Annotated in this window: 33 protein-coding genes (1 of these 33 only partly in view); 7 read left to right on the top strand and 26 right to left on the bottom strand. The window is 65.8% G+C overall.

The annotated features are described in order from the left end of the window. The 10 genes from CI41S_RS10045 to CI41S_RS10000 form a co-directional block, all read right to left on the bottom strand. On the bottom strand, nt 1–532 hold a 532-nt coding region (locus CI41S_RS10045), incomplete at its 3' end, for an IS110 family RNA-guided transposase (RefSeq protein WP_139858793.1). A 194-nt stretch (nt 533–726) separates the two neighbouring features. Continuing rightward, the gene (locus CI41S_RS10040; protein WP_139858792.1) at nt 727–1,725 is read right to left on the bottom strand and encodes an ABC transporter ATP-binding protein; all 999 of its coding nucleotides are present in this window, start codon (nt 1,723–1,725) and stop codon (nt 727–729) included. Further along, nucleotides 1,722–2,735 carry an ABC transporter ATP-binding protein gene (locus tag CI41S_RS10035; RefSeq protein ID WP_139858791.1) on the bottom strand — a complete coding sequence of 338 codons (1,014 nt, stop codon included), beginning with the start codon at nt 2,733–2,735 and terminating at the stop codon, nt 1,722–1,724. The genes CI41S_RS10040 and CI41S_RS10035 overlap by 4 nt, the downstream gene beginning before the upstream one ends. Continuing rightward, a complete protein-coding gene (locus CI41S_RS10030; protein ID WP_139858790.1) occupies nt 2,735–3,628 on the bottom strand; it encodes an ABC transporter permease in 894 nt (297 codons plus the stop codon). Before CI41S_RS10030 ends, CI41S_RS10035 begins: the two co-directional genes overlap by 1 nt. A gap of 271 nt (nt 3,629–3,899) precedes the next feature. Beyond that, nucleotides 3,900–4,847, bottom strand: a complete 948-nt coding sequence (locus CI41S_RS10025; RefSeq protein WP_139479775.1) for an ABC transporter permease — start codon at nt 4,845–4,847, stop codon at nt 3,900–3,902. A 93-nt stretch (nt 4,848–4,940) separates the two neighbouring features. Next, nucleotides 4,941–6,539: an ABC transporter substrate-binding protein gene (locus CI41S_RS10020; RefSeq protein ID WP_139858789.1), complete on the bottom strand. Its 1,599-nt coding sequence runs from the start codon at nt 6,537–6,539 to the stop codon at nt 4,941–4,943. 392 nt (nt 6,540–6,931) lie between these two features. Beyond that, nucleotides 6,932–7,819 (bottom strand): TauD/TfdA dioxygenase family protein, encoded by an 888-nt coding sequence (locus CI41S_RS10015; RefSeq protein ID WP_139479773.1) that lies wholly within the window; start codon nt 7,817–7,819, stop codon nt 6,932–6,934. Nucleotides 7,820–7,954: 135 nt separating this feature from the next. Continuing rightward, the gene (locus CI41S_RS10010) at nt 7,955–8,653 is read right to left on the bottom strand and encodes a DUF2270 domain-containing protein (RefSeq protein WP_244626460.1); all 699 of its coding nucleotides are present in this window, start codon (nt 8,651–8,653) and stop codon (nt 7,955–7,957) included. Between the two features lie 111 nt (nt 8,654–8,764). Continuing rightward, on the bottom strand, nt 8,765–10,315 hold the full coding sequence (locus CI41S_RS10005) for an AMP-binding protein (RefSeq protein WP_139858787.1): 1,551 nt from the start codon (nt 10,313–10,315) through the stop codon (nt 8,765–8,767). A gap of 106 nt (nt 10,316–10,421) precedes the next feature. Continuing rightward, a complete protein-coding gene (locus CI41S_RS10000) occupies nt 10,422–11,576 on the bottom strand; it encodes an iron-containing alcohol dehydrogenase (protein WP_172627977.1) in 1,155 nt (384 codons plus the stop codon). Between the two features lie 407 nt (nt 11,577–11,983). Here CI41S_RS10000 and CI41S_RS09995 point away from each other — a divergent pair, with 407 nt between their 5' ends. Next, nucleotides 11,984–12,286, top strand: a complete 303-nt coding sequence (locus CI41S_RS09995) for a DUF6916 family protein (protein ID WP_139479770.1) — start codon at nt 11,984–11,986, stop codon at nt 12,284–12,286. Here CI41S_RS09995 and CI41S_RS09990 read toward each other — a convergent pair. The 5 genes from CI41S_RS09990 to CI41S_RS09970 form a co-directional block, all read right to left on the bottom strand. Continuing rightward, a complete protein-coding gene (locus CI41S_RS09990) occupies nt 12,279–12,806 on the bottom strand; it encodes a GNAT family N-acetyltransferase (protein ID WP_139858786.1) in 528 nt (175 codons plus the stop codon). The two genes, CI41S_RS09995 and CI41S_RS09990, sit on opposite strands and share 8 nt — an antisense overlap. Before the next feature lie 13 nt (nt 12,807–12,819). Then, complete coding sequence (locus CI41S_RS09985) at nt 12,820–13,341, bottom strand: phage tail protein (protein ID WP_139479768.1); 522 nt, start codon at nt 13,339–13,341, stop codon at nt 12,820–12,822. A gap of 9 nt (nt 13,342–13,350) precedes the next feature. Further along, entirely contained in the window at nt 13,351–13,854 is a 504-nt protein-coding gene (locus tag CI41S_RS09980) for a phage tail protein (RefSeq protein WP_139858785.1), read from the bottom strand. 12 nt (nt 13,855–13,866) lie between these two features. Next, on the bottom strand, nt 13,867–14,391 hold the full coding sequence (locus CI41S_RS09975; protein ID WP_139479766.1) for a phage tail protein: 525 nt from the start codon (nt 14,389–14,391) through the stop codon (nt 13,867–13,869). Nucleotides 14,392–14,623: 232 nt separating this feature from the next. Continuing rightward, nucleotides 14,624–24,355, bottom strand: coding sequence for a cadherin repeat domain-containing protein (locus tag CI41S_RS09970; RefSeq protein WP_139858784.1), 9,732 nt, complete (start codon nt 24,353–24,355; stop codon nt 14,624–14,626). A gap of 728 nt (nt 24,356–25,083) precedes the next feature. Here CI41S_RS09970 and CI41S_RS09965 point away from each other — a divergent pair. Then, entirely contained in the window at nt 25,084–26,352 is a 1,269-nt protein-coding gene (locus CI41S_RS09965) for an efflux RND transporter periplasmic adaptor subunit (RefSeq protein WP_139858783.1), read from the top strand. Then, entirely contained in the window at nt 26,349–29,522 is a 3,174-nt protein-coding gene (locus tag CI41S_RS09960; RefSeq protein ID WP_139479763.1) for an efflux RND transporter permease subunit, read from the top strand. The genes CI41S_RS09965 and CI41S_RS09960 overlap by 4 nt, the downstream gene beginning before the upstream one ends. 69 nt (nt 29,523–29,591) lie before the next feature. Here CI41S_RS09960 and CI41S_RS09955 read toward each other — a convergent pair whose 3' ends face one another. After that, nucleotides 29,592–31,943 carry a phosphocholine-specific phospholipase C gene (locus tag CI41S_RS09955; RefSeq protein ID WP_139858782.1) on the bottom strand — a complete coding sequence of 784 codons (2,352 nt, stop codon included), beginning with the start codon at nt 31,941–31,943 and terminating at the stop codon, nt 29,592–29,594. Nucleotides 31,944–32,265: 322 nt separating this feature from the next. Between CI41S_RS09955 and CI41S_RS09950 the strand changes: the two genes are divergently transcribed. Continuing rightward, nucleotides 32,266–33,141 carry a MurR/RpiR family transcriptional regulator gene (locus CI41S_RS09950; RefSeq protein WP_244626459.1) on the top strand — a complete coding sequence of 292 codons (876 nt, stop codon included), beginning with the start codon at nt 32,266–32,268 and terminating at the stop codon, nt 33,139–33,141. A gap of 155 nt (nt 33,142–33,296) precedes the next feature. Further along, entirely contained in the window at nt 33,297–34,499 is a 1,203-nt protein-coding gene (locus CI41S_RS09945; protein WP_139479761.1) for an ABC transporter substrate-binding protein, read from the top strand. Nucleotides 34,500–34,695: 196 nt separating this feature from the next. Here the strand turns inward: CI41S_RS09945 and CI41S_RS09940 are convergent, their stop codons facing one another. The 5 genes from CI41S_RS09940 to CI41S_RS09920 all read right to left on the bottom strand — a co-directional run bounded on the left by CI41S_RS09940 (nt 34,696) and on the right by CI41S_RS09920 (nt 40,393). Then, nucleotides 34,696–35,085, bottom strand: a complete 390-nt coding sequence (locus tag CI41S_RS09940) for an MAPEG family protein (protein ID WP_139858781.1) — start codon at nt 35,083–35,085, stop codon at nt 34,696–34,698. 121 nt (nt 35,086–35,206) lie between these two features. Further along, complete coding sequence (locus CI41S_RS09935) at nt 35,207–36,316, bottom strand: lipocalin-like domain-containing protein (RefSeq protein ID WP_139858780.1); 1,110 nt, start codon at nt 36,314–36,316, stop codon at nt 35,207–35,209. Between the two features lie 172 nt (nt 36,317–36,488). After that, nucleotides 36,489–38,948 (bottom strand): FtsX-like permease family protein, encoded by a 2,460-nt coding sequence (locus CI41S_RS09930; protein ID WP_139858779.1) that lies wholly within the window; start codon nt 38,946–38,948, stop codon nt 36,489–36,491. After that, nucleotides 38,945–39,598, bottom strand: a complete 654-nt coding sequence (locus tag CI41S_RS09925) for an ABC transporter ATP-binding protein (protein WP_139858778.1) — start codon at nt 39,596–39,598, stop codon at nt 38,945–38,947. Before CI41S_RS09925 ends, CI41S_RS09930 begins: the two co-directional genes overlap by 4 nt. Before the next feature lie 33 nt (nt 39,599–39,631). Further along, a complete protein-coding gene (locus CI41S_RS09920; protein WP_139858777.1) occupies nt 39,632–40,393 on the bottom strand; it encodes a class I SAM-dependent methyltransferase in 762 nt (253 codons plus the stop codon). A 232-nt stretch (nt 40,394–40,625) separates the two neighbouring features. Between CI41S_RS09920 and CI41S_RS09915 the strand changes: the two genes are divergently transcribed. Next, nucleotides 40,626–41,933 (top strand): MFS transporter, encoded by a 1,308-nt coding sequence (locus tag CI41S_RS09915; RefSeq protein ID WP_139858776.1) that lies wholly within the window; start codon nt 40,626–40,628, stop codon nt 41,931–41,933. Nucleotides 41,934–42,045: 112 nt separating this feature from the next. On the opposite strand, the gene CI41S_RS09910 is transcribed toward CI41S_RS09915, so the two are convergent. Then, entirely contained in the window at nt 42,046–43,788 is a 1,743-nt protein-coding gene (locus CI41S_RS09910) for an N-acyl-D-amino-acid deacylase family protein (protein ID WP_139858775.1), read from the bottom strand. Nucleotides 43,789–43,916: 128 nt separating this feature from the next. Next, on the bottom strand, nt 43,917–45,131 hold the full coding sequence (locus CI41S_RS09905; RefSeq protein WP_139858774.1) for an MFS transporter: 1,215 nt from the start codon (nt 45,129–45,131) through the stop codon (nt 43,917–43,919). Nucleotides 45,132–45,292: 161 nt separating this feature from the next. Between CI41S_RS09905 and CI41S_RS09900 the strand changes: the two genes are divergently transcribed. After that, nucleotides 45,293–46,540 (top strand): ATP-grasp domain-containing protein, encoded by a 1,248-nt coding sequence (locus tag CI41S_RS09900; RefSeq protein WP_139858773.1) that lies wholly within the window; start codon nt 45,293–45,295, stop codon nt 46,538–46,540. A gap of 655 nt (nt 46,541–47,195) precedes the next feature. Here CI41S_RS09900 and CI41S_RS43340 read toward each other — a convergent pair. The 3 genes from CI41S_RS43340 to CI41S_RS09895 all read right to left on the bottom strand — a co-directional run. Further along, nucleotides 47,196–47,354, bottom strand: a complete 159-nt coding sequence (locus CI41S_RS43340) for a hypothetical protein (protein ID WP_172626601.1) — start codon at nt 47,352–47,354, stop codon at nt 47,196–47,198. 91 nt (nt 47,355–47,445) lie between these two features. Next, nucleotides 47,446–47,601 (bottom strand): hypothetical protein, encoded by a 156-nt coding sequence (locus CI41S_RS43335; RefSeq protein WP_172626600.1) that lies wholly within the window; start codon nt 47,599–47,601, stop codon nt 47,446–47,448. Between the two features lie 107 nt (nt 47,602–47,708). Beyond that, nucleotides 47,709–49,612, bottom strand: partial view of a TonB-dependent receptor gene (locus CI41S_RS09895; protein WP_244626458.1) — the 3' portion only. Its footprint extends 310 nt past the window's final position; only the last 1,904 of its 2,214 coding nucleotides appear in the window; its start codon lies beyond the right edge, outside the window — the gene reads right to left on this strand; the stop codon is at nt 47,709–47,711.

Genomic DNA, 49,612 nt, shown 5'->3' with positions numbered 1-49,612 from the left:
CGCGCATGATCTCCGGGATCTCCTCACTCGGCTTCTCGAGCCGGGCCATCAGCTCGCGCAGCCCCTCATAGCCCTGCGCCGCCACGATCCCGAGCTCGCTCAGCGCCGCCCGCAGCGCGTTCGCGGCCATCGTCCGCTGCCGAACCAGCAGCGCGCGGGTGCCGTGAACCGCCAGCGCCGCCTGCTGCGCGACGCTCTTCACCGCCACAAAGCGCATCGTCGGCCGGCTCACCGCCTCGCAGATCGCCTCCGCGTCCCGGCCATCGTTCTTGTTGCGCTTCACATAAGGCTTCACATAGGCCGGCGGCATCAGCTTGACTTCGTGGCCGTACTTCCCGATCACCCGTGCCCAATGATGCGCGCTGCCACAGGCCTCCATGCCCACCAGGCACGGCGGCAACTGCGCAAAAAACTTCTCCACGGCGGCCCGCCGAAGTTGCCGCCTCAGCACCACAGCTCCCGCCGCATCAACCCCGTGAACTTGAAACACGTTCTTCGCCAAGTCCAAACCAATCGTGCTAATCTTCGTCATGGACGGTCCCCTTGTCTGGTCGAATCAACATCACCAGTCTGGCACACTGATGCCGTTGGGGGCCGTCCACCCCATCTTTGCGAGGAGCCAACGGGTCCGGCCTCTGGCCGGCCCGATGATAAACTCCGCGACGAAGCAATCCACGCCGCTGCGAACGGATAGATGGATTGCTTCGCTTCGCTCGCAATGACGGTTTACGCGCCTTCACTCCGCCCCGTACCGTCATTCAGCCAGCACGCCACCTGATGCCCCACGCCCGCTTCCTTCAGCATCGGCCGTTCAGTCTTGCAGCGATCCATCGCGTAGCGGCAGCGGGTGTGGAAGGCGCAGCCGGAGGGTGGGTTGATCGGGCTCGGCACGTCGCCGTCGATCAGCGGCGTCAGCCGCTTGGCCTTGGGGTCGGCGATCGGCACCGAGGCGAGCAGCGCCTGGGTGTAGGGATGGCGCGGGTTGGCGAACAGTTCGCGCTTGTCGGCGATCTCGACGATGCGACCGAGATACATCACGGCGACGCGATGGCTGATATGGGCGACCACCGCGAGGTCGTGCGCGATGAACAGATAGGAAAAGTTCTGCTTGCGCTGCAGGTCGATCAACAGATTGATCACCTGCGCCTGGATCGAGACGTCGAGCGCGGAGACCGGCTCGTCGCAGACGATCAGCCGCGGCCCGAGCGACAGCGCGCGTGCGATGCAGATGCGCTGGCGCTGGCCGCCGGAGAACTGATGCGGAAAGTTCTTCATCTGGTCGGGCCGCAGCCCGACCTGCTGGAACAGCTCCGCGACGCGCTCCTGCTTCTTCGCACCGGTCGCGAGGCCATGCACGGTCAAGGGCTCGCCGACGATATCGCCCGCCGTCATGCGCGGATTGAGCGAGGCGAACGGATCCTGGAACACGATCTGCATCGAGCGGCGGTACGGCCGCAGCGCGGTCTTGCTGAGCGGCGCGATGTCCTCGCCGTCGAGCTTGATCGCGCCGCTGGTCGGCTCGACCAGGCGCAACACGGTGCGCGCCACCGTCGACTTGCCGCAGCCGGATTCGCCGACCAGGCCGAGCGTCTCGCCCGTACCGAGCGCGAAGCTGACGCCGTCGACCGCATGCACGGTGCCGATCTGCCGGCGCAGCACGCCGCCGCGCACCGCGTAATGCTTGACGAGATCGGTGACCTCGAGGAGCGGGCGCTGTTCGGTCATGACGCCTCCGCCAATTCGCCGGCGCGCCAGCACGCCGCCCAGTGATTGCTCTTGACCTCGCCGAGTGGCGGGTACTCCTGGCGACAGCGGTCGACCGCGAGCTTGCAGCGCGGCGCAAACGCGCAGCCGGGCGGCAGCTTGGTCAGCGACGGCACCATGCCGGGAATTTCGGTCAGCCGCTCGTCGGTCTTGGCGCCGAGCGCGATCACCGCCGGCATCGAGGCCATCAGCCCGCGCGTATAGGGATGCAGCGGGGTCTCGAACAGCGCCTCGACGGTGGCTTCCTCGACCTTCTTGCCGGCATACATCACGATCACCCGCTGCGCGGTCTGCGCGACCACGCCGAGGTCGTGGGTGATCAGGATCAGGCCGGTGCCGAGCCGCTTTTGCAGGTCGACGATCAGCGCCAGGATCTGCGCCTGGATGGTGACGTCGAGCGCGGTGGTCGGCTCGTCGGCGATCAAGAGCGCCGGCCGGCAGGCCAGCGCCATTGCGATCATCGCGCGCTGGCGCATGCCGCCGGAGAGCTGGTGCGGATATTCGTGGGCGCGCCGCTCCGGTTCGGGGATGCGCACCAGCCGCAACATGTCGACGGCCTGCTTCCAGGCCTCCTTGCTGCTGACGTTCTGATGCAGCCGCACCGCCTCGATGATCTGGTCGCCGATCCGCATCACCGGGTTGAGCGAGGTCATCGGCTCCTGGAAAATCATCGAGATGCGGTTGCCCCTGATGTCGCGCATCGCGGCATCGTCGAGCTTCAGGAGGTCGGTGCCTTCGAGCATCACCGAGCCGCCGACGATGCGGCCGGGCGGATCCGGCACCAGGCGCATGATCGACAGCGCGCTGACGCTCTTGCCGCAGCCGGATTCGCCGACGATCGCCAGCGTCTCGCCGCGGCGGACCGAGAACGAGACGTCGTCGACCGCGCGGAACAGGCCGGAATTGGTGAAGAACACCGTTTGCAGGTTCTTCACATCGAGAACCATATCTGCCGTGGTAGCCTCGCTCATCAGCCGCGCTGCCTCGGATCGAGAATGTCGCGCAGTGCGTCACCGAACAGATTGGTGCCGAACACCGCGAGGCTGATGGCGATGCCCGGGAAGATCACCAGCCACGGCGCGGTGCGGACATATTCGGCGGCGGATTCCGACAGCATGCGGCCCCAGGACGGATAGGGCTCGGGAATGCCGAGGCCGAGGAACGAGAGCGACGCTTCGGTCAAAATGGTCGAGCCGAGCTGCGCGGTGGCCAGCACGATCAGCGGCGCGATGGTGTTCGGCAGCACGTGGCGCAGCGCGATCCGCATCTCGCTCATGCCGATCGATTTGGCGGCCTCGACGAAGGGCTGCTCGCGCAGCGCCAGCGTGTTGGCACGGATCACGCGGGCAACGGTCGGGATCAGGGGGATTGCGATCGCCAGGATCACGTTCGGCAGCGACGGGCCGAGCGCCGCGGTCATCACAAGCGCGAGCACCAAAAGCGGCAGCGATTGCAGGATGTCGGTGACCCGCTGGAACAGGAGATCGACCCAGCCGGAGAGATAGCCGGAGGTGAGCCCGACGATCACGCCGAGCGTCGCACCCAATGTCGTCGAGCCGATGCCGACCGCGAGCGAGATCCGCGCGCCATGGATGATCCGGCTCCAGACGTCGCGGCCGAAGGAATCGGTGCCGAACCAGTGCAGCGCCGAGGGCGGCGCCAGCCGGTGCGCGGAATCGACGCTGAGCGGGTCGTAGCGGCTGATCAGGTCGGCGAACAGCGCGGTGCAGACGAACAGCACCATGATGATCAGGCCGATCGTGCCGAGCACATGGCGCTGCGCCAGGAACGCAAACCGCCCCCAGCCGCTGGTGGCGTTGGCCCCGGCCCGTCGCAGTTCGCTCTCGAAATTGATCGTGGCCACGTGAAGCTAGCTTTCTTGCTCGACGATCGCGGAACTTTCCTCTCCCTCGCCCCGCTTGCGGGGAGAGGGTCGGGGTGAGGGGGGCTCTCCGCGAGGACGGTGTTCAGTGAGCGCGCGGAGACTCCCCCTCACCCGGATCGCATCTGCGATGCGACATAGCCGAAGCTTTGTTTCGGCGTTCTTCTCAACGGCCGCCGACGGCGGCCTATGCCTCTCCCCGCAAGCGGGGCGAGGTGAGACCGGAGCTCGGACTTCGACCAACGTTGTCATGTCAGTCTCCAAACCGGATCCGCGGATCGATCGCGGCATAGAGCATGTCGACGATGAAATTCACCACCACCACGACGACGGCGATGAACATCACGAGGTTCTGCACGATCGGATAGTCGCGCCAGCGCAACGCTTCGACCAGGAAGCGGGCGATGCCGGGAATGTTGAACACGGTCTCGGTGACGATCAGGCCGCCGATCAGGAACGCGGCCTCGATGCCGATCACGGTGATGACAGGCAGCACCGCGTTCTTCAGCGCGTGGTGGTAGTTCACCGAGGCCTCGGAGGCGCCCTTGGCGCGCGCGGTGCGGATATAGTCCTGGCGCAGGATCTCCAGCATCGAGGAGCGCGTGATGCGCATGGTCAGCGCCGCGCTGCGGAAGCCGACCGCGGCCGCCGGCACGGCATAGATACTGAACGCCTCGAACCAGGTTCGCGGGTTCGGATTGAAGATCGGCATGGTGCCGAACAGCGAGACCGAGGCCATCAGGATCAACAGGCCGAGCCAGAACGACGGCAGCGACAATCCGCTGAGGCTGACGACGCGCAGCGCGTAATCGAGCTTGGAGCCCTGGTGCACGGCGCTGATGACGCCGAGCGGTATCCCGATCGAGGCGGAGAACAGCAGCGCCAGCCCGGCGAGCCGCGCGGTGATCGGAATCCGCGGCAAGATCTCCTGCAGCGCCGGCTTCTCCGAGACATAGGAATAGCCGAGATCGCCGTGCAGCAGGCCGCCGATCCAGTTGAGATACTGGATCACGATCGGCTGGCTGAGGCCGAGCTCGCGCTCGAGATTGGCCTTGTCGGCGGGATCGACGAAGCCGGCAGCGTCGAACAGGATGTCGACGATGTTGCCGGGCACGACCCGCAGCAGCACGAAGATGATGACCGAGATCCCGAACAGGGTCACGAGCATCAGAAACAGCCGCCGGACGATATAGGCAAACACCCTGGCTCTTCTCCCTGACCCGTAGCTTGCTTGACGCGCTCTCTTGACGCGAACCGGTCTTCCACTTCGCTCGAAAGCGCGCTCGGGCCTCGACTACTTGTCGAGCCAGACGTCCTCGTATCGATAGCCGTTATAGGAGCTGTTTGACATTACCGTGATGTTCTTGACGTAAGGCTGCCAGCAGGTTCCGGTCCGGGCATGGAAGATGATCGGACGGGCGACGTCCTCCTGCAGCTTCTTGTCGATGTCCCAGACCAGCTTCTTGCGCTTCTCGACGTCGGTCTCCTCCGACTGCTGGTCGAACAGCTTTTCGATGTCCTTGTTGCAGTAGTTGGTGTAGTTCCGCTCCGAGCCGCAGGCGTAGTTCTCGTAGAACGACTGGTCGGGCTCGTCGACGGCATTGCCGGTCAAATTAAGGCCGAGCGAATAGTCCTTGCGCGCAACCTTCGGGAACCACTGCGCGGTGTCGACCACGTCGAGCTCGGCGTCGATATAGATGCTCTTGATCTGGTCGATCAAGATGATCGCGGGATCGCGGTAGACCGCGATGTTGCGGGTCGACACTTTGAGCTGCAGGTGCTTGTCGGGGCCATAGCCCGCCTTCTGCATCAGCTTGCGGGCTTCCTCGCGGTTCTTCTCGATGTTGGGGCCGTAACCGGGGATCGATTCCAGCATCTCCTTCGGCATCGCCCACAAGCCCTGCGGCGCCGGCTCCATGGTTCCGCCGATGTCGCCCTGGCCTTCGAACATGATCTGGATGAACGCCTTGCGGTCGAGCGCCAGCGCCAGCGCGCGGCGGATGTCGATATTGTCGAACGGCGGCGCGCTCGAATTGATGATGATGTTGGTGGAGACGTTGTTCGGTTCCACCACGCAGACGGCATTGGGCGCCTGCGACTTGACGTCCTTGAGCAGCGGGATCGAGACCTCGGTCGGGAACGTCATGTCGAACTTGCCGGAGACGAAGCCGAGGATCGCGGTGGAGCGATTCGGGATGATGGTGAACTCGATGCCGTCGAGATAGGGCAGGCCCTTCTTGAAGTAATCCGGGTTCTTGGTCAGCTTGATCGACTCGTTGGCCTTGAACTCGACGAACTTGAACGGACCGGTGCCGACCGGCTTGGTGCGCATCTCCGCCGGCGACACGTGGCAGGGATAGACCGGCGTATAGCCCGAGGCGAGCAGCGACGGCAGCGCCGGCTGCGGCCGCTTCAGCTTGAACGAGGCCTCATAGTCGCCGTTGGTGGTGACCTCGTCGACCTGGTCGTACCAGGATTTGCGCGGGTTCTGCCGGAACTTTTGCTGCGACTTGCCCATCAGCATGTCGAAGGTGCATTTGACGTCGGCCGCGGTGAACGGCTTGCCGTCATGCCATTTCACGTCGTTGCGCAGCTTGAAGGTCAGGGTCTTGTTGTCGCCGCTCCAGGCCCAACTCTCCGCCAGCTCGGGCCGGATCGTCTTGGCGCTGTTCTGCGCGATATGCTGGTCGAAGATGACGAGGTTGTTGAAGATCGGCATGAACGGAACGTTCAGCGAATAGGTCGCACCCTCGTGGATCGAGGCGCTGCCGGGACTGTCGCGGTGATAGATCCTGAAGATGCCGCCGGATTTCGGCTCGCCGTTCGCATATGAAACGTCGCTGATCGCCAGAACAGACACCACCGCGACGGCCAGCGCTTGCACGCTCCGCATAGTCCCCTCCACACAACTCGGTCTCAATGGCCGATTGGCATTGACGATACCATGGTGAGCCCGCCGGGCAACCGGCGAGGGTCGCGCAGGGATTGGCAATTCGGATGACGCGCCAGAGCAAAAATTTCCATGGTCCGGGAATAGTGTGGTGAGGCACGGAACTCGCGGTTTGTTTTGCTATGCAGCGATGAGTTTCCTTGCCGTGATGAGCGACAGTTTGTCGCTTGATCTGATCTCTCCAGCGCACTCCCGTCATCCCGAGGTGCGAGCCCTTGCGAGCCTCGAAGGATGCACGGCCCGGCTGGTGGCCGATTCATCCTTCGAGGCTCGCCCAGCGGCGCAATTGCGCCGCAAGGCTCGCACCTCAGGATGACGGAACGACATGCTCGCCCTCACTCCGCCGCCTGCGATGACGGCGGCGTCACGCTCGCGACGCCGTCGGCGTCGGTGGCGGAGATGGTGGTGCGGATCATCAGGCGGCCCTCATGCGCCGGCCAGGGGCGGCCGCGATGCATGGTGGCGCGGTTGTCCCACATCACGACATCGCCCTGCTTCCACTGATGCAGATAGGTGGTGCCGGGCGCGGTGGCGGCCTCGGTCAGTTCCTCGATCAGCGCCTGGCCTTGCTCGGCACCCATGCCCTCGACGCCGTAGGCGTGGGAGGCGAGATAGAGCGCGCCGCGGCCGTTGACCGGATTGCGCCATACCATGCGCCAGCACACCGGCGGCAGCGCATCGACCTCCTCGGGTGTCGCAAGCCCGGTCGCGACCTTGCTGCGCGAATGCGCGTAGGAGTGCCAGGCGAAGCAATTCTCCAGCCGCTTTGCCTGCGCGGCGTCGAGCCGCTCGAACGCCAGCCGCATCGAGGCGAATTCGGTCTCGCCGCCATGCTCGGGGATGATGCGCGCCGAGAGGATCGAAGTCAGCGCCGGCGTCCGCTTGAACGAGGAATCGGTGTGCCAGAGCTGGTTGGCCCTGGCGCGCAGCTGCTGGCGGTGATCCGACGGCACCACCTTGCCGTCGGGCCCGAAGGTCGAGAGGATCACGAAATGCGAGCCGGTGCCCATCGAGCCGACCTTGGTCACCTCGGGCGGACCGAAGCGGCGCGAGAAGGCGAGCTGGATGTCGTCGCTGACGTCCTGGCCGCGGAACACCAGCACCGAATGTTCCTCGAACGCCGCGCGTACCGCAGCATAGGCGGCATCACTGGCGGCGACATCGGCGAGCGTGACGCCGCGCAGTTCGGCGCCGAAACCCGGACCAAGCGGGATCACATCCATCGGCGGGTCCTCCCATTCTTGTCGTTCTGTGGCGAGCTTATGGGAAAGGCCGGACGGCGACAATGCGCGCGCCCGTCGGGTCCGGCATGCAGCAGGCCGCGAGGCTGTGCCCCCGGCCCGGGACGCGGACCAGCGTCACCCCATCGCGATCAGGTTGCGCCGCTCGCGGCGTTTGGCGGCCTCGAGGCGATGGGTGACGAGCGCAAAGATCGCCCAGCTGGTGTGAAAGGCAACGCCCGCCAGAATGACGATGTCGCCCGGTATCGGCCCGATGGCCGCGCGTTGCGCAACCTCGGAGAGCGCGGTCAGAGGCCCGGGATGGATCGCGAGCTTGCCGTAATAGGCGATGGCCTGGATCGCGAAGATCCAGCCATAGGTCCGCCGCAGCCGCCGCCCGATCGCGCGGGCATAGCTGATGTGATAGCTCGGATGGCGATAGTCGTTGGCGAGCAGCTCGGTCCAGCGCCCGTTCGGCGACAGGCTTTCGCCGCGGATCATCGGTGCGTAGAAATCGGTTTCGAGAAGCCGCGCGCGGGCGCGCCAGACGTTGAAGTAGCGGTAGCGCCGCGCCTCGAACAGCAGGAACACGGTGACCAGGAGGCCGACCAGCACCATCGGCAGCGGCGATGCCTCCGCGTTGCTGTAGGTCGCCGACAGCGCGATCCCGGTGGTCACCACCGCCCAGTTGGTCGAGCTGTCGAGGCGGGTGCGCCAGACCGTGGAGCGGTAGATCTCGCCGCGATAGAGATGGGCGAGCGCCCCGATCTCGGCGGCGGTGAATTCGAGCCTTCGGGCCGCTAAGGGCTCCGGCTCGCGCGGCTGGGGCGACGGCATGGCGGCCTCCGGCGATGCAGGCTTGCGATTGCGGAGCATAACGCGAAATCCGCGCCATGGGCCAGTCCGTTGCGGCCTGCCGCATCGGTCCGGCGTGCCGCACCGCCGCGCTCACACGATCCGCGAGGTCTTGTTGCCCCAGTAGCGGTCGCGCAGCAGACGCTTGTAGAGCTTGCCGGTCGGCAGCCGCGGCAGCTCGGCCTCGAAATCGACCGAGCGCGGCACCTTCTGCCGCGACAGCGACTGTGCGCAGAACGCGATCAGCTCCTCGGCGAGATCGGGCCCGGGCGCGACACCGTCGACCGGCTGCACCACCGCCTTCACTTCTTCGCCAAGATCGACGTTGGGCACGCCGAACACCGCGGCGTCGGCGACCTTGGGATGGGTGATCAGCAAGTTCTCGCACTCCTGCGGATAGATGTTCACGCCGCCGGAGATGATCATGAAGGTGGCGCGGTCGGTGAGGTAGAGAAAATTGTCGTCGTCGATGTAGCCGACATCGCCGACCGTGCTCATGCTGCCGTCCGGCGAGCGCGCTTCCGATGTCTTGGCGGGGTCGTTGAAATATTCGAACGGCGAACCGGTCTTGAACCACACCGTGCCCGGCGTGCCGTTCGGGCACGGCTTGAGATTCTCGTCTAGGATATGCAGGTCGCCGAGCAGGACCTTGCCGACGGTGCCGCGATGCGCCAGCCATTCCTCGCTGTTGCAGGCGGTGAAGCCGAGGCCTTCGGTGGCGCCGTAATATTCGTGGATGATCGGGCCCCACCATTTGATCATGTCGTCCTTGACCAGCGCCGGGCAGGGGGCGGCGGCATGGATCGCGATCTCCAGCGACGATAAATCGTAGCGGCGGCGCACCTCCTCGGGCAGCTTCAGCATGCGCGAGAACATGGTCGGCACCAGCTGGGTGTGGGTGATGCCCCATTGCTGCACGAGCTGCAGGTAACGCTCGGGATCAAAGCTCTCCATGATGATGACGGTGCCGCCCATCCGGATCGTGAGGTTGACCGCGGCCTGCGGCGCCGAATGGTAGAGCGGCGCCGGCGAGAGATAGACCATGCCTTCGCGGTAGTGCCAGAGCTTGATCAGGAAATCGAACAGCGGCAGGTTCTGTACCGGCGGCTGCTCTGGCAGCGGCCGCACGATGCCCTTGGGCCGGCCGGTGGTGCCGGAGGAATACAGCATCGCGGTGCCCAGCGCCTCGTCGGCGATCGGCGTCGACGGCAGGCCGGCGGTCGCCTGCGTCAGGCCGACGATACGTTCGCTCTCGCCGTCGCCGTCGACCACGATGCAGAGCTCGACCTGCGGACACTCCTTCAGCGCCTCGCGCGCGACGTCGAGCTTCAGCTGCGAGGTGATCAGGATCCGCGACTGGCTGTTGGTCAGGATGTAGGCGAGCTCGCCCGGCGTGAGGAACGAATTGACGCAGGTGAAGTAGAGGCCGGCGCGCTCGCCGGCGCCGCAGGCTTCGAGATAGCGGTCGTTGTTCTCCATGAAGATCGAATAGTGATCGAGCCGCTTCATGCCGCGCCGGCGGAACAGATGCGCGAGGCGGTTGTTGCGCGCCTCGAGCTCGCGATAGGTGACGATCTCGCCGCTGCCGGCCATGATGAAGGCGGGTTGCAGCGGGCGCAAATGAGCATGCTTGCCGGTGTACATCGAACCTCAGATCCCCGTTGATCATGATGTGACGACGCGATCACATCATGATCGCATCTCCTGTTTGATCGCTCCGGATAGCCGTTCCCGCGGTCCGAATCATGCGTCAGGCCGCTATCACCAGAATTTCCCGGACCTGGGCCGGGCCGTCGATCCGGCGCGGATTGCGCGGCACCCAGGGGGTGCGCATCGCTTGCGCCGCGATGCGGTCGAAATGCTCGGGGCCGACGTGCACGTCCCGCAAGGTGCGCGGCATGCCGAGCTCGCGGATGAAGCGGTCGAGCACGTCGCCGGCGTCCTCGCCCGGATGACCCATCGCGGCCGAGACCAGCGCCTGGCGGTCGGCATTGTCGCGCTTGTTCCAGCGAAGCACCGCCGGCAGCATCACGCAGGAGGTGTAGCCGTGCGGCACGTCGAACTCGGCGCCGAGCACATAGCCGATGCCGTGGCTCGCGCCCATCGGCACGCCCGAGGCCAGCGGGCCGGTCGAGAGCCAGGTGCCGATCTGGCAATCCATCCGCGCGGAAATGTCCTTCGGGTCGGCCTTTACCCGCGGCAGACCCTGCGCCAGCATCTCCAGCCCCTTCAGCGCCTGGGCGTCGCCGTAAGGATGCGCCTCGCGCGAGCAGATGCCCTCGACGCAATGGTCGACGGCGCGGATACCGGTCGACAGGAACAGCCAGTCCGGTGTGTGCACCGAGATTTCAGGATCGAGGATGGTGGCGCGCGGCATCACCAGCGGATGGCGCAGCATCTCCTTCTGCCGCTTGGCCTCGTTGGTGACGCCGGCGATCGAGGAGAACTCGCCGCCGGCGATCGTGGTCGGCACGCTGATCTGGCGCACGGTGGGCGGCTTCATCTCCGGCGCAACGCCGCCACGGGTGCGGATCAAGTCGATGCCGTCGCTCGTGGTGACGTCGTTGGCGAGGCAGAGCTGCACCGCCTTGGCGCCGTCGGTGATCGAGCCGCCGCCGATGGTGACGATCAAATCGGCCTGCGCGTCGCGGGCCTGCGCGGTGGCCGCGATGACCGCGGCGCGCGGCGTGTGCGCCGGCATCTGGTCGAAGGTGCCGACGCAGCGGCTGCCGAGCGCCTGGCGGATTTTCTCGATCTCGTCGGTCTCGCGGTTCAGCGTCCCCGACACCATCAGGAAGGCGCGCTGCGCGCCGAGCCGGTCCAACTGCTCGACCACGGCCTCGCGAGCCGGGTGCCCGAACACGACCTCGTCCATGGCGCCGAAGATGACACGGCCTCGATGCACGCGCCCGTCCTCCCTTGACTGCGCCGCCTTGCCGGCGGCCTTGGCGGGCAGGTTAGCGGAGGAAAGCGGGGCCGTCATCAGGGGTGTGCGGGGGTGGGGGTATTGGTGTTGGCCTGATTCAAGTGTCAAGCGGCTAGCTCGGTGTCATCACCCGCGCATGCGGGTGATCCAGTATTCCAGAGGCAGCAGTGCTTGAATCGATGAGCTGCGGCGTACTGGATCGCCCGGTCCATGTGCGCAATCGCGCACAGGCCGGGCGATGACAGTTGTGGAGGGAGGACGCAGCCCTGCATACCCGCGACGTGATTTGTCCGAGTTTAGTTTTGTCGCGCTACTCGTCCGCGCATTTCGTCGCGCGTTGCGGCGCGCGGCGTGCTACAGCTTGGCGACATCTGGGGAAGCACGGCATGACATCATCGGTTGATCTCGCGAAGCTGCACATCGACGACTTCGCTGCGCACACGGACAGCATCTTCGAGCTGCAGGCGGCGGACGGCGTCGTGCCCTTGAAACTGGCCAAGGTCGATCCCGCCGGCAACAGCGGACGGCCAGGCGGCGCGTTCTCGCTGTTGTTCGCAGCACCCAGGGGACAATGGCTGCCGCAGGCGATCTACCCGGTGCAGCATCCGGCGCTGGGCGTGATGGAGATTTTCCTGGTGCCGATCGGGCCGCTCGCGGACGGCAACGGCTATCAGGCGGTCTTCACCTGAGGTTGGGCCGCTTCCAGCGCATCAAATCGTAGACGCCCTTGTCCTCCTCGACTGCAAAGCCGAGGCGGCGGTAGAGCCGCATCGCCGGATTGAGTTTCTCGACATGGATCGAGACGTCCTTGCCGGCGGCCGCCGCCTCGTCCATCACATCGCGCAACACCGCTTCGCCATGACCTCTGCCGCGATGCTCCGGAAGGAAGGCGATGTCGATGATGCGGTGCTGGCTCGGCCAGCGCTCGATATAGAAGCGGCCGATATCCTGGCCGGCGTGGGCCGTCACCAGCCAGTCGGCCTCGGGATAATACTTCTGATAGTGCGCGTGTTGCCCGCGAAACTGGTCGTGGAGGAATGCCATCTTCTGCGCATCGCTCCAATCCGTGACGGCCAGTTCCTCGATTCGGGTCGAGACGTACACCCGTGCCAGAAACGGCAGGTCGGTATCGACGATCGGGCGGAATGTCAGGCCAGCGTCCGCCGCACGCGCCCAGCCAAACGGAACCGCAGCGACGGACGCTTCCATGATCGAAGGCCAATCAGCCGCGCGGCGGGAAAACGCCTTGCAGCGCAATGTTGAAATAGAAGGTCAGATACGGCTGCATGTTGTTGTGCGGCTGATTGCCGCCGGCGGGGCTGATGGCTTGCGGTGCCAAGGATACAAGGCTGCTCGCCGCGCCCCATGCGTTGCCGCCATTGGATCGAGCCAGGGACGCGCCGGACGGGTTGAAATGATCGGAGGGATCGCTGCCGTACGCCTTGAATTGATGCGAGTGCGAGGGAATTTCGGACTCAAGCAAGGTTACAGTATCCGACCCGCCGGTTTCCCCGAGGTCATGCAGCGACAGGCCCGGGCCCTGGCCGGGGTGCATCGGCGCGCGGCCCTGCAGGTCGGGCAGCGCGAAGTTGCTCTTGCCGTTGCCGCCGTAGGTGGTGCCAAGCAGGGAGAATAGCGCGGTGTTCTGCGAGATCGGCAAGAGCTGGCCGTCGCACCATGCCCAGCCCGTGGGTGCGAAATTGAACGGAAAGATGCGGATCTCCGCGACGAACGGGTCGGCCATTGTCGGCTCCTAGGTCTGGCTCGGAAAAATGCCAAACAGTGAAATGATGAAATCGACGCACAGATAGGGTTGGAAATTGCTATGCGGCTGGCTGCCTCCGGTCGCCGTGACGGCCTGCGGACTGCAGTTGGTATCCGGATCGCTGGCAAAATACAGTTGGCTGACCAGGCCCGTTGACGGCAGGTCACTCTGGACGTTGGGCGAGTTTGCCGCGTTGGTCGAGGCAACGAGCGGGTGAGTATGCGCAGGTATTTGCTGCACCGTCAGCGTGATCTCCTCGGCGCCGCCGGTCTCGGCCATGACGAAGCCGTTGCCCTGATGGAGCGGCAGGCGTCCGCGCAGGTCCGGAAGCGCGAAGGTCGACTGGCCGTCGCCGCCATAGGTCGTGCCAATCAACTGAAACAGCGTCTCGTTTTCGCTGATCGGCAGCAATTGCCCTTCGCAGAACATCCAGCCGGCCGGCGCGAAGTTGCCGGCAAACATGCGAATCTCGCCAACATAAGGCTGTGCCATGAGTGCGTTTCCTCAGTTCGGCGAGGGGAAGATGCCCTGAAGGGCGATGCAGAAGAGGACCGTCAGGAACGGTTGCAGGTTGAGATGCGCCTGACTGCCGCCGGTGTTCGCCAAATCACCCGCGTTGAGCGGGGTCAGGTTGGTGATCGTATTGGTATAATAGTTGATGGGATTGGTACCGACCGCAGTCGTGCCCCTTGCGAGCACGTTGCCGGCGGGCGCGACGGAGCTCGCGTTTGCAGTCGAGCCTTGAAACACGTGCATGTGCGCCGGCATTTCCGCGATCGATATTGTGTGGGCCTGCTCGCCGCCGCGCCCGCCGAGCGCGTTGCCGCCGCCGACATGGATCGGAACGCACCCGCGCAAATCGGGCAACGCAAAATTCACCCGCCCGTCGCCGCCGAATGTCGTACCGAGCAGCGAAAACAGCCCCTGATTCTGATTGATGGGAAGCAACTGCCCGTTGCACTGCGCCCATCCCTTGGGCGCGAAGTTGAACGACATTATGCGGATCTCGGAAAGAAACGGGTCAGCCATCGGTCCTCCGCCAAATACGATTTAAATTCTGCAAAAACACGAGACAGCGACGCCGTATCGATAACGTGCGCACGATAGCGTGTTTTACGGCTAGTGCAACCTCAACGATAGCATGGTCGCTGCAATTTTTTTCGCGCCTCGCGATTTTGCCCGGCCGTGACGCGCGCGAGTTAGAACGACGTGAAGAGTGGATTGGAGCCCGGCTCTGATTCACTCAGAGCCGGGCAACGTGCTAGAAGAAGAAGTCTCCGGCGTCGATCGAATGCACGGACACGTTTTTCAGGAAGATCGCATCACCGCCGGGAATGCCGATGGTGACGCCGCCCGCAACCTCGGTGACGGCGAGCTCGGCGAAAGTCAGGCCGCGTCCGTGCAGGTCGATATGATCGTGCTCCGCGGTATCGGCGTTGTCGGCGTTGAAGTCGGTGATGGTGTCGAGGCCGTTGCCGCTCACGCGATAGTTGAACACGTCGTTGCCGCCCGCACCGGTAAAGGTATCGTCGGCGGCAGTGCCGGTGAAGGTGTTGGCGAGTGCGTTGCCGGTGCCCTGATGCGAGAAGTTGCCGACAAAGGTCAGCTTTTCGACGTTGGCCGGCAGGGTGTAAGAGACCAGGAAAGTCTGCACCTCGTCGGTGCCTTCGTTGGCGAACTCGAACACGGTGTCCGTCTTGGACTGGACCGCGTAGATGTCGTCGCCCTTGCCGCCTTGCAGCGTGGTGAGGCCGCCGCCGTCGATCAGCGTATCGTTGCCGTCCAGCCCGACCAGATAATCGTTGCCGGCGCCGCCGGTCAGCACGTTGTTCAGGGCGTTGCCGACGCCGATGAAGTCGTTGTTTCCAACGTGGGTCAGATCGTTGTCGGTGGCTTCGAGCGTGTAGTTGGAGACGTTGGTCGCGATCACGAGCGTCGGTGCCGGCGCGGGAGCCGCGACCGTGACCGGCGTCGAGGGATTCGGAAGCGCCGCCAGCGCCGCGGTGACGTCGGCGTGGTCGGCCAGCCGCCGCTCGCCATCGGCCAGGTTGACGTACATCAGGTCGTTGGCGGTCGTCGGATCGGTGGTGTCGGGAAGGCCGAGCACGTGACCGAGTTCGTGGACCACGGCGGTCAGGAGGTCGAGATGGCCCGCCGCTGCGCTGGTCGGATCGGTCTGCAAATCGGTCGTGGACCCGTTCACGGCATGGGTGAATTCCGAGTTGTCGTTCGGCGTCGGGTCGACGAACCAGCCATGGCCGGCGCCGTCGTCATCGATGGTGATGTGCCCCGGGGTCTGCTCGCCGGCAATATTGCCGCCGAGGTCGGCCACGCTGAAGGTGGTGGCGAGCATTGCATCGAACTGGGCCTGCGTTGCGCCGGCGTGCATCCACTGGGCGATCGCTGCCGCGACGACGGTATCGAGTTGAGTCTGGGTGAGATGGGTCTCGCCCGGCGTCGGCGTGGAGGCGGTGACGCCACCGCCCGCCGCCAGTATCGGCGTCGGGATGGCGCCGGTGGTCCCGAACGGGCTGCCGACATTGACGGTGATGACGCCGGTGCCGGCGGCCGTATTGCCCTTGGTGGCCGTCACCCAGTTCTGAATGTCGGAGACCGTGGAGCCGTTGCCCGCGAAGTCCTGAAGCAGGAACGTGTTGCCCGACATATTTTGCAGGCGGTAGTCGGCCGTATAGGTCGCGCCTGCGCCATTGTGGACGTCATTGTTGAACATGTTGAGACGAAGCGTCGTGGCGCTGCCGCCGCCGCTGATGCCGGCAATGACTGCAATCTGCTGCAGGCCCTGACCGGTCGTGTCGGTGCCGGTCAAATGGTTGTTGTCGATGGTGGCATTGATGACCGCATTGCCCTGCCCCGACTGGACGTGAATTCCTCGCTGATAGTTGCCGGTAATGGTGTTGTTCTCGATCAGGACGGTGCCGGTGCCGCCGGTTGCGCCGACACCTTGCACGTCGACCGACACGGCGTCGGTACCCGGACCGGCGATGTGGGTAATCGTGTTGTCACGGATCTTGCCGGTCGAGGTGCCGCCGGCGGAGGCGTGCGTGACCTTGATCGCAACGCTGCCGGTTCCGAGCGAGGTATTGTTGTGAATGTCGTAGGTGATGATGCCGGTGCCGGTTTCACCGATGACGACCATCGCCGTGTTGAAGTTGTTGGATGCCAGCGATCCGCCGGAGGTGACGCCGGAGATATCGGCGTTCATCTTTCCGTTGGTTCCTCCCGCCGTTGCCTGCACGGCCGTGCCGCCGGTGACGAAGGTGTTCTGGCCGCTCGTGTTGTTGACGATCAGGCTGAAATTGCCGCCGGTGTCGGAGTTGACCGACAGGTGGTCGCCGGCAAACGGCCCGGTCTGGTTGTTCCAGGTGGTCCCTGAAACGGTGAGCTGGTCAGGCGTGCCCGCGAAGTTCGTGGCGGTGTCGTTGTTGACGTGGAACTGGATCGTGTTCGAGTTCGAGAACGTGGTGCCCGTGATCGACGAGGTGCCGAGCAGGTTGTGAAGTTCGAAACCGTTGAAATTCGCCTGATCGTTGTCGGCGCCGCCGCCCGAGAAGACGCCGCCCGTGATGGTCAGATTGGTGATGTTGTTGCCGTTCACGCCATGACCGACCGAGCCGGTCGCATGCATGTTGGTCAATGTCAGATTGGTGACGCTGCTGGCGTCGATCCAGTTCGAGTTGTCGTTGCCGGCGTTGTTTGCGCCGGCGTCGGTGATGTTCATGTTCGCGAGGGTGATGCCGCGCGTCGACGACAGGCTGATGGAGTCGCCGGTGGTGTTCTGGATGGTGCCGCCCGAACCGGTGGTCGAGCCGGTGCCGGTCACCGTCAGACCGCCGCTGGTGCCGGTGTTGTTCAGCACGATGCCGTTAGCCGCGCCGTTGGCGCTGATGTCCTGGAAGGTGAGGCCGCTGGCGCCGATCGTGGTACCGGTGACGTTGAGCGCGGTGCCGGTGGTGCTGGTGATGTGATTGGTCCCGGTGACGTTGACGGTGCCGCCGCCGGTGGCGGCGAAGCCGCTCGAGGCGCCGGTGCTCAGCGTCATGCCGCCGGTGAAGTTGATCGTGCTGCCGGTGTTGCCCGAGAGCGATACGCCGCCGCCGGCGTCGGCGCCGTCGGTGATGGCGCCGGAGAAGGCAACCGTGCCGCCGGTGTGGCTGGCGACCGAGACCGACGATCCGGTGCCGTCACCGATCGTGCCGGCATAGCTGATGTTGCCGGTGCCGCCGTTGACGTCGAACTCCGAGGTGGTGTGGCCCGACAGCGTGCCGCCGGTGGTGGTGAAGCTGCCGGTCAGGGCGCCGCCGAGCTGGACGCCGAAGGCGCCGCCCGACGAGCTCACCGTGCCGAGCGAGACGTTGAGCGCGCCGCCCTGGTCGATGTCGACGGCCTGGCCGGAGCCGGTGATCGACATCTGGTCGATGGTCAGATTGCCGACCGAGTTGTTGCCGTCATCGAGGCCGGTGGTGCCCGAAGCGGTCGTGATGTTGATGCCGTGGATGGTGTTGTTCTGGGCGAGATCGATGCCCTGGTCGGCGGCGGTGGTGACGTTGATGGTCGGCCGCGCGCCGCTCGAGGTTTCGATCTGGATCGCCGGGCCGCCGAACGGATCGGGCAACGACAGCGCCTGGTCGTCGCCGAGCAGGGTCTGGCCGTCCTTGAGGTTGATGCCCTCGCCGGTATAGGTGCCGGCCTTCAGGTAGATGATGTCGTTGACGCCCGGCCCGCTCGAGATGTTGAACTCGTGGATGTCGGTGAACGGGTTGGCCTGCGAGCCGCGCGGCGCGGTGGCATCGGTGATGGTCTGGGCCTGATCGATGAACCAGACCTGCTGGGTGACGCCGACCTGGATCACGTCGGTGTCGGTGATCGGGCCGCCGGTGCCGGTGTGGCCGTGGTCGTTGGTCGCCATCGTGATGGTCGTGGTCGACGACCCGGTGGCGCCGTCGGCCGCGGTGTAGGTCACGGTGCCGGCGAGCGAGGCGTTGATCTGCGCGATCGTGCCGGTCAGCGTGACGACGCCGGTGCCGTTGCCGGTGATGGCGGCGCCGCCGCCGACCGCGGCGATGTTGACGATGCCGCCGCCGGCCGAGGTCAGCGTCGTGGTGATGTCGTTGCCGCCTGCGGCGTCGACGTCGGAGATCGAGAGGCCGGTGATGTTGTGGCTGGAGCCCGACATCAAGGTGAAGCTCGCCGGCACGCCGTTGTTGACCGGCGCGTCGTCGACCGCGGTGACGTTGATGGTGTGGGCCGAGCCGGCGCTCTGATGGTTCGCCGCCTGGCCGTCGTCGACCGTGAAGGTCACGGTGCGCGCCAGGGTCGAGGGGTTGTCGCTGTTGTCGTTATACGTGACGGAGCGCAGCGCGGTCTCGTAGTTCGCCACCGTGTCGGTGCCGGTCAAGGTCAGCGTGCCGGTGGCCGCATTGAACGAGCCGGTGATGTTGGCGGTGTTGGTGAAGGCGAGCAGGTCCTCGCCGTTGACGTAGTTGGCGCTGATCTGCACCGTCGCGCTGGAGAGCGTCGCGGTGTCGACGTCGGTGACGGTCAGCGCGGATGCGACCGCGGTCGGGCCCTGGTTCTCGGTAAAGGCCAGGGTGCCGGTGGCGTTGACGGAAGGCGCGTCGTTGACCGGTATCACGTGGATGGTCGAGGTCGAGGTGTTGCTGTTCAGCGAGCCGTCGTTGACCGTGAAGCTGACGGTGCGATCGAGCCCGGACGGGTTGTCGCTGGAGTTGAAATAGGTGACGGAGTCGAGCGCGGCCTTGTAGTTGGCGACGCTCGAGGAGCCCGACAGCGTCAGCGTGCCGGTCGCGGCGTTGAACACGCCGGTGATGCCGTTCTGGTTGGTGAAGCCCAGCACGTCCTGGCCGTTGGCGTAGTTGCCGGTGATCTGCACGGTCGCGCTGGACAAGTTGGCGCTGTCGACGTCGGTGACGTTGACGCTGACATCGATCGCGGTGGCGACCTGGTTCTCGATGTAGTTCAGCGTGCCGCCGGCGGTGGTCGCCGGGGCATCGTTGACCGGCGTGACATTGATGGTGCCGGTGACGGGTGTCGACGTCGCCGCGCCGTCATTGGCGACGAACGTCACGGTTCGCGCCAGCCCTGACGGGTTCTCGCTGGTGTTCTGATAGGTCACCGCGGCCAGCGCCGCCTGATAGTTGGCGACGGTATCGGTGCCGGACAGCGTCAGCGTGCCGGTGGCGGCATTGAACGAGCCGGTGATGTTGGCGGTGTTGACGAAGGCGAGGACGTCCTGGCCGTTGGCGTAGTTGCCGGTGATCTGGATCGTCGCGCCGGTCAGCGTGGTGTTGTCGACGTCGGACACGGTGATCGCCGGGTCGATTGCGGTCGCGGCCTGGTTCTCGGTGTAGCTCAGGACATGGCCGGCGACGACCTGAGGCGGATCGTTGACCGGCGTGACGTTGATGGTGCCGGTGACCGGCGAGCTGTCGAGCGTGCCGTCATTGGCAATGATCGTGACCGTGCGCGCCGCTGCTGACGGATTGTCGCTGCTGTTGAAGTAGGTCACCGAGGCGAGCGCGGCCTGGTAGTTCGCGACCGTGTCGGTGCCGGTCAGCGTCAGGGTGCCGGTGGCGGCGTTGAACGAGCCGGTGATGGTGGCGGTGTTGGTGAAGGCGAGGACGTCCTGGCCGTTGACGTAGCCGCCGGTGATCTGCACCGTGGCATGCGTCAGGTTGGCGTTGTCGGAATCGGTGACCGTGATCGCCGGATCGAACGCGGTGGCGGCCTGGTTCTCGGTGTAATTCAGCGTATGGCCGGCGGTGACGACCGGGGCCGCATCGATCACGACGCCGATGGTAAAGGTCTGCTGGCTGTGCAGCGTGCCGTCGCTGGACTGCACCGTGATGTCGTAGGACCCGTCGGCGAGATGGATCTTGGAGGGATCGGCGACCGTGACCTTCCCGGTGGTCGGATCGATCGTGAAGCCGCCGCCCGAGGTGTCGCCGACCAGCGAATAGGTGACGTTGGGCCCGTTGATATCGGTCGAGAACGCGGTGATCCCGACCGAGGCGCCGACCGGCGCGCTGACCGCGACCTGGTTGGCGCCGCCATCGCTGTCGACCGGGGTCGACGGCGCAACGTCGGTGACGGCGATGACGAAGGCCTGCGAGCTCGTCAGCGTGCCGTCGCTGGCCTGCACGGTCACGGTGTAGCTGCCGCCCGAGGATTCGTAGTCGACCTTGGTGTCGTCGGCGATGGAGATGACGCCGGTGGTGGCATTGATGGTGAAGGCGCCGCCGGAGGTGTCGCCGGTCAGCGAATAGGTCACGGCCGGTCCGTTGACATCGGTGGCGGATGCCGTGATGCCGACGGTGGTGCCGTTGGCCGCACCCTCGACAACGGTGTTGGTGGCGACATCGGCGTCGACCGGGGTCGACGGCGCGACGTCGGCGACGTTGATGGTGAAGGTCTGCGAGCTCGTCAGCGTGCCGTCGCTGGCCTGCGCGGTGACGGAGTAGCTGTGGCCGCCGCCGGAGCTCTCGAAGTCGATCTTCGTGGGATCGGCGACGGTGATGACGCCGGTGGTGGCATTGATGGCGAAGCCGCCGCCCGAGGTGTCGCCGGTCAGCGACCAGGTGACGGCCGGCCCGTTGACGTCGGTCGCGGACGCCGTGACGCCGACGGTGGTGCCGGCTGCCGCGCCTTCGGCAACTGAATTGGCAGTGGCATCGCCGTCGACCGGGATCGATGGCGCGACGTCGGTGACGGCGATGGTAAAGGTCTGCGAGCTCGTCAGCGTGCCGTCGCTGGCCTGCGCGGTGACGGTGTAGCTGCCGCCCGAGGTTTCGTAGTCGATCTTGGTGCTGTCGGCGACGGTGATGACGCCGGTCGCGGCGTTGATGGTGAAGCCGCCGCCGGAGGTGTCGCCGATCAGCGAATAGGTCACGGCCGGGCCGTTGACGTCGACGGCGGATGCGACGATGCCGACGGTGGAGCCGTTGGCGGCGCCTTCGGCGATTGAATTGGCCGCGCCGTCGCTGTCGACCGGGGTCGTCGGTGCGACGTCGGCAACGCCGATGGTGAAGGTCTGCGAGCTCGCGAGCGTGCCGTCGCTGGCCTGCACGGTGACGGCGTAGGCGTGGCCCGCTGCGGTCTCGTAATCGAGCTTGGTGGAATCGGCGACGGTGACGACGCCGGTGGCGGCATTGATGGTGAAGCCGCCGCCGGAGGTGTCGCCGATCAGCGAATAGGTCACGCCCGGGCCGTTGACGTCGATCGAGGACGCGGTGACGCCGACGGTCGAGCCGTTGGCCGCGCCCTCCGCAATGCTGTTGGTGGCGACGTCGCTGTCGACCGGGACCGACGGGGCGGCATCGGTGACGGCGATGGTGAAGCTCTGCGAGCTCGTCAGCGTGCCGTCGCTGGCCTGCGCCGTCACGGCGTAGCTGTGGCCGGGCGCGGTGCTCTCGTAGTCGAGCTTGGTCGGATCGGCGACGGTGATGACGCCGGTGGCGGCATTGATGGTGAAGCCACCGCCCGAGGTGTCGCCGATCAGCGACCAGGTGACGGCCGGGCCGTTGATGTCGGTCGAGGACGCCGTGACGCCGACGCTGGTGCCGGCAGCCGCGCCTTCGCTGACCGAGTTGGCGGTGGCGTCGCTGTCGACCGGGACCGACGGCGCGATGTCGCCGACCGCGATGGTGAAGGTCTGCGAGCTCGCCAGCGTGCCGTCGCTGGCCTGTGCGGTCACGGTGTAGCTGTGGCCGGCGGTCTCATAATTGATCTTGGAGGGATCGGAGACGGTGATGACGCCGGTCGTGGCGTTGATGGTGAAGCCGCCGCCGGAGGTGTCGCCGGTCAGCGAATAGGTGACGGCCGGGCCGTTGACGTCGGTCGAGGACGCCGTGATGCCGACCGTGGTTCCGGCCGCGGCGCCCTCGATGACCGAATTGGCGGTGACGTCGCTGTCGACCGGGGTCGACGGCGCGGCGTCGGCGACCGCAATCGAGAAGCTCTGCGTCGTGACGTCGGCGCCGCTGGTGGCCTGCACGGTGATGCCGTAGGCGTGCCCTGCGGCGGTTTCATAGTCGATCTTGGTCGGATCGGCGACCGTGACGACGCCGGTGCTGGCATTGATGGTGAAGCCGCCGCCGGAGGTGTCTCCGATCAGGGCATAAACCGTCGCCGGTCCGTTCGGATCGACCGCGGACGCGGTGATGCCGACCGTGGTGCCGGCGGCGGCGCCTTCGGTGACGGTGTTGGCCGCGGCATCGGCGTCGACCGGCGTCGTGATCGATACGTTGCTGACGGCGATGGTGAAACTCTGCGAACTCGTCAGCGTGCCGTCGCTGGCCTGCGCGGTCACGGTGTAGGTGTGGCCGGGCGCGGTGCTCTCATAGTCGATCTTGGTCGGATCGGCGACGGTGATGACGCCGGTGGTGGCATTGATGGTGAAACCGCCGCCGGAGCTGTCCGATGTCAGCGACCAGGTCACGGCCGGGCCGTTGATGTCGGTCGAGGACGCCGTGATGCCGACGGCGGTGCCGGCGGCCGCGCCTTCCGCCACCGTGTTGGCGGCGGCATTGCTGTCGACCGGCGCCGACGGCGCGACGTCGGTGACGGCAATGGTGAAGTTCTGCGAGCTGGTCAGCGTGCCGTCGCTGGCCTGCGCGGTCACCGTGTAGGCGTGGCCGGGCGCGGTTTCGAAGTCGATCTTGCTGGGATCGGCGACCGTGATGACGCCGGTGGTCGGGTTGATGGTGAATGCGCCGCCCGCGCTGTTGGTCAGCGACCAGGTCAGCGCGCCGCCATTGACGTCGGTCGACGCTGCGGTGATGCCGACGACGGTGCCGGCGGCCGCGCCTTCGACCACGGTATTGGGGGCCGCGTTGCTGTCGGTCGGCGTCGACGGCGCGGCGTCGCCGATCGCGATAGTGAAGCTCTGGGTGCTCGTCAGCGTGCCGTCGCTGGCCTGCGCCGTGATGGTGTAGCTGTGGCCGGGCGCGCTCTCATAGTCGATCTTGCTGGGGTCGGCGACGGTGACGACGCCGGTATTGGGATCGATCTTGAAGGCGCCGCCCGCGTTGTCGGTCAGCGAATAGGTCACCGTGCCGCCGCTGATGTCGTCCGCATGCACGGTCACGCCGACGGTCGTGTTGACGACGGCGCCCTCGGTGACGGTGTTGGTCGCGGCGTCGCTGTCGCCGGGCGCCGGCGGCGCGACGTCGTAGACGCCGATGCTGAAGCTCTCCGAGCTGACGCCGCCATGGCCGTCGCTGGCCTGGACCGTGATGACATAGAAATGGCCCGGCGCGGACTCGAAATCGATCTTGGTGGGATCGGCGACGGTAACGATGCCGGTGTTGGCATCGATCGTGAACCCGCCGTTGGAGGAATCCGCCGTGAGCGAATAGGTGACGGCCGGGCCGTTCACGTCGAACGAGAATGCGTTGATGCCGGCCACGGTGCCGGCGGCGGCGCCTTCATATACGGCGGCGGTGTCGCCGGTGAAGCTGTCGATCGGTGTCGACGGCGGCGCGTTGGTGACGGCGATCGAGAAAGTCTGCGACGAGACGAAGATGCCGTCAGTGGCGCGTACGGTGATGCCGTAGCTGCCGCCGGAGCTCTCGAAATCGAGCTTGGTCGGATCGGCGACGGTGACGACGCCGGTGTGCGAATCGATCTTGAAGGCGCCGCCCGCGTCGTTGGTCAGCGAATAGGTGATCGGAAAGCCGATCAGGCTGCTGGCGTGCGCGGTGATATTGACCGAGGTATTGGCAGCGGCGCCTTCGACGACCGTGTTGGTGCCGGAATTGGTGTCGGTCGGCGGCGACAGGAAGCCGGGGATCGGCGGAAACAGCGTGCCGGGAGGGCAACCGATATAGAGATACTGCAGACCATACGTGTCGGCGAACGCCTGAGCGACCGGATCCAGGATGATATGACCGGTCGGATCGAGGTGAAGTTCCGGGCGCGTGAAACCACCGATTGTAAAGGCGGGTATGGTCGTCATGAAGCGCTCCTGCAACCGGCGTGAAGGCCGGTCCTAATTACAATTGTCGGGAAAGCGGACGTGTGAACTCGTTCACACCTTGGGGTTGATTAGCCGCGACCAGAGACCGCATGGGGTCGTGCGCGAAATGAGAAAACCGCACCGAGCGCGCAGCTGTGCTGTCAGCAAGATCAAATGCGCTTGCCATTTACGTAGTCGCCTTCACATACTCACGCCGCGACTAAGCCCAGCAAATGTTCAAGAAAAATGCGGCGGCCGAGAAATTTTACCCTTCGGCAACCATGACCGTATTGGCGATGTTTCCGAGTGTCAATGTGTGTGCACATGACAAATGAGCCATTAACCTTTATGGCGCGATGCAGCGGGAGGTAGAGCTCAGCAATAAGTCGTATTTCGGCAAACTTGCCGGACGACGTTTTTGCCGCGCCGCCGGGATCGCCCGGTCATGACAAATATATGTCAGCTACTCGCTCTGTGATTGTCCCCGCCGCAAACCAGGACATGAACCTGCCGGCCTGATAGGCCAGCGTTGCTGCCTGTTCCCGTCGTCCCGGCTTCGCGATTACGTCGTAAGGCTCTCAGACTACGAAACTATTAGCTTGATCCGGCGGCCATCTTGAACAGACTGGGAAGCGGTTACATCTGTGACGTCCGCCGCGGTTACATCACGGCGGTCCATCCGGGTTGAATCACGGCAATTTTATTTGCGACGTCGTTGGGGAGACGGAATGAGCTTGATTGGCAAAACGGAGTATCCGGCTCCAGGGACCGGCGTCGAGCGTGATTCGCTCCGCCGTTACGTATCACGCGGCCTTGTGCCGATCGGCCTGCTGGCCGCGCTGGCGCTCGGCGGCTGCGAGGACAAGGCGCAATCGCAGGCGGCCGCGCCGCCGGCGCCGCCCGTCACCGTGGCCCAGCCGGTCAAGCGCACCGTCACCGATTGGGACGAGTTCACCGGCCGCTTCGAGGCGATCGAGGAGGTTCAGGTCCGCGCCCGCGTCGGCGGCTTCGTCAACAGCGTCGAGTTCAAGGACGGTGCGATCGTCAAGGCCGGCGATTTGCTCTACATCATCGATCCGCGCCCGTTCGAGGCCGTCGTGCTGCAGGCCGAAGGTCAACTCGCCGACGCACGCGCCAAGGGGGAGCTTGCCAAGCGCGATCTCGAGCGCGGCCTCAACCTGGTGCAGACCAGCGCGGTTTCCGAACAGGTCGTCGACCAGCGCCGTCAGGCCTTGCAGGCGGCGCGCGCCGCCGAAACCCAGGCCGAAGGTGCGCTGAAGGCCGCCCAGCTCAATGTCGAATTCACCCATGTGCTGGCGCCGATCACCGGCCGCGTCAGCCGGCATCTCGTCACGCCGGGCAATCTCGTGCAGGGCAGCGAGGGCGGCTCGACGCTGTTGACCTCGATCGTGTCGCTGGATCCGATCTACATCTATTTCGACGTCGACGAGACGACCTATCAGCGCAACAGCCGGCTCTGGTTCGAAGGCAAGCGGCCGAGCTCGCGCGACACGCCGAACCCGGTGCAAGTGACCCTGACCGGCGAGACCAAGCCCTCGCACGAGGGCAAGATGGACTTCCTCGACAACCGCCTCGACGTCTCGACCGCGACGCTGCGCAGCCGCGCAATCATCCCGAACAAGGATCTGTCGGTGCTGCCCGGGCAGTTCGGCCGCGTCCGCATCGTCGGCTCCTCGCCTTACGAGGCGCTGCTGATTCCCGATACCGCCATCGCCACCGACCAGTCGCGCAAGATCGTGTTCGTGGTCAAGGACGACAACACGGTGGAGGCGAGGCCGGTCGTGCTCGGGCCGCTCGATGAAGGCCTGCGCGTGATCCGCGAGGGCCTCAAGGCCGAGGACCACGTCATCGTGGACGGGCTGCAGCGCGCCCGCGTCGGCGCCAAGGTGACGCCGAAGATGGCGCAGGCTCCCGCAGGGGATAAAGCGCCGGCCGCTCCGGCAGGTGACAAGCCCGCGGCGGGTGCCAAGCCATGAATCTCGGAAGGCTTTCCATCAACCAGCCCATCCTGGCGATGGTGCTGTCGATCGTGCTGCTGATCGTCGGCGCGATCGCCTACCAGACGCTGCCGGTCTCGGAATATCCGCAAGTGGTGCCGCCGACCGTCACGGTCACCACGCAATATCCGGGCGCCTCGGCGCAGACTGTCTCCGACACCGTCGCGGCCCCGATCGAGCAGGAGATCAACGGCGTCGAGGACATGCTGTATCTCTACAGCCAGGCGACCTCGAACGGCCAGCTCACCATCACCGTCACCTTCAAGCTCGGCACCGATCTCGACAAGGCCCAGGTGCTGGTGCAGAACCGCGTCGCGATCGCGCAGCCGCGGCTGCCTGAAGAGGTGCAGCGCAACGGCGTCGTCACTCGCAAGAACTCGCCCGACATCCTGATGGTCGTGTTCATGCTGTCGCCCGACGACACGTTCGACCAGCTCTACATCTCGAACTACGCGCTGCTGCAGGTCCGCGACCAGCTCTTGCGGATCGACGGCGTCGGCGACATCCAGATGTTCGGCGCCCGCGACTACTCGATGCGGCTGTGGCTCGACCCTGACCGGATTGCGAATCTCGGCCTGACCTCGGGCGAGGTGCTGGCGGCGATCCGGGCGCAGAACCTGCAGATCGCGGGCGGACAGATCGCGGAGCCGCCGATCGCCGATCGCGCATTCCAGCCGAACCTCGTCTTCACCGGCCGCCTGAAGGACATCAGGCAATTCGAGGACATCGTGGTGAAGGCCGGCTCCGACGGCCGCACCGTGCGGCTGCGCGACGTCGCCCGCGTCGAGCTCGGTGCGCTGTCCTACGCCACCAACAGTTTCCTGCTGCGCAAATCGGCCGTCGCGCTCTTGGTAACGCAGCGGCCAGGTTCGAACGCGCTGGCCACCGCCAAGCACATCTCCGACACGATGGCGCAGCTCAAGACCTCTTTCCCGAAGGGGCTCGACTACAATATCGGCTACAACCCGACCGAGTTCATCGCCCAATCGGTGCATGAGCTGATCAAGACGATCTACGAGGCGATGGCGCTCGTCGTCATCGTGGTGCTGGTGTTCTTGCAGGGCTGGCGGCCCGCGATCATCCCGATCATCGCGATCCCGGTGTCGCTGGTCGGCACCTTCGCGGTGATGGCCGCGCTCGGCTTCTCGATCAACAATCTGACGTTGTTCGGCCTCGTGCTGGCGGTCGGCATCGTGGTCGACGACGCCATCGTCGTGGTGGAGAATGTCGAGCGGCATCTCGAACACGGCATGAGCCGGCGTGAAGCTGCGCTGAAGACCATGGAGGAGGTCGGCGGCGCGCTGGTCTCGATCGCGCTGGTGCTGTGCGCGGTGTTCGTGCCGACCGCGTTCCTCGGCGGCATCTCCGGGCAGTTCTTCCAGCAATTTGCGGTCACCATTGCGGTTGCGACCGCGATCTCCTGCTTCTGCTCGCTGACGCTGTCGCCGGCGCTGGCCTCGCAGATCCTGGTGCCGCATGAGGAGAAGCGGCCGCCGGCGCGCTGGAACATCATCGCGCGCGGCTGGGACAGTTTTACCGGGGTGTTCAACCGCATCTTCGACCGCCTGGCGCACGGCTACGCGGCCGCCGCCGACTTCGTGATCCGGCATACCGTGGTGATGGTCGCGATCTACCTGGTGCTGATCGGCAGTGCGGGCTGGCTGCTCGCCACCACTCCGCAGGGCTTCATTCCGGCCCAGGATCGCGGCTACGTGATCATCTCGGCGCAGCTGCCCGGTGCCGCGTCGCTGGCGCGGACCACGGCGGTGGTGCGCGAGATCGAGCGGATCGCACTGGATACGCCGGGTATCGTCCGCGTCGCGGCCTTCGCCGGCTTCTCCGGCGCGACGCGCACCCAGGCGGGCAATGCCGCGGCCCTGTTCCCGGTGTTCGACGAGCCGGAGGCGCGGCTGAAGAAGGGGCTGACGGCGAACGCCATCACGGCTGAATTGCGCAAGCGGCTGTCGGTGATCCAGGGCGCTTTCATCATCGTCATTCCGCCGCCTGCGGTGCCGGGCATCGGCACCGGCGGCGGCTTCACCATTCGCGTTCAGGATCGGCAGGGGCGCGGTCCCGAGCTGCTGGCGGCCGCGACCGACGAGTTGGTGAACGCCGCGCGCAAGTCACCGAGCCTCACCTCGGTGTTCTCGCCGTACTCCGCCAATACGCCGCAGCTGTTCGTCGACATCGATCGCGTCAAGGCGCAGAAGCTCGGGGTACCGATCGCCAACATCAACGACACGATCCAGACCTATTTCGGCTCGACCTACGTCAACGACTTCAACCTGTTCGGCCGCACCTATCACGTCACCGCGCAGGCCGATCAGCCGTTCCGGAAGGACAGCCCCGATCTGTCACGGCTGCGCACCCGCAACGCCGCCGGCGACATGGTGATGCTCGGCAGCGTCGTGGACTTCAAGGACATCTCGGGACCCGACCGCGTCGCGCGCTACAATCTCTATTCGGCGTCCGAGCTGCAGGGTGAGCCTGGGCCGGGGGTGAGCTCGACGACGGCGCTCAACACCATCAAGCAACTCGCCGACCAGACCTTGCCGTCGGGCTTCTCCTTCGAATGGACGGATTTGTCCTATCAGCAGGTGACCGGCGGCAATGCCGGCCTCTACGTGTTCCCGATCTGCGTGCTGTTCGTCTATCTGGTGCTGGCCGCGCAATATGGCAGCTGGACGCTGCCGTTCGCGGTGATCCTGATCGTGCCGATGTGCCTGTTCGCGGCCACCATCGGCGTGCGCATCATGGGCCAGGACGTCAACATCCTGACCCAGATCGGCTTCGTGGTGCTGGTGGGGCTTGCCGCCAAGAACGCGATCCTGATCGTCGAGTTCGCGCGCGACATCGAACTCGAGGGCAGGTCGCGGCTGGAGGCGGTGATCGAGGCCTGTCGCCTGCGCTTGCGGCCGATCCTGATGACGTCGTTCGCCTTCATCCTCGGCGTGCTGCCGCTGGTGGTGTCGACCGGCTCGGGCTCGGAAATGCGCCAGGCGGTCGGCGTTGCCGTGTTCTTCGGCATGCTCGGCGTCACGCTATTCGGCCTGATCTTCACGCCGATCTTCTACATGGTGGTGCGCAACCTCGCCGAAGGAAAGAACGAGGGCAAGAAGGATCAGACCACCGCGGCCGCGGCCGGGTGAGCGAACCTTTCCAACGTGATTCCGGGGGCGTGCCCCCGGAATCCATCCGCATCTTTTTGAGACTAAGCTCTAGAACTGGTCGGCGATGCCCATGCCGGGATCGCTCACCGATGCCCGGCCGGTTTCGACATGGCCGGCCACGCGCCGATAGAGATTGCTGTCCGAGTCGCTGGTGATGACGAAGTCGTACCAGCCGCCCGTGGTGCGCAGATTCCAATACAGCTCTCTCGGCTGGCCGGAAGCAGGCACCTTGACATCCCACGACGTGCGGGCACCGCCGCCAACGTCCGGTCCAGGGAAGAAGACCGACGGATTGAAGCCGAAGCCGGCTGCCGAAAGGTCGGGGGCCTTCCGGAAACCTGGCACCGGGCCGACTCCGACCGGCTGGACGCCGGGACGCGGACCGAAGCCGGGAGACTCCGGCTGCGTCGCGGCGGATACCGCGGCGCTCACGGCAACCAACGGACCGTAGATCTTGTTGGACTTCACCGTGAAGCGGAGGTGGCTGTTGCCGTCGTTGCGGAGCTGCAGATGCACGCCGCCGTCGTGGATATTGTAGCCGACGAAGATTTCGGGGTTGGGCTCGTTCTTGGGCCGCATCGTGCTGATGTTGCCTGAGAAGTGACGGTGGAAGCCATTGGGAGCGAGCACCCAAAGATCATACTGGCCGTCGGCGCCGATTGCCCATTCGTCGTCCAGCATCTGGCCGGCCTCGACGGTGTACCGCTTCGGAATACGAGCAAGGTGCGTCTTGTCGTAGACGTGGAACACGGCGCCTTCGAAGCCGGTGTTGGCGAACAGGAGCCTGACCTTGCCCTTGTTGACGTCAACATGCGCGTTGGCGTGCAGGATGTAGGGCAGCGCGCGGGAGAAGCGCACGCCGGTTTCCTGGAACAACGGCTGAGGCGTGGCCGGAGCCGTGGGGGCGGGCAGTGTCTTCTGGTGCGTATCCGAGGCCTGCCAGTTGCTCTGGTCGGGCAAGTCAGGGAAGCGGGGATCGTTGGGACGCGCGAAGTCGAAAGCCGTCGTGAGGTCGCCCGAAATGGCGCGGTGCCAGGGGCTGATGGAGTCCACCTTGATGCCGAACCGCTTCTCGAGGAAGCGCCCGACCGAGGTGTGGTCGAAGACCTGCGAATTGACCCAGCCGCCCTTGCTCCATGGCGACACGACGTACATCGGCACGCGTGCACTGAGGCCCCACGGGCGGATGTTGCCGCTGACCGTGTCGGTGGCGGTCAGCACGTTGCCGACCGTGTTGGAGAAATACTCGCCGGCGAGCGGCATGGTGGCCTTGCCCATCAGATTGCCGTCGATGTCGTAGGACGGCACCGCCGGTGCCGGCAGGTGGTCGAAGAAGCCGTCGTTCTCGTCGAATGTCAGCAAGAAGACCGTCTGGCTCCAGACCTCGGGGTTGGAGGTCAACGCGTCCAGCACCTGGTCGGTGAAGTTGCCGGCGCGGGTCGGGCTGCCGCCGCCGGGATGCTCGGAGTTGGCCTGCGTCGGCAGGATCCACGACACCTGGGGCAGGTTTCCGCTCATCACGTCGGCCTTGAATTTCGCGAGATAGTCCGGACCACCGGTCAGGCCGTGCAGATAGTTGGGATCACCCGGCTGTGCGTGGCGGAAGCTGGAGAACGCCAGGCAGCCGTTCATCGCGCCGGTCCAGTTGTCGTTCATGTCCTGGTAGATGTGCCAGCTGACGCCGGCCTGCTGCAGCAGGTCGGGGAGCGTCGGCCAGTTGAAGTCGCTGCCGACATACTTGTAGGTCGGCTGAGGCTGCGGCAGGCCGGCCACCCATTTGGACGGGTTGGGCCAGCAGCGGTTGTTGTTGGGCTCGGAGTCGTTCGTCGTGCAGTTGATGCCCTGCGCGCGCAGCGCCGGATTGAAGTTGGAGCCCGACCAGAACACGATCCGGTTCGGGTCGGTGCCGGTCGTGATGGAGCAGTGATAGGCGTCGCAGATCGTGAACGCCTCAGCGAGGGCAAACTGGAACGGGATGTCCTCGCGCTGGAAGTGGCCCATCGCGTACTGGGTCTTGTACTTGGGCCACAAGCCCATCTTGCCCTGGTTCCACGCGGCCTGACTGTCGCCGAACGAGTGCGGCGTGCCGTATCCGACCAGCGCGTTGCTGGTGGCGGAGTCGCGATGGTAAGGCGGAATTTCACGCGTCCCATCGGATTGAAACCACACGTCCTTGCCGGTTTCGAGCGGAATGGGGAAGCGATCGCCGAAGCCGCGCACGCCACGCATCGTACCGAAATAGTGGTCGAACGAGCGGTTCTCCTGCATCAGGATCACGATGTGCTTGACGTCCATGATGGTGCCGGTCCGGCGCGCCGCCGGAATGGCGAGCGCCCGGTTGATGCTGGTGAAGGCAGCTGCCGCCGCAGCGCCCGCCAGAAAATCGCGACGTGTTGTCATCCTGTGTCGACCTTTTCTTGAGATGAAGGAGTGATCGCGCGGCACTGGCTTGGCGCCCCGCGCAGGCGGACGAGGCGTAGCAAGGCGATTTGACGCGGGTGTGAATAATTTATTTTTCAGATCCTCCATTATGAGTTTTTTTCAGTGTATAGGTTTGATGGCGCCGCGGGCGACCAGCTCGTGATTTTTTCCGGTGATCAGGATGAGATGCAGACGGTGAACGGCAGGAAGGTGGAATGACAGAGACAGCGCGACCGGCACTGCAGTTTCATGCTGCCGATAGCCAATTCAATGGACTCCCACATCGCGTGCGAGGGGGGCGGTGAAGCGCTTGAACGTCGATCCAGGGCAATCCGTGAACGCCGTCCTGTCCCGGATTCGGGAACTGCAGGCTGATCTTCCTCCGAAAGCCGGGCAGATCGCCGCGCGGATCATCGGACAGCCCGAGTCCTTTATTCACATGTCGATCACCGAGGTTGCCGAGGCATGCGATGTCAGCGAAGGCACGATCGTTTCGTTCTGCCGGCGGGTGGGCGTTCGCGGATTTCAGGAGCTGAAGATCCTTCTGGCGCGCGATCTCATCGAGCCGGTTCAGCTGATTCAGGAGAATTTGCATCAGGGCGATGATCCCGCGACCGTCACGGACCACATCTTTGCCGCTCACGCGGCTTCGCTGCACGAGACACGCCGTCTGCTGTCGATGGAATCCCTGGCGCAGGCGACGAGCATGTTGAACGAAGCGCAGAGAATCGAGATTTATGGCATCGGAAGTTCGGCGCCTATTGCGCAGGACCTGTCCTATCGGTTGCTGCAGCTGGGGCTCTCGGCGAGCGCCGTCGTCGATTCCCATGTCCAGGCGGTCAGCGCGGGCATGACCGGCCCGACGGTTGCGACCGTCACGGTGTCGCACTCCGGCAGTACGGTCGAGACGGTGCTCGCCACCCAATTGGCGCGGGAAGCCGGCGCCCGGACGATCGGCATCACCCGGCTCGGCAAATCGCCGCTCGCGGCCCATTGCGACGTTCTGCTCTATACTGTCGCAAACGAAACGCGTTATCGGCCCGAAGCGATGAGCAGCCGCGTCGCTCAGCTCGCCATTATCGATACCTTGGTCAGCTGTTGTGCGCTGACCCACACCGAGCGCTCGGTCGAGAGACTTCAACACGTCGCGCGTATTCTTTCCGAGAAGCGCTTTTGATCTGCGGCCTCAAGCCTGAGTTGGCACCCCGCCCCCGAAAATGACACCATCAAGCCCATACTATTGGCTGAGCCGAAATAGATGGGCAGGCGCAGGGTTATAAAATAGTCTCGCGCCGATTTTTTCCTGATAGAAACTGTGGGGAGACCATAACAATGAAATCGGGATACTTGTTCGGATCTTTGGCCGCCGTCGCGGCATGCAGCCTGTTGCTTGCGGCACCGGCATCGGCACAGGGTGTCAAGATCGGCATCCTGAACGATCAGTCCGGCGTCTATGCCGACTACGGCGGAAAATATTCGCTCGAAGCCGCGCGGATGGCGGTCGAGGATTTTGGCGGCGAGGTGCTGGGACAGAAGATCGAGATCGTCACCGCCGACCATCAGAACAAGCCGGACCTTGCGACTGCGATCGCGCGGCGCTGGTACGAGGTCGAGAACGTCGACATGATCACCGAGCTCACGACCTCATCGGTGGCGCTCGCGGTGCAGGAGCTGTCCAAGGAAAAGAAGAAGATCGACATCGTGGTGGGGGCGGCGACCTCGCGCATATCGGGCGATGCGTGCACGCCCTACAGCTTCCACTGGGCCTACGACACCCGCGCGCTGGCGGTCGGTACCGGCGGCGCGCTGACCGAAGCCGGCGGCAACACCTGGTTCTTTCTGACGGCCGACTATGCGTTCGGCTACGCGCTGGAAAAGGACACCAGCGACATCGTTACCTCGAAGGGCGGCAAGGTGGTCGGCCAGGTCCGCGTCCCCCTCAATTCGTCGGACTTCTCGTCCTTCCTGCTGCAGGCCCAGAGCTCGAAGGCCAAGATCATCGGGCTCGCCAATGCCGGTCTCGACACCACCAATTCGATCAAGCAGGCCGCCGAGTTCGGCATCGTGCGAGGCGGCCAGAAGCTCGCGGGTCTTTTGATGACGATCTCCGAGGTGCACGGGCTCGGGCTTGACGCCGCGCAAGGGCTGGTGCTGACCGAAGGCTTTTACTGGGATCACGATGCCGCCTCGCGCGCCTTCAGCGAGCGGTTCATGAAACGTACCGGCCATATGCCGAGCATGATCCATGCCGGCACCTATTCGGCAACACTGAGTTATTTGAAAGCGGTGAAGGCCGCCGGCACCAAGGACTCTGAAGCGGTCGCCGCGAAGCTGAAGGAGCTGCCGGTCGACGACGCCTTCGCCAAGGGCAAGGTGCTCGCGAACGGCCGCATGGTGCACGACCTCTATCTGTTCGAGGTCAAGAAGCCCTCGGAATCGAAGAAGCCGTGGGACTACTACAAGCAGATCGCGGTGGTGCCGGGCGACCAGGCCTTCTTCACCGTCAAGGACAGCGGCTGCCCGCTGACCAAGTGACGCGATAGCGTCATTCCGGGGCGCCCGAAGGGCGAACCCGGAATCTCGAGATTCCGGGTCTGGTCCTTCGGACCATCCCGGAATGACGTGGAGGAATATCGGCTGACGGCACTGGTCCCAGCGTTCGCAAAACCGGATCCTGTGGTTGTGGGGTCAAGCCCGGGATGACGGCGGAGGGTGTTGATGCGTCCCGCCCTCAATGCACCAGGCGCCACACCGCGCCGCCGAGCGCGCCGACCCACAACACAGTGCAGGCCAGCGCCTGGATGGCAAAGCCGGGGGTGCGCTTCGGCACCGCCTCGCGATAGCCGAGGAAATACACGATGCGGCCGATCACCCACACCGCGCCGACGGCAGCCGCGGCGGCATCGCCGATATAGATCGCGAACAGCCAGAGCGACGGTAGGAAGATCGGCGCCCATTCCAGCGTATTCATTTGGATGCGGTAAACGCGCTCGAAATCCGGATTGCCCGTGATTGCCGGCAGCTTGACGCCGTACAGCGCGCGGGCGCGCGCGACCTGCAGCGCGAAGAAGAAATGCAGTGCGACGGCAAGGCAGGTGACGATCGCCGTATAGTGGTACATGTCGGACGTTTCCTCTTGTTCTGTGGTCCCATATCATGACGGAGCGGCAGGACGCGGTGTGACACACGGTCCGATTTTTTTCGTCTTACTGATCGCAAGGAAAGTCCTGCGAAGCTTCCGGCTAGTATCCCGTCAGCTCAAGATAGCCGATTCCGGCGTGGCTACCGGAGAAGCGGATCGGGCCTTCCCAGTACGGAAAACTGGTTCCCATCCAGCTCGTCGGGTTCAGCGGCGTGGTCTCGATGGCGAGGCCGCGCGCGGGCAGGGTGACCCGCCACGAGGTCGGCAGCTTGCGGCCGCCGATCTCGGTGATCGCCAATGGCGCGATGCTGTTGCCGCCGGCGGTGATCTCGGCCGAGCGGCCATCCGGCGTGATCCAGTTGCCGAACAGGTTCTCGCGGCCGTCCTTCTGGCGCAGCCGGTACAGCATCAGCTTCTCGTCGCCGGGCAGATGCAGCGAGAACCAGTCCCAGCCGGTCTGGTCCGCTGCGAGCGGCTGGCTGCTCCATTCGCGGTCCAGCCAGGCGCGGCCGCTGACGTCGACCGGTTTGCCCTCGATGACGAGGCGGCCGGCTGCCCTGAAGAACGGCTGGCTGTAGTAATAGGAGGCCTGTCCGCGATCCGACTTGCGGCTGTAGCCGCGGTCGCCCTGCAGCACCAGCGGATGACCAGCGTCGAGCCGGAGCGCGTAGCCGAAGTCGGCGCCCGCGGCCGTCAGCTCGAGCGGGGCAACGCGCTGTGCATCGAAACCATCGAGGCCGCGCAGCTGCCAGGCGTCGATCCAGGCCTGGAACGGCGCAGGCTCGACATTCGCCTGCCCGATGCCGCCGCGCGCGAACGTCTCGCTGAAGCGATGCGTCGTGGCGCTGGTCACCGCGGCGTGGCCCATCCAGACCTGCTGGTTGGCCCAGCCCTCGACCGCTGCGCCCGGCTTCATCGCCTGGCGGAACAGCGTCCACTGCGCGCCATAGGTTGCGCCGCTCGCGTCGGAGAGATTGGCCGTGACGTACCACCACTCGATCCGGAACTCCGGATGCGGGCCATGATCGGCGGGAAACGCGAATGCCTTGCCCGGCGTGACCTGCGCAAATCCCTCGGCGGTCTCGCCGAGCCCGGCAAAGCCCTGCGCCAATGCCTTGCCGCCAAGCGCGAGCGCCGCCGCACCGCCGGCGAACGCGCGCCGCGTGAGGGCGCGGCTAGCGCTGAGTGCAGTTGGCTTGATCCGATGCATCCGCAGCCTCGCTTCACCTCTCCCGCTTGCGGGGGAGGTCGTCGCGCGCAGCGCGGCGGGTGGGGGCTCCTTCCGCAATGTGACTCGCGGAGAGACCCCCACCCTGACCCTCCCCCGCAAGCGGGAGAGGGAACAGAGTCCCTGCGCGGACGCAGTTCGACCTCATCTGATCTCAGCGTTCATTGACAAAGATCCTGATCAGGCTGGCCGGCTGCATGCGGGCCAGTCTAGCGACCGGCAGCGCCGCCGCACAGAGCGCCGCGAGCAGCGCCACGGCGAGCAGCTCGATCAGCTGCAGCGGGAACACGTGGAACGGCAGCCGCCAGCCGAACGCCTTGACGTTGACGATCGCAAGCAGGCACCACGCCACCAGCAGACCGAGCGGCAGCGCGAACAGCGCGGTGATCAGCGCGACCGCCATGGTCTTGAGCAGCTCGAGCGCGGCGAGCCGCCGCCGCGTCAGGCCGATCGCCCACAGCGGCGCCAGCTGCGGCAGCCGCGAATTGGCCAGCGTGAGCAGGCTGGTCAGCAGCGCGATGCCGGCGACGCCGAGCGTGAAGGCGTTCAGCGCCGAGGTCACCGAGAAGGTGCGGTTGAAGATCCGCTTGGACTCGGTCTTCATCGTCGCCTGGTCGGCGACGTTGCGATCATCGAGCCCGAATTGCTGCTGCAGCGCTGCGATCAGCGGCGCGATGTTGTCGGGCGCGACGCGCAGGCCCATGCGGGTCAGCGGCGTCTGCGGGAAGCGCCGGGTCAGCGCCGCATAGTTCACCGCGATCTGGCCCTTCGGGTTGCCGTAGTCGGCATAGATGCCGACGATTTCGAGCGGCCAGTTGCCGCCGGGGGCGGGTACGTCGATGTGATCACCGACGGCAAGCTTCATCCGCCGCGCCAATTGCTCGCTGACGAAGCAGGTGTCGCCGGGGCGCAACCTGACCCAGGCGTTGGCGGCGCTTTCGAGCAGCGGCCAGTTGTCGCGATAGGTCGCGTGGTCGGGCAGGCCGAGCACCTCGATCGGCGCGCCGCCGAGCTGGCTGTCGGCGCGGCCGCCGGGCAGGATCGCCTCGACCTCGCGCCGCTCGCGCAGCCATGCCTTGATCTCGGTCGCCTGCGCGTCGCTCGCCGCATTGATGTAGACGTCGGAGGCGAGGCGGCCGTCGAGCCAGACCAGGAAGGTGCGGTTGAAACTGCCGACCATGGTGCCGACGCCGACATTGACCGCGAGCGCGAGCAGCAGCGCCATCAGCGCCAGCGACAGGCCGGAGAGCTGCTGGCGGCTGTCGGCCCAGAACCAGATGCCGACCGGTTTGCGCGCGCTGCGCTGGCCGAATGCGAGCGCGATCTGCAGCACCATCGGCAGGATCAGCGCGGCGCCAAGCATCAGCGCGGCGAGCACGGCAAAGCCGGCGATCAGGGAATCGCCGAATCGGATCAGGCCGGCGGCCATTGCAAACACCGCGAGCGCCGCGGCGCTCTGAAACATCAGCCAGCGCCGCTGCGCCTGCTGCCAGGCCTGCGGCTGCGCCGTGGTCAGCACCGGCATCCGGATCGCTTTGGTGAGGCTCGCAGCCGCGGCGGCGAGTGCGCCCAAAATGCTGATCGCGATGCCGGCGAGCCACCAGATCGGCTTCAGCGACAGCTGCCCCGGGATCTGCGCGCCGTAGAGCCCGCGCAAGGACGCCGCGACGTCGGGCAGCAGCGCCGCCGCAATAAAATAGCCGCAGACCAGACCGATCAGGCCGGCGACCAGTGCCAGCGACACCAGCTCGAGCACCAGCACGGTATTGAGCAGCCGCGCCGAGACGCCGCAGGCGCGCAGTGTGCGCAGCATCGGCAGCCGCTGCTCGAACGCGAGCCCGATCGCCGAATTGACGATGAACAGGCCGACGAAGAACGACAGCAGCCCGAATGCGGTGAGGTTGAGATGAAAACTGTCGGTGAGGCGCTCGAGGTCGCTCTCCGCGTTCGGCTCGACCAGCCGGAGTTTCTCGCCGGCAACACTCTCCAGCGCCGCGCGCGGGGCTTTGGACTTCCCGACCAGCAGGCGTGAGACCTGACCGGGCAGCTTCAGAATTTGCTGCGCGATGCCGATATCGACGACCAGCACGCCGGGCGTCAGCTCGCCCTGCACGCGCAGCGGCGGCAAGGTCATGCCGTTCGCCTCCGGCCGCGCGCCTTCCTTGAGGCCGAGATCGCGCAGCGTCTCCGGCGCCACCAGCATCTCGCCGGGCGGCGTGACGAAGGCAAGCAAATCGCCGCGCCCGACCGCGGGCGCATTGCCGACCTCGGATGGCAGCGTCACCGGCTCGATGCCGAGCAGGCGCACGCCGCGGCCGTCGATCTGGATGCGGCCCTCCAGCATCGGCGACACCGGCCAGCCGGCGCGGCGCAGATCGACGAACAGCTTTTGTGGGGAGGTTGCGGCGTCCTGGCCGACCAGCATCGCGGTGCGCGAGCCGCCAAAAGTCGCCGCTGCCCGGTCATAGGCGTTGCGCGCCTGCTGGTTCAGCGCCTGCACGCCGCTCCACAGCGCGGTCGCCGAGATCAGCCCGATCAGCAAGGTCGCAAGCTGCATCGGATGCCGCCGCCAGTGGCTGAGCAGCACCGCGAGGATCCACAGCACGCGCTTCACGCTATGACTCCAGCATGCAGATTTACCTGGCGATCCAGCGTCGCGGCGAGCCGCGCGCTGTGGGTGACCATCAGAAAACCGCAGCCGGTGCGCGTGACCAGATCGCGTGCCAGCGCCAGCACCTCGTCGGCGGTGTCCTCGTCGAGATTGCCGGTCGGCTCGTCCGCCAGCAGCAACAGCGGTTTCGGCGCCAGCGCGCGGCCGATTGCGACGCGCTGCTGCTGACCGCCGGACAATTGCTCGGGATAGCGCCTGAGCAGGGTTTTGAGGCCGAGCCGCTCGACCAGTTCGTCATGCCAGGCCTCATCATGGCGGCCGGCGATGCGCGACTGGAATACCAGATTGTCCGCGACCGTCAGGCTCGGGATCAGGTTGAATTGCTGGAATACGAGGCCGAGCCGGTCGCGGCGCAGTTCGGCCCGGCCGGCATCGTTGAGCGCGGAGACGACGGTATCCGCGAGCCGGATTTCGCCGCCGTCGGCCGCATCGAGCCCCGCGATCAGATGCAAGAGCGTGCTCTTGCCGCTGCCGGATTCGCCGGTCAGCGCCACGCTCTCGCTGGCGCCGACGGCAAGATCGACGCCGCGCAGCACCGCGACGTCCTCGCTCGCCGAGCGGTAGCTCTTGGTCAGTCCGGTGACGCGGAGCACGGTGGTCTGGTCAGGCGAAGCGATGGCCGGGCCTCACTGCGGCTTCTGGTATTTTAGGACAAACTCGTCGATCGGCACGGGCGCCTTGAAGACGGGAATGTCCCTCGGGTCCTCGGCATGATGCAGGAAATCGCCCTCGGCGACCAGCTTGAAGCCGGCGGCCTCGACCTCCTGCTTCAACGTGGCCTCCTCGATCCGGTGCAGCGTCTTGCCGACGCTTACGCCTTCGCCGGGCTTGGCGCAGTGATCGGCGATGATCAGGAAGCCGCCGGGCTTCAACGCGGCGAACATCTTCTTGTTCATCGCGGCGCGGTCGACCTCCATATAGGTGATGTCGTGATAGGCGAAGAAGAAGGTGATCATGTCGAGGTTCGAGACCTCGGGCGGGATCGGGTCGTCGTAGTTGCGCACCACATGCACGACGTTCTGCATCGCCGGCTTCTGGGCGCGGGTGTCGAACTTGTCCTTGACGAACCGCTCGATCACGGCCGCGGAATCCTGGGCGTAGATCTTGCCGGTCGGCCCCACGGTCCGCGCCAACAATTCGGTGCTGTAGCCGGCGCTCGCCTCCATGTCGAGGATGGTCATGCCGGGCTTGACGCCGGCAAACGCCAGCATCTTTGCAGGCTGGCGACGCTGGTCGGTCTGGCGGTCGGCATCGCTGCGGTCGGGCGCGGCGACGATCGCCGCATAGTCGGGCGCCGCGCCGGTTTGGGCGCGGACGCCATCGGCGAAGAGTAGCGCTAAGGCTGCGAGCGTGGTGCTGGCAGCCGCGCGAAGGATCGATCTGTTCATGGAAAACCCCGGGCTTTGATGGCTGGTCGAGCATAGCAGCCCAGACATGTCAGATCATCGCTTCGATCGCCTGGCGACGCGATCGTGATCGAGCGCCGCGCGCACCCGTCGCTGTGTCGCCGCGGCGCATAGCCCGTGGAAATGCGTAGTTGCGTTACGCGGCAAGGCGTGGCTAGCATCCCTATTCGGGGCCGATCTTACAGAAGCCAAAAACGATACGGGGAGCGAGAACATGACGACGCAACCGACGTCCGGGCGGACGCCCAAGGGCGCCTGGACAATCACCTTCCTTCTGTTCCTGTTCATGGTGGTGAACTTTGCGGACAAGATCGTGGTCGGGCTTGCCGGCGTGCCGATCAAAACGGAAATGGGCCTGACCCAGGAGCAGTTCGGCGACCTCGGCTCGTCGTTCTTCCTGCTGTTCGCGATCTCGGCGATCGTGGTCGGCTTCATCGTCAACCGCGTCGCCACGCGCTGGGTGCTGCTGGTGCTCGCGGTGATCTGGTCGCTGGCGCAATTCCCGATGGTCGGTACCGTCAGCTTCACGACGCTGGTGATCTGCCGCATTATCCTCGGCGCCGGCGAAGGACCGGCGTTCTCGGTCGCTGCGCATGCGATCTACAAATGGTTTCCGGACGAGAAGCGCACGCTGCCGACCGCGATCCTGTCGCAGGGCTCGGCGTTCGGCGTGATCCTCGCGGTGCCGGCGCTGAACTGGATCATCGTCAATCACAGCTGGCATCACGCCTTCGGCGCGCTCGGCATCGTCGGCCTGCTCTGGGTCGTCGCCTGGTTCGCGCTCGGCAAGGAGGGGCCGCTGGTATCGACGGTCGCAACCGTCGCCGACGAGCCGCGGATTCCTTACCTGAAGCTTCTGACCTCGCGCACCTTCATTGGCTGCGTGGTTGCGACCTTCGGTGCCTATTGGGCGCTGTCGCTCGGGCTCACCTGGTTCACCTCGTTCATCATCGAGGGGCTCGGCTTCTCGCAGCAGCAGGCCGGCTTCGTCTCAATCCTGCCCTGGATCTTCGGTGCGACCGTCGTGCTGCTCACCGGGTGGATTTCGCAGGTCATGCTGGCGGGCGGCTACACCACCCGCGCCGCGCGCGGCGTGCTCGGCTCGGTGCCGCTGATCGTCGGCGGCTGCATTCTCGCGCTGCTGCCGCAGGTCGCGCCCGGCGGGCTGATGATCGCGCTGCTGGTGGTCGGCTCCGGCCTCTGCGGCTCGATCTATGTCGTCTGCCCGCCGATGCTCGGCGAGTTCACGCCGGTGTCGCAGCGCGGCGCCGTCATCGCGATCTATGGCGCGCTGTACACGATCTCCGGCCTGCTGGCGCCGATGGTGATGGGCAACGTGATCCAGCACGCCGCAACGCCGATGGCGGGCTATCTGTCGGGCTTCACCATCAACGCCGCGATCATGGCCGGCTCCGGCGTGATCGGGCTGCTCCTGCTGTGGCCGAACACCGAGCGCGCACGGCTGACCGGCGAGGCCCAGCCGGCCGGCGGCACGATCAAGGGCGCGGTGTCACCGACGTAGACGGATCTCGTAGCCCGGATGAGCGAAGCGATATCCGGGAAAGTCTCTCCGTTGCGAGAATCCCGGATGTGGCTTCGCTCATCCGGGCTACAAGACTACGTCAACGCGACGGCTAGCTCGCGGCCGCGCCGAAGGTCGACTGCAAGCTCTGCGCGCCGCGCACCAGCTTGCCGGGCCGCGCGCCGGTGGCCTTGCCGCCGCGCTGGGTGACGACGCCGGACACGATCGTCGCGTCGTAGCCGTCGACCTGCTGCAGCAGGCGGCGGCCGCCGACCGGCAAATCGTAATGCACTTTCGGCGGATGCAGGTGCAGGCGGTCGTAGTCGATGACGTTGACGTCGGCCTTGAAGCCCGGCGCGATCACGCCGCGATCATGGAGCCCGACCGACAGCGCGGTCTTGCGCGACTGCGCCGCGACCACGAACGGGATCGACAGCCTTTCGCCGCGGGTGCGGTCGCGCGTCCAGTGCGTCAAGAGATAGGTCGGGAAGCTGGCGTCGCAGATGATGCCGCAATGCGCGCCGCCGTCGGAGAGGCCCGGTACGGCGCTAGGCTCGCGCAGCATCTCGTGCACCGCATCGAGATTGCCGTCGGCGTAATTGAGGAACGGCACGTAGAGCATGCCGCGGCCCTCGTCGGTCCGCATCGCGTCATAGGCGAGCTCTTCCGGCTGGCGGCCCTGGCGGCGCGCTTGCGCGCCGAGCGCGTTTTCCGGCGGCTGTTCGTAATCCGGGGGATCGCCGAGCAGATACATCTTGTCGTAGTTCGGCCGGAAGAACAGGGGATCGTCGGTCGAGGTCGGCGTCTCGCTCAGGATCGCGGCGCGCACTTCCGCCTGGCGCAGCCGCGCCAGCCGCTCGGCCAGCGGCAGGTGTGCGATCGCGCGATAGCTCGGATGGGTCTGGAACGGGTTGCGCGACAATTCCAGCCCGAGCAGCAGCCCGACCGGGCGCGCGGCGATCTGGGTGGTGATCGACAGGCCGCGGCCGGCGGCCTCGTTGATGGTGTCCATGGTCTGGCGCCAGCGCCGCGGCGCCTTGTCGGCCTGCGCCACCGAGAACGAGATCGGGCATTTGGTGGTCTCGGCCACCCGCAGCATCATCGGCAGGTCTTCGTGCACGGTGCTCTGGTCGAGCACGAATTGCAGCACGCTGCGGCCGACCTTGTGCATGGCGTCGGCGATCGCCGTCAGTTCGTCCTCGCCGGCCTTCAAGGTCGGCGTGTAGTCGCCGGTCGAGGTGCGGTGGTTGAGCGTGCGCGAGGTCGAGAAGCCGAGCGCGCCGGACCGCACCGCGTCGCCGGCGAGCTTTGCCATCGCGCGATTGTCCTCAGGCGTCGCGGGATCGCGGCGCGCGCCGCGCTCGCCCATCACATAGACCCGCAGCGCCGCATGCGGCAGCTGTGCGCCGATGTCCATGTCAAAACTGCGCTTCGACAGCCACTCCATGTAATCGGGGAAGCTTTCCCACGCCCAGGGAATGCCGGCGCTCAGCACCGGCTCCGGGATGTCCTCGACGCCTTCCATCAACTGGATCAGCCTGACGTGGTCGCTCGGCCGGCACGGCGCGAAGCCGACGCCGCAATTGCCCATGATCGCCGTGGTGACGCCGTTCTGCGACGACGGAGTGATGTCCTGGCTCCAGGTCACCTGGCCGTCGTAATGAGTGTGGATGTCGACGAAGCCGGGCGCGACCAGCTTGCCCCGGGCGTCGATCTCTTCCTTGCCTTTTGCCGAAACCTTGCCGACTTCGGTGATCTTGCCGCCGCTGATGGCGACGTCCGCTTCATAGAGGTCGCCGCCCTTGCCATCGGCAATGGTGCCGCCGCGGATCACGAGGTCAGGGGTCGAGGTCATGGCATCTCATCCCGGGGTTGTTTTGTGCCGGTATCATGGGTCACCCCTTGATACAGTCAACCGCCGCCGGTGAGGCTCTGGAATGCGCTGGCTTCGTGTTTCGCGTGGAGAAACGCGCGGCCGCAGCGTTATGCGCCGGCGGGAACACCAGCCGGCTTGCGCTCGGAGACCAGCGCCAGCAGCACGGTCAGCACCATGAAGATCACGGAGGCGCCGAACACCCAATGCGGCATCTGCTGGTCCATGATCCAGCCGAACAGCAGCGGGCTGACGATGCCGCCGAAGTTGAAGCCGGTGGAGACGATGCCGAAGGCGCGGCCCGCGGCGCCGGGAGGCGCGGCGTTGCGCACCATCATGTCGCGCGATGGCGCGATCACGCCGCCAAGGAACCCCGCGAAGCCCATCGCCAGCGTGAGCACGGCAGGCGACAGGTTCATCAGCGCAATCAGCAGCACGAGGGCGGCGTTGACGGCGAAGCAGGCCGCGGCGACCTGGCTGTGGCGGTGGGTCCAGTCGGCGAGATAACCGCCGGCGAGCACGCCTGCGGCGCTGGCGCCGAGGAACGCGGTCAGCGCGATGTTGGCGGTCGAGAACGAGGTGCCGTAGCCGCCCATCAGCGCGACCACGCCGAAATTGTTGATGCCCGAGGTCGACAGGCTGAGCAGCGTGAAGAACGCGGTCAGCATCATCAGCGCCGGCGTGATCACGCTGGCCTTCGGGGCAGCGTCGTCCTTCTTGTCCTTGTTGGCGCCGGCATCGGGAATGCCGAGCACGATCAGGAACAGCGCCACCAAGGGTCCGATCGCGCCGGCCACGATCAGCGCGCCGAGGCCGCCGATCGAGGCGACCAGCGCCGCCATGATCGCCGGCGCCACCGCGCCGCCGAGGAAACCGGCGAAGGTGTGGATCGAGAAGGCGCGGCCCATCCGCGCCTCGTCCATATGGGCCGAGAGGATGGCGTAATCGGCCGGATGATAGACGCTGTTGGCGAGGCCGAGCAGCACGGCGCAGACGATCAGCGAGGTATAGCTCAAATGCAGGCCGAGCCCGATCAGCGCGCAGCCGCCGACGGTCAGCCCGATCAGCAGGATCTTGCGCGCGCCGATATGATCGGCGAGGTAGCCGATCGGCGCCTGGGTCAGCCCCGAGGTGACCGCGAACACGGTCAGCGCGAAGCCGAGCTCGATATAGCCGACGCCAAGCTGCTGTTTCAGGAACGGGAACAGCATCGGCAGCACGAAGATGTGAAAATGGCTGACCCAATGCGCGACGGAAATCCCCGTCAGCGTCCGCAGCGCGCTGTCGGCTTTCGCTTGCTGCGGTGCAGCCAGAACGTCAACCATTGCTGGGCGAACCCCCGTTTCCTGTTGGTCCGGCAAAATAGAGGCTGGCCGATAATTGTCCATGAACGCCGCTGCATGGCTGCCCCGGGGAGGGCGTGCCGGATCGACACATGCGGCATCAAGGGCGGCGACAATGCGGGGCGACGCAGCGATGATCGGCCATGATCGACGCCAGAAAGCCGCTCCGGGTGCTGGTGTCGGAGGGCTCCAGCACCTCCGGCCGCGAGGCAGTCACGATCCTGGGCGCGGCCGGCCATCACGTCGAGGTCTGCGACCCCTCGCGCTGGTGCCTGGCGCGCTATTCGCGCCTGGTCCGCAAATTCCACCATTGCCCGCCGCTGCGCAGCGATCCGGCCGGCTTCCTTCGCTTCGTCGAGCGCCTGCTGGCGACGCGGCGCTTCGACGTGCTGCTGCCGACCCATGAGCAGGGGTTTTTGTTCGCCCGCGCCGCGGCGCGGCTGAAGCCGCACGTCGGCCTCGCGCTGCCGGATTTCTCCGCCTATCGCGCCGTGCACGGCAAGGCCGGCTTCAGCCGGCTGCTCGACCAACTCGGCCTGCCACAGCCGCCGACCCATATCGTGAGGTCGGCTGGCGAGCTGCGCGAGGCGGTGCGCTATCCCTCCGTGGTCAAGACGTCGGTCGGCACCGCAAGCCGCGGCATCTGGTTCGTGCGCGATGCCAGCGATCTCAATCTCGCACTCTACGACCTGGAGTCGGCCGGTGATTTCGCCGGCGAGGTGCTGGTGCAGGACCTGATCACCGGCACCACCGAGAAGGCCCAGTCGGTGTTCTGCCGCGGCACGCTGGTTGGTTTTCACGCCTATCGGCAGATCGCAGCCGGCGTCGGCGGCGGCGAGGCAATCAAGGAGAGCGTCAGCCGGCCCGCGATCCGCAACTATCTCGAGACCATCGGCGCGCATCTCGGCTGGCACGGGGCGCTGTCGGTCGACGTCATGATGCCGCTCGACAGCGCAACCCCGCTGTTGATCGACTGCAATCCGCGGCTGGTCGAGCCGGGCAATGCGCACCGCGCCGGCACCGATCTGGTCGATCTGTTGCTGCGGGTCTCGCTCGACGAGACGCCGGCCCCGCTGGCAGAGAGCCGCGCCGGCGTGCGCACCCATCTGGCGATGCAGGCGCTGCTCGGCAGCGCGTCGCGCGACGGCACGCGGCGCGACATCATCCGCGAATGCGGCCGCATCGCCGCGGGCGAGGGCCCCTATCGGGACAGCACCGAAGAGCTGACGCCGGTGCAGCTCGATTGGCTCAGCGCCGTGCCGCTGGCAATGACCGCCGCGCTGATGCTCGTCTCGCCGCAGCTCGCCGCGTCGCTCGCCCGCGGCGGCTTTGGCGCGCATCTGCTCGACCGCGCGAGCATCGCGGCGATCGAGAGCGAGGGGTTTTGCTGACTCTTCCCCTCGTCTCTTCGATCCGTCATCCCCGCGCAAAGGCTTGGCCTTTGTCGCTGGAGGTGCGAGCCCTTGCGAGCCTCGAGGATGAATCGGCCCGGCTGGTGGCCGTCGACCCTTCGAGGGCCGCTGAAGAAGCGGCCACCTCCAGCGACAACGGCGAAGCCGTTGCGCGGGGGTGACGGGTTGGTTTGCCCAAACTTGCTCGGTGTCATCACCCGCGCAGGCGGGTGATCCAGTATTCCAGAGGCAGTAGTGAATGAACCGAGAGGCCGCGGCGTACTGGATCGCCCGGTCCATGTGCGCAATTGCGCACAGGCCGGGCGATGACAGGTGTAGGTGAGGACAAAGCTTCACACCCTCTCAGGGTGACGGAGGGCAGCGTAGGTCTCTCAACGCGTCGTCCCGAGGGCCTTTGCGTGATTTCGGAATATTGGAAGATTACCGGTGAGTTGCCCGACGTGTCAAGTGCCCTGGCCGAGCGCCGCCGCCGGCTACTTTGCATGGGGTTGTTTTTCGGTATTTTGGCAGAAGCGCCCCTGCTGCGGCGGCGTCCCGGGCAAGCCAACCGGTCGGCGCGAAGCGCGCCGTCCGGTGACCGGACCCCGTGGTCATGGATTCCTGCCTTCGCAGGGACGCTTGGAAACATCGGCGCCTACAACGGCTCGTCATCGTTGCCGTAGCGGTCGAGCTTCGGCGTCGCGATGTCGCCGTCCTCGTAATACTCGTCGTCTTGCGGCGGTGGTGGCGGCGGCGTTTTCGATTTGTCGTCGGGCTTGGGGCTGCCCGTACTCTTCTTTCCGGCTTTGCCCATGTGTCTTCCTGCGCGAGTTCGGTCGATTGCCGGAAGTCTACTCCAGGCGTCGTCAGGTGAGCAAAGCGGCTCGCGAAGAGCGAAGGCGGGCCTACAACGGCTCGTCATCATTGCCGTAATGGTCGAGCTTCGGCGTCGCGATGTCGCCGTCCTCATAACACTCGTCATCCTCCGGCGGCGGTGGCGGCGGCGTCTTCGCTGCGTCGTCGGGCTTGGCACCGCCCGTACTCTTTCCGGGTTTGCCCATGATTCCCCCTGCGAGGGTCAGATCGATGGTGCAATTCTACCCCAGTTCCCGGGCGCTTGTAATGGAAAGAGCGACACGGCGGGTCACATCCAGCCGCGCTGCGGGGCTCAAAAGGTCGCACCTGCCCGTACCATGTAGGTCCGGCCGGGCAGCGGATAGGCCGAGAAGCGGCCGGCCGTGAACGAGCTCGCGATCGCGTAGTCGTAGTACAGTGCGTTGAACAGATTGCTGGCGCTGACCGACCAGAAGAAGCGGTCGTATTGCCCGCTGAGCTTGATGTCGGCGGTGGCGTTGCCGGGGATGCGGCTCTGGGTGTTGGCCTGGTCGTTGTCCATGATGCGCGAGCTCCAGGCGCGCAGCGTGGCGTCGAACACCAGGTAGTTCTGCAGGATATTCCAGGTCACGCCGAGATTGCCGGTCGTGCGCGACACCAGCGGCACGTCGTTGCCGACGAAGGCGCCCTCGCGGAACACGGCGCGGGTATAGGCCATGCCGCCGCGCAAGGTCACGGTATCGCTGACCTTGAGCGATGCGCTGGTCTCCGAGCCGTAGCGGCGGGTCGGATCGAGATTGACGTTGAAGAACACCGTCGGGAGGAAATGGATCTCGTTCTGCAGATCCATCACATAGGCGCTGGTCTGCACCTGAAACTGGTTGGTCTTGACGCGGAAGCCGACTTCGCCGTCCTCCGAGGTCTGGGTCTTGAGCCTGAAATTCTGCGCCAGCGCCATGAAGGTCAGCGGATCGAACGCCGGGCCCGAGGCGACGCGCTCGTCGACATCGGGCGTACGGAACGCGCGCGCGGCGCGGCCGAACACCGAGAACGTATCGGTGATGCGGTGCTCGACGCCGAGATGCAGCGCATATTGCGTCTCGTCGCTGTCGAGCGGCGTCGCCTGCGCATCGAACGCGAACGGCGCATTCGGGTCATAGCGGTCGCGCGCCGAGAGGTGGGTGTTCTGCACCCGCGCGCCATAGGAGAAATCAGTGGTCGGCAGCACGCCGATGGTGTGTTGCCAATAGCCGGCCACGGACTGCTGCTCGAGATTGTAGACGTGGGTGGGGTCGACGCCCTGGAAGGCGCCGCGCGCCTGGCGGAACGTCGTGTCGTAATAATCGATACCGGTCAGGATCGTCGACGGCATGCCCAGCATGACGGTCTTGACGCTGAGCCGTGGCGTCAGCGACCAGGTGTCGAGCGCCGCGTCGTTGTAGGTCGAGGCGAAGCCGATGGTCGGCACCGTGCCGAAGAACGCGCTCTGGGTGTCGCGCTGCCGCCAGCCGCCGTCGACGATCAGGTCGACGCCGTTGATCAGGGTCTTGGTGAAGCCGGTGGTGACGCTCGCGGTCTGCTGGTTGGCGTAGTCGAACGGCGTGGCGGCGCCGCGGCGGTCGGTGACCAGCTCGTTGAGCCCGATCGACGGATCGACCAGCCGGCCGCCGGGCAGGCCGAGCTTCTGGTCGCTGCCGGTGACGGTCAGGAACGCGGTGAAGTCAGGCGTGGTGTAGTTGACGTTGCCGACCGCGTTGCGCTGGTCGAGCGCATTGTTGACGCGATAGCCGTCGGACTTGATGCCGTTGCCATAGAACGAGGTCGACCACGGCCCCGCATTCAGCGCGGCGGACACCGCGGCCATCCGGGTGTTGAACGAACCGACGCCGCCTTCGGTGCGGATCGTCGCGGGAGGGCCGCCGACCCCGGTCTTGGTGATGATGTTGACGACGCCGCCGACCGCGTTGTCGCCATAGAGCACGGCGCCGCTGTTGCCGCGGGTGATCTCGATGCGCGCGATCGAATCGATCGGGATGGTGGTGAGGTCGAAGCCGGCCTTGTCGATGTCGTTGAGGCGGCGTCCGTTGAGCAGGAACAGCGTGTTGTCGGAGGCGAACGCGCCGAAGCCGCGCAGGTCGACCGCGGTCTTGGCGTCGTTCGGGCCGCCATAGAGCGATTGCAGTTGCACGCCCGGCACCTGCGCCAGAATCTCCGGCAGCGATTGCGTCGGCGAATGCG

Source organism: Bradyrhizobium ivorense (genome assembly GCF_900696085.1).
GTDB lineage: Bacteria > Pseudomonadota > Alphaproteobacteria > Rhizobiales > Xanthobacteraceae > Bradyrhizobium > Bradyrhizobium ivorense.
This window is presented reverse-complemented; position numbering and strand designations above follow the sequence as displayed.

Excerpts from the sequence above, each read along its gene's own strand:
- CI41S_RS10040 (WP_139858792.1), bottom strand. The coding sequence starts at position 1,725 with ATGACCGAACAGCGCCCGCTCCTCGAGGTCACCGATCTCGTCAAGCAT.
- CI41S_RS10035 (WP_139858791.1), bottom strand. The coding sequence starts at position 2,735 with ATGAGCGAGGCTACCACGGCAGATATGGTTCTCGATGTGAAGAACCTG.
- CI41S_RS10020 (WP_139858789.1), bottom strand. The coding sequence starts at position 6,539 with ATGCGGAGCGTGCAAGCGCTGGCCGTCGCGGTGGTGTCTGTTCTGGCG.
- CI41S_RS10015 (WP_139479773.1), bottom strand. The coding sequence starts at position 7,819 with ATGGATGTGATCCCGCTTGGTCCGGGTTTCGGCGCCGAACTGCGCGGC.
- CI41S_RS10010 (WP_244626460.1), bottom strand. The coding sequence starts at position 8,653 with ATGCCGTCGCCCCAGCCGCGCGAGCCGGAGCCCTTAGCGGCCCGAAGG.
- CI41S_RS10005 (WP_139858787.1), bottom strand. The coding sequence starts at position 10,315 with ATGTACACCGGCAAGCATGCTCATTTGCGCCCGCTGCAACCCGCCTTC.
- CI41S_RS09995 (WP_139479770.1), top strand. The coding sequence starts at position 11,984 with ATGACATCATCGGTTGATCTCGCGAAGCTGCACATCGACGACTTCGCT.
- CI41S_RS09990 (WP_139858786.1), bottom strand. The coding sequence starts at position 12,806 with ATGGAAGCGTCCGTCGCTGCGGTTCCGTTTGGCTGGGCGCGTGCGGCG.
- CI41S_RS09985 (WP_139479768.1), bottom strand. The coding sequence starts at position 13,341 with ATGGCCGACCCGTTCGTCGCGGAGATCCGCATCTTTCCGTTCAATTTC.
- CI41S_RS09980 (WP_139858785.1), bottom strand. The coding sequence starts at position 13,854 with ATGGCACAGCCTTATGTTGGCGAGATTCGCATGTTTGCCGGCAACTTC.
- CI41S_RS09975 (WP_139479766.1), bottom strand. The coding sequence starts at position 14,391 with ATGGCTGACCCGTTTCTTTCCGAGATCCGCATAATGTCGTTCAACTTC.
- CI41S_RS09970 (WP_139858784.1), bottom strand. The coding sequence starts at position 24,355 with ATGACGACCATACCCGCCTTTACAATCGGTGGTTTCACGCGCCCGGAA.
- CI41S_RS09965 (WP_139858783.1), top strand. The coding sequence starts at position 25,084 with ATGAGCTTGATTGGCAAAACGGAGTATCCGGCTCCAGGGACCGGCGTC.
- CI41S_RS09960 (WP_139479763.1), top strand. The coding sequence starts at position 26,349 with ATGAATCTCGGAAGGCTTTCCATCAACCAGCCCATCCTGGCGATGGTG.
- CI41S_RS09955 (WP_139858782.1), bottom strand. The coding sequence starts at position 31,943 with ATGACAACACGTCGCGATTTTCTGGCGGGCGCTGCGGCGGCAGCTGCC.
- CI41S_RS09945 (WP_139479761.1), top strand. The coding sequence starts at position 33,297 with ATGAAATCGGGATACTTGTTCGGATCTTTGGCCGCCGTCGCGGCATGC.
- CI41S_RS09940 (WP_139858781.1), bottom strand. The coding sequence starts at position 35,085 with ATGTACCACTATACGGCGATCGTCACCTGCCTTGCCGTCGCACTGCAT.
- CI41S_RS09935 (WP_139858780.1), bottom strand. The coding sequence starts at position 36,316 with ATGCATCGGATCAAGCCAACTGCACTCAGCGCTAGCCGCGCCCTCACG.
- CI41S_RS09920 (WP_139858777.1), bottom strand. The coding sequence starts at position 40,393 with ATGAACAGATCGATCCTTCGCGCGGCTGCCAGCACCACGCTCGCAGCC.
- CI41S_RS09915 (WP_139858776.1), top strand. The coding sequence starts at position 40,626 with ATGACGACGCAACCGACGTCCGGGCGGACGCCCAAGGGCGCCTGGACA.
- CI41S_RS09910 (WP_139858775.1), bottom strand. The coding sequence starts at position 43,788 with ATGACCTCGACCCCTGACCTCGTGATCCGCGGCGGCACCATTGCCGAT.
- CI41S_RS09905 (WP_139858774.1), bottom strand. The coding sequence starts at position 45,131 with ATGGTTGACGTTCTGGCTGCACCGCAGCAAGCGAAAGCCGACAGCGCG.
- CI41S_RS09900 (WP_139858773.1), top strand. The coding sequence starts at position 45,293 with ATGATCGACGCCAGAAAGCCGCTCCGGGTGCTGGTGTCGGAGGGCTCC.
- CI41S_RS43340 (WP_172626601.1), bottom strand. The coding sequence starts at position 47,354 with ATGGGCAAAGCCGGAAAGAAGAGTACGGGCAGCCCCAAGCCCGACGAC.
- CI41S_RS43335 (WP_172626600.1), bottom strand. The coding sequence starts at position 47,601 with ATGGGCAAACCCGGAAAGAGTACGGGCGGTGCCAAGCCCGACGACGCA.